This window comes from Kitasatospora sp. MBT66 (assembly GCF_000710405.2).
Taxonomy (GTDB): Bacteria; Actinomycetota; Actinomycetes; order Streptomycetales; family Streptomycetaceae; genus Kitasatospora; species Kitasatospora purpeofusca.
In genome coordinates this window covers 211426-252309 of the sequence record NZ_JAIY01000003.1, presented here as the reverse complement: position 1 = coordinate 252309, position 40884 = coordinate 211426, and the positions used below count along the sequence as shown (strand labels likewise).

Sequence of the window (40884 nt, the reverse complement as noted above, 5' to 3'; positions counted from 1 at the left end):
TGGCCGCCGCGCTCGGCGCACCGCTGGACATCTGCGTCATCCGCAAGCTGGGCCTCCCCCACCAGCCGGAGCTGGGGATGGGCGCGATCGGCGAGGACGGGGTGCGGGTGCTCAACGAGCAGGTGCTGCGGCCCGCGCGGGTCACCCCGGGGCAATTGGCCGCCGTGGAGGCGCGCGAACGGGCGGAGCTGGAACGCCGGGCCCGCCGCTACCGGGGCGACCGGCCGCCGGTCGACCTGCGCGGGCGGACGGTGGTCGTGGTCGACGACGGCGTGGCGACCGGTTCGACCGCGCGGGCCGCCTGTCTGATCGTGCGGGCGCGCGGCGCCCGGCGGGTGGTGCTGGCCGTGCCGGTGGCGCCGGAGGACTGGACGGAACGGCTCGGCGACGTCGCGGACGAGCTGGTCTGCGTCGGCACGCCCTCGCCGTTCTTCGCGATCGGCGAGTTCTACGCCGACTTCTCGCAGACCGGGGACGCCGAGGTGCTGCGCCGGCTCGCCGAGGCCCGCGACCGGCTCGGCCCCGGGACCGGACTCCCCGCCGCCGTCGCCACCGACCGCGAGCTGACCCTCCCCGCCGCCGGCGTCCGGCTGACCGGCCGGCTGACCGTCCCCGCCGGCGCCCGCGGCACCGTGGTGTTCGCGCACGGCAGCGGCAGCGGCCGGCACAGCCCGCGCAACCGCCGGGTGGCCGAGGAGCTGAACCGCGCCGGGCTGGCCACCTTCCTGTTCGACCTGCTCACCGAGGACGAGGAGCCGGACCGGCGGAACGTCTTCGACGTCGCCCTGCTCGGCGCCCGGCTGACCGACGTCGCCCGCGCACTGCCCGGGGACCCCGTGGCCGGACCGTCCGCGGGCGCCCCGCTCCCCCTCGGCCTGTTCGGCGCGAGCACCGGCGCCGCCGCCGCGCTGTGGACGGCGGCCCGGCTCGGCGACGGGGTGGCCGCCGTGGTCTCCCGGGGCGGGCGGCCGGACCTGGCCGGGCCCCGGACGCTGGCCGCCGTCACCGCGCCGACCCTGCTGATCGTCGGCGGCCGGGACCACGAGGTGATCGACCTGAACCGGCGGGCGCGCGAGCAGCTGCGCTGCGAGAGTGAACTGGCGGTGGTCCCGCACGCTGGCCATCTCTTCGAGGAGCCCGGCACCCTGGACCGGGTCGCCGAGCTGGCCCGCGACTGGTTCCGGGACCGGTTCCGCGAGCACTCCGGCGCGGGCCCGCAGACCCCCGACGACCCGCCGACGCCCGTTACGCAGAACCCGTGAAACACCGCTGATCCACCAGGCATTCTGCACAGCCCGGTCAGCGATTTCCTGATCACCTTGTACACATTGAACAGTGAAAACCCGACCTGTTGCCCAACCACCCCGACTGGAGCAAGCTCAGCGCTCAACCGCCCGCACAGCCTTGCCCATCCCCCAGCGGCGCGGCCGCCACCAGCGGATGCCTCAACGCCGAGGCCTCAATGTGGAGGAACGACCGATGACCCCGCAGACCCACGCCCTTGAGCTGACCCCCGAGGAGCGCGAGGCCGGTCTCGACGCCGAGCAGCTGCGCCGCCTCGTCGGCCTCGTCGAGCACGACCCCGCCACCGACCCGTTCCCGGTCACCGCGCAGGACGCCGTCGTCTTCGTGGTCGGCAACGCCACCCAGACGGCCCAGTTCTACCAGGTCGTCTTCGGCATGGAGCTGGTCGCCTACTCCGGCCCCGAGACCGGCCGCCGCGACCGCAAGGCCTACGTGCTGCGCTCCGGCTCCTGCCGCTTCGTGATCAAGGGCGGTGTCGCCCCGGACAGCCCGCTGCTGGACCACCACCGCCGCCACGGCGACGGCGTCGTCGACCTGGCGATGGAGGTGCCGGACGTGGACAAGTGCATCGCGCACGCCCGCGCCCAGGGCGCCACGATCCTGGAGGAGCCGAACGACGTCTCCGACGAGCACGGCACCGTCCGCCGCGCCGCGATCGCCACCTACGGCGAGACCCGGCACACCCTCGTCGACCGCTCCCGCTACACCGGCCCCTACCTGCCGGGCTACATCGCCGCCGAGAGCCGGGTGAAGCACCCCGAGGGCTCGCCGCGCCGCCTGTTCCAGGCGCTGGACCACGCGGTCGGCAACGTCGAGCTGGGCAAGATGGACGAGTGGGTGACGTTCTACAACAAGGTCATGGGCTTCGTGAACATGGCCGAGTTCGTGGGCGACGACATCGCCACCGACTACTCCGCGCTGATGTCCAAGGTCGTCGCCAGCGGCAACCACCGGGTGAAGTTCCCGCTCAACGAGCCGGCCATCGCCAAGAAGAAGTCGCAGATCGACGAGTACCTGGAGTTCTACACCGGCCCGGGCTGCCAGCACATGGCGCTGGCCACCAACGACATCCTCACCACCGTCGACGTGCTGCGCGCCCGCGGCGTCGAGTTCCTCAACACCCCCGACTCGTACTACGACGACCCCGAGCTGCGCGAGCGGATCGGCCACGTGCGGGTGCCGATCGAGGAGCTGAAGAAGCGCGGCATCCTGGTCGACCGCGACGAGGACGGCTACCTGCTGCAGATCTTCACCAAGCCCATCGGCGACCGCCCGACCGTCTTCTACGAGTTCATCGAGCGGCATGGTTCGCTGGGCTTCGGGAAGGGCAACTTCAAGGCGCTCTTCGAGGCCATCGAGCGCGAGCAGGACGCCCGCGGCAACCTCTGAGGCCGGCCCCGCCCCACGGGCGACGCCCCCGAGGGCGACAGGGCACCGCTGGAGCCGTACGAAGGTCTGGGCCCCGGAGGGTCCGGGAGGAGCAGGGACGATGGCGCACTACCGGCAGCTGGGCAGCATCCCGCCCAAGCGGCACACGCAGCACCGTACGCCCGAAGGCGGGCTGTACTACGAGGAGTTGATGGGCGAGGAGGGGTTCTCCTCGGACTCCTCGCTGCTCTACCACCGGGGCATCCCCTCGGCCGTGGTGAACGCGGTCGCGTGGGAGCTGCCCGACCAGTCGACGGTCGCCAACCACCCCCTGCTCCCCCGGCACCTCAAGCTGCACGAGCTGTTCGCGGGCCAGGAGTGGAAGTCCGCGGACGTCGTCAGCAGCCGCCGGCTCGTCCTCGGCAACGGCGACGTGCGGATCTCGTACGTCGCCGCCGGGGCGCCGAGCGAGCTGTACCGCAACGGGCTCGGCGACGAGTGCGTGTACGTGGAGTCCGGCTCCGGCACCCTGGAGACGGTCTTCGGCACGCTGGAGGTCGGCCAGGGCGACTACGTGATCATCCCCCGGGCGACCACCCACCGCTGGGTGCCGACCGGCGAGGAGCCGCTGCGCGCCTACTGCATCGAGGCGAACAGCCACATCACCCCGGTCAAGCGCTTCCTCTCCAAGTACGGGCAGCTGCTGGAGCACGCGCCGTACTGCGAGCGGGACCTGCGCGCCCCGTCCGGCCCGCTGCTGGTGGACGGCACGGACGTGGACGTGCTGGTCAAGCACCGCGGCCCGAACGGCATCGCGGGCACCCGCTACACCGTGCCGCACCACCCGTTCGACGTGGTCGGCTGGGACGGCTGCCTGTACCCGTACGCGTTCAACATCAGCGACTACGAGCCGATCACCGGGCGGATCCACCAGCCGCCGCCGGCCCACCAGGTGTTCGAGGGCAACGGGTTCGTGATCTGCAACTTCGTCCCCCGCAAGGTGGACTACCACCCGCTGTCGATCCCGGTGCCGTACTACCACTCCAATGTGGACAGCGACGAGGTGATGTTCTACTGCGGCGGCGACTACGCGGCCCGCAAGGGCTCGGGCATCGCCCAGGGTTCGATCTCGCTGCACCCCGGCGGGCACACCCACGGCCCGCAGCCGGGCGCGTACGAGCGCTCCATCGGCGCGGAGTTCTTCGACGAGCTCGCGGTGATGGTGGACACCTTCCGCCCGCTGGAGCTGGGCGAGGGCGGGCGGGCGAGCGAGGACCCGAACTACGCCTGGACCTGGGCCGGTCGGGGGCCGCAGTCGTGAGCAGCACTCCCGCCACCCCGGCCGCCGCCGGGGCTGCCGTCGTCCCGCCGCTGTTCCAGGGGCTGTTCGACGACGCGGCGGTGTTCCCGCCCGGGAACCTGCCCGTCGCCGAGGCGGTGCCCGCGCACCTCGCGCACCGCGCCGCCCCGTACGCCGACGCCGTCGGCCCGCTGCTCTGCGGGGCTGGCCGGCTGGGCGAGTTGGCCGCCGCTGCGGACGCGCTGACGGTCACTGCGGCTCCCGCGGCGGATGGTACCGGCCCCCGGCTCCGGGTCGGCCTGGTGCTGCCGGGGGGCAGCTCCGAGCTCGGCCCGGCCCTCACCGCCGCCGCCCCGTTCGCGGTGGCCGGCGTCGAACTCGCCACCCGGGACGCCCACGAGGCGGTCGCCGCACTCGACCTGCTGCTGCCGCCGGACGTGCCCGCCGCCGTCGAGCTGCCGCGCGAACTGCTGCGCGGCGACGGGCTGGAGGAGGTCCTGGACGTCCTCGTCGACAGCCCGTACCGGGCCAAGTTCCGCACCGGCGGCGTGGTCGCCGGCGCCTTCCCGGACGAGGCCGAGCTCGCGGGCTTCCTCACCGGGTGCGCGCAGCGCGGCCTGCCGTACAAGTGCACCGCCGGGCTGCACCACGCCGTCCGGCACACCGACCCGGCGACCGGCTTCGAGCACCACGGCTTCCTGAACGTGCTCCTGGCGGCGGCCGAGACCGACCCGAAGGCGGCGGCCGAGATCCTGGCCGAGCGCTCCGGCGCGGTGCTCGCCGAGGCCGTTCGATCACTGACGGACCGTCAGGTGACGGTGATCCGCAACTCGTTCACCGCTTTCGGCACCTGTAGCATCGCCGAGCCCCTGGACGACCTGGCCGCCCTCGGCCTGCTGTCGCCCGCCCTGACGCCCCAGGAGGACCGTTGACCACCCCCCGCAGCTGGCTCGCCCCCGCGAACGACTCGCCGTTCGGCGTGCACAACCTGCCGTACGGCGTCTTCACCGCGGCCGACCGGCCCGGCGTGCGGCGGATCGGCGTCCGGATCGGCGACTTCGTCCTCGACGCGGGCGCCGCCGCCCGGGCCGCCGGGGAGCCCTCCGTCCTGCTCGACGCGGACTCGCTCAACCCGCTGCTGGCGGCCGGCCGCCCGGTGTGGACCGCGGTCCGCGCCTCGCTGACCCGCTGGCTGACCGACGAGACCCACCGGGACGCGCTCTCCCCGCTGCTGCTGCCGCTCGCCGAGGTGACGCTGCACCTGCCGTTCGAGGTCGCCGACTACGTCGACTTCTACGCCTCCGAGCACCACGCCACCAACCTGGGGAAGATCTTCCGCCCCGGGTCGGAGCCGCTGACGCCCAACTGGAAGCACCTGCCGATCGGCTACCACGGCCGCTCCGGCACCGTGGTGGTGTCCGGCACCCCGGTGAGCCGCCCGCAGGGGCAGCGCAAGGCCCCCGCCGACGCCGCCCCGTCCTTCGGGCCGACCCGCCGGCTGGACATCGAGGCCGAGGTCGGCTTCGTCGTCGGCGCGCCCTCGGTGCTGGGCGAGCCGGTCACCCTGGACCGCTTCGACGAGCACGTCTTCGGCGTCTGCCTGGTCAACGACTGGTCCGCGCGCGACATCCAGGCCTGGGAGTACGTGCCGCTCGGCCCGTTCCTCGGCAAGTCCTTCGCCACCTCCGTCTCGCCGTGGATCGTGCCGCTGGCCGCCCTGGAGCACGCCCGGGTCACCCCGCCGACCCGCGACGTCGAGCTGCTCCCCTACCTCGACGACCGCGCGGGCGACCGGCCCTGGGGCCTGGACCTCGCCCTGGAGGTCCGGCTGAACGGCCACCAGGTCTCCCGCCCGCCGTTCGCCTCGATGTACTGGACGGCCGCCCAACAGCTCGCCCACATGACGGTCAACGGCGCCTCGCTGCGCACCGGCGACCTCTTCGCCTCCGGCACCGTCAGCGGCCCGGAGCCGGAGACCCGCGGCGCCCTGATCGAGCTCACCTGGAACGGCGAGAACCCGCTCAAGCTCCCGGACGGCACCACCCGCACCTTCCTGGAGGACGGCGACGAGGTGACCATCACCGCGACCGCCCCCGGCCCGGACGGCACCGTCATCGGCTTCGGCGAGGTGGCAGGGCGCGTCACCCCCTGACCCGACGGGGCCACCACCCGGGCCCCGTCGGCGGCACCACCGTTGGAACGGAGGGCGGCACCGGTCACCACCGGTGCCGCCCTCCGTACTCCCATTTCTCACTTCTCACTTCTCACTTCTCACTTCGGGCAGGAGCCGACCGCTTCGAGGCCCGTCACATCGACCTGCGGGACGGTCCGCTCCGCGCGGTCCGGCCCGGTCCGCAGCACGAGCTGCGCCCGGTCCGCCCTGATCAGTTCCCCGCACAGGTCGGTGCTGCCGGTCCGCACCCGGACCAGGTGCGACGGGGCCGCCTCCGTGGTCGCCCAGGCCAGCGCCAGCGCCCCCACGGCCAGCACCAGTCCGACCGCACAGCAACCCGAGGCCCGGGCCAGCGCCCGGGTCACCCGGCCCACCTCGTGCTCCGTCCAACGCCGCAGCGCCTGCCCGCCGAGCAGGATCTCCTCACCGGGCACCCCGTGCGCCGCCCGGACCGCCAGCAGCGAGCCCGTCACCAGGAGCAGGAACGCCAGTGCGAGCAGCGCCGTCGCCGTGTTGCCCGCCCAGCCCGGGAGCTGGTCGAGGCTGTCCCGGCCCTTGAGCAGCACCAGGACGGCGAGCAGCGCGGTCAGCCCGGTGAGGCCGGTGCGCCAGCCCTCGGCCTGCCGGCGCAGCTCCGGGAGACGGGTGAACTCCAGGTCCTCGGCGAGTTCGGCCCACCGCCGGTCGGAGCGGGCGCTCACGGGGCGATCCGCCAGCTGGCGCCGCAGCCCACGAAGTGGACCTCGGCCGGTATCCGGGGGTGTCCGTGCCCGCACTCGCAGAAGTGCACCTCGTCGTGCAGCGGGTCCGGCTCCGGCGGCGCCGTGCCGCCCGAGCGACCGGAGAGGCGGTCGAAGAGGCCCTTGGTCCCCGTGCCGGGGTTACCGCGCCGGTACTCCCTGCCGGTCCCGCCGTGGCAGCGCGGGCACGTTCCGGTGACCCGGACCGAGCGGCCGTCCGGCGCGGCGGACTGGCTGAACGACGCGCCGTCGACCTCGCCCAGGTCGGCCTCCGTGTAGGGCAGGTGGTGGTCGTGCGGCGTCGGGGTGGTGCTCATGGCCGTTCCTGTTCTGCGTCGGGTTCGGTGGTGGGCGCGGACGGCAGGTCCAGGCCGAAGAGCTCGGCGTAGAGGGCGAGTCGGTCGCGGACCCAGGCGGGCGTCTCGCCGACTCCTTCGGCCGCGAACGCCAGCCGCTCGGGTGTCACCGGACCGGTGAGAGCCGGGAGCAGGCCGTCCAAGCCGACGGAGAGGATCGCGAGGTCCTGCCAGAGCGGCTGGACCGGGGGCACGTCCTCGAAAAGGGTGGGCCGCTCCTCCAGGGCGCGGTAGGGCTCGATGCGCTGCCAGGCCCGGTCGAGGGGCTCGCCGAGGCGGCAGGCGATGCTGACCAGGTCGAGCGGGACGAGCGGGGCACCTCGTGGGGAGACCCGGTGCTTCGGGTCGAGCGCGGCGACGTCCCAGGGATCAGGGACGGTCTCGGGCAGTTCGGCGACCTCGGCCGGGGACAGCTCGGGCACCAGGGCGCCGATGGCCCGGAACCCTTCGAGGAGACGGAACGCCTCCCGCGCCCCGATCCGCTTCTTCCGGGCGTAATGGATCAGCCGCGCGGCATCGAGGCGTGTCCAGCTCGGCGTCTCGAACCACTCGTCGAACTCTTCGTCGTCGGCCTGGTCGGCCAGCGCCCAGCGCTCGTCCCAGGTAGGGCGGAAGTCCCGCAGGCGGTCCGGAAGTTCCGGCGGCGCCAGCCCGGGCAGTCCCAGCCGCCCGGTCTCCTCGCCCGCGAGGTCCCAGAGGTAGCCGAGCGTCTGCCGCAGGTGCGCGCTCCCGGTGAAGAGGACCGCGGGGGCGGGCGGCACGGGGTAGTTCGCTCCGTCGAAGCCCGGGTCCAGCCCGGAGAAGGCGTACCGGCTGGGGACCGGGAGTTCGTCCCATTCCGCCAGCAGCGCCGCCGCGTCCGGGATGTCCACGCCCGCGGCGCGCAGGTCGTCCACGACGGCCGCGCGCTCCTCCCAGGACATCGCGTACCGGCGGCTGAACGCGAGGTCCCGGAGCGACACCCCGTCCTCCAGCCGCACCCCGTCCTCGTGCAGCCAGAGCGCGGTGTCGGCCGTCTCCGGGTCGGGCACGAAGCCCCGCGCCCCCGCCCCCGACGCGTAGCGCCGCCGGTGGACGGCGCCGAGCGCCGGCGCCACCTTGGCGATGATCTTCTCGGCCTTCCGCACGGTGGTCTCCCACCGCGCGGCCAGGCCGAGGGTCGCCGCCCAGGGGAACTCGACCTGCCCCGCCGCGTCGACGAGGAGGTACTGCGAGAGGACACTCCGGAGATCCGGCTCCAGCGCGGACCACGCGGCCGTCTCCTCCCGCGACGGGACGGTCCACCCCAGCCAGGCGAGTCCGGCCAGCACCCGCCGGGCCTCCTCCGGTTCCAGCCCGGTTCGCTCCGCGTGCGCGACCAAGTCCCACGGCCCGGCTGTCGGATGGTCGATCCGCCCCTTGTCGTCAATGACGTACAGGACGGAGACCTCCTGCTCGCCGCACACGTGGTCGCGGGCGGCTGCGGGCGGTTCGGCCAGTGGTCGTTCGAGGAACGGCGCGTACCGGGCGAAACGCTCGGCGAGTTCACCCAGGCTGCGCCGACCGGTCGCCGAGACGCGGACCAGGCCCCGGTGGTCCTGCGGGCCGTGCCGGTACCCGTCCAGGTCGGAGCTCAGGCGGTGGTCCTTGCCGTCCGGCCACAACAGCAGGTCGGCGACCATCCGGTCGAGGCGGTCCGGTACCCAGTCCAGGTCACCCGTGCGGACCGCAGGGCCGGCCAGCTCCGGGTGCGCCACCCTCAGACCGCGCAACGCCCGGAGCATCTGAGCCACTGTCCGGCCCTGTTGACGTGCCGCCAACACCACATCGCGCCAGTCACGGGCTTCCTCCTTCGCCAGTCTGGCCCAACCTGGTTCCGGTACCGGATACCCCTCCAGGGAGCGCGGGGTCGCCAGCTCCGGCACGGCCCACCGGAGGTCGTGGACCGCGGCCCGCCACGGGCCGACCGCAGGGTCGACCCTCTGTCGCGTGTCCTTGGGCCTCGGCGACACCACCTCACCGTCCGGCGGGAACCATCCCGTCCCGTCCAGGTCCACCAACCCGCCGATCCGTCGCCGGACGAGCACACCCCGGCCGGCCCACTCCTCGGCGATCACTCGAGCCACCGGAAGGTTCTGGGCCTCCAGGGCCCACAGCCAATCGGCGGTGAGGGCCTTCCAGTCCGCCAGCGCCGAGGCGCCGAGGCGCCACTGCTCCGCCCGCCACACCAGGTCGTACGACTCCAGCTTCTCCCGGTTGACGCTCAGCCTGCCCGCATGAGGTCCGGTCAGGTTGAGCACGTAGCCGAGCGGGAACCTGTCCGCGGCGATCCCGTCACACAGGATCGCCCCGTTGCCTTGGACCCACCAGAGGGTGCCCGGGACCGCCTCGACGGCCGTGCCGGCCTCGATCGCCCGCTGACCGCGCCCCTCCGCCAGCACACCCGGTTCCCACACCCGGGCCGCGCCGGAGTCACCGCGGACCTCCAGCCGGAACTCGCTCAGGTACACGACGGACCGCAGGGCGTCCACGCACGCGTCCCCGGTCATCAGGTCCGGCTTCAGGTAGAGCCGGACCGCCGTGCCGCCCTCCGCCAGCGCGGCCGCCGCCCCGGCCTCGGCCTGCCGGATCCGGAACAGGCTGCCGCTGCCCGCGATGTTCACCCGGATCGCCTCGGCGGCGGGCCGGCCGTCGGTCCCGACCGGGCGGGTGGTGATCGTCATCTCGTCGGCCAGCATGAAGTAGCTGAACACCCCGATGCCGAAGCGGCTGTTGGGGTAGAGGCGCAGCGTGCTGTCCTGCCGGAGCCAGGCGGCCTGTTCGCGCCGGAACTCGCCGGACTGCTCGAAGCGGCGTCCCGCGCGGGTGAACGTCCCCTTCAACTGCTCGACGGTCATGCCGACGCCGTTGTCGAGGCACTCGACGTAGCGGCCGCGCTCGTCCTCGCCGGTGGTGATCCGGATGGAGCCCGCCCAGGTGCCGGCGCTCCGTCCGCACGCGCCCAGGTAGCGTTCGCGCATCGCCCGGTAGCGGCAGGCGTCCATGGCGTTCTGGTACAGCTCCCGGAGGGCGGCGTCGTGGCGTCCGCCGTACAGCTGCTCGCCCATGAGCAGCCGCCGTACCTCGGTCTGGGCGAGCGAGAAGCGCAGCAGCGGGACGTCGTACGCCCGTCGGCCGGCTTCCTCGGCCGGCCGCAGGCGGCTGCCGGTCACCCGGGACGGCAACCCGCCGAGCAGCGCGGCCTCGGCGGCCGGGAGGCGGCGCTCCTCCGCCGCCAGCAGTTGCACGAGTTCGTCCGCCTCCTCGACCACGGCCGTGAGGGCGGCGTGGATCGCCGGATGCGGGCAGACGACGTCGAGTTGCAGCTCCCGGACCGGACCGTCCCGGTCGTCGGCGTCCAAGTGGGCGTGCTCCAGGACCGACAGCACCTCGCGCGGGAGCACGGAGTCGGAGACGGCGAGGTGCTCGGAGAGGACGTCCGGCAGGGTCCGGGAGTCCAGGGCGAGCAGCCCGGCCAGCCGGACCAGGGCGGTCAGCGGCCGTACGCGCAGCGGGCGGGCCTTTCCGCGCACCACGTGCCGGTCGGGGCAGGACACCTGCCCCTGTTCGGCGAGGTGGCCGAGCGACAGCCCGGCCGCGATCGCGCGCAGCGCGCCCGAGAGTTCCTCGGCCCGGCCGCCGCTGCTCTTCCCGTTCGCGGTCCCGTCCCCGAGCAGCGCGGCCGCCGCCTCGTCGCCCAACGCCGCCGGTACGGCCTGTTCCTCGGTCTCGAAACGCTCGGCGATCCAGCGGTGGACCAGCCAGAGGACGGTGGCCTCCGACTCCGGCTCGACGCCGTTCCAGCGGCGGTACCGCCTGATCTTGTCGGCGACCTGGGGGTACTGCTCCAGGATCAGTTCGTAGTGGCGTCTCGGTTCGTCCGCGGCGGGGTCGTGGTGGGCGAAGTGCGGGTCGAGCTCCTCGGCCCGGCTGAGCCGTCCGGCCCAGGCCGCCTCGTGGGCGAACACCGCGGCGACGAGCGCCGCCACCTCCAGTACGGACAGCCGCGCCTCCTTCGACACGAGCTGCGGCAGCCGGTCGCGCAGCAGCCGGACCGGGAAGTCGTCGTCCGCCCACGGGTCGGGCAGCCGCTTCTGCGCCCGGTCGACCTGCCGGGCGACGCTCGCCACGAACGCGGTCAGGCTCTCCTGGAACGCCTTGACCTCCTCGTCCTCGGCGTCCGCCGCCAGCGCCCACAGCCCCGGTGCGCGCACGGCCTCCGACCAGGCCCCCAAGAGCCGCCGTCCGTCGGCCACGACCGCCGTCCGGGTCTCCTGCTCGCGGTCGTTGCCGTAGTAGATCTGCGGAAGTTGGGCGTGTCCGAGCCTGCTGAGCGAGGACTCCCGGGTGAGTCGGCGTGCCGCCCCGAACACCTCCTCCACGGTCGTCGACTCGCTGAGCGGGTCGAACGCCCGGGCGAGCGCGGAGGTGAACAGGCTGCCGTCGGGGGTGAAGCCGCTGCGCTCGCCCGGGCCGCAACCGGTCATCACCACGAAGCCGCTGCCCGGCGGCCCCTGGGTGATCCGGCTGCCGAAGACCGCCTCGCCCTCGGCCTCCGCCGACCGGCAGGCGTCCATGATCCAGAGGACCGTGCCCGCCCGGCAGTCCCGCAGGTACCGGCTGATGTCCGCGTCCAACAGGGAGTCCAGGATGTAGGGCTGGTCCCAGTCGGCCTCGCCGGAGTCCTCCAGCGGGCCGCGGGCGTCGGAGGGGACCAGGTAGTCGGTGTCACCGATCCGCACCCCGTGCCCCGTGAAGTACACCAGCAGGGTCCCTCCCGGTTCCGCCCGCCGCGACGCCGTAGTGATCCGCTCGGCGATCTCGCTCCGGCTCCCGTCCTGAAGGACCGCCACCTCGGTGTAGCCGCTGCCCACCAACGCCGCCTTGAGCACCCGCAGGTCGGCCGCCACCGTCGGCTCCAGCGACGGCAGGACGTGCGCCGTCGCCGGGGCGTCCCCCACCCCGATCAGGAGCGCCGTCCGTGTCGCCGCGCCCGTACTGTCCCCCACCCTGCTCCCTCGCTCTCCCCGGCCCCCGCCCACGACGGACGCCCATGATCGCACCAACCGCCCCCGGCGCGGACACCAAGTACGGTGTCCGAAGGATCGGTCGGCGACGACGGACGGGAGTGGGGACGATGGGTGACGGGGTGCTGGTCCGGCGGGACGGCGGGGCGGGGCGGATCGTGCTCGACCGGCCCCGGGCGCTCAACTCGCTGACGCACGGCATGGTGCTGGACGTGCGGGCGGCGCTGGACGCCTGGGCCGACGACGACGCGGTGCGGGTCGTGGTGCTGACCGGCGCCGGGGAGCGCGGACTGTGCGCGGGCGGCGACATCCGGATGTTCCACGACGACGCCAAGGTCGGCGGGGCCGGCACGCGCGCGTTCCTGCGCGACGAGTACCGGCTGAACGAGCTGATCTCCCGCTACCCGAAGCCCTACGTCGCGGTGATGGACGGCATCACGATGGGCGGTGGCGTCGGCGTCTCCGCGCACGGCTCGGTGCGGATCGTCACCGAGCGTTCGGTGGTGGCGCTGCCGGAGACCCGGATCGGCCTGGTGCCGGACGTCGGCGGCAGCCGGCTGCTGTCCCGCGCGCCGGGCGAGCTGGGCACCCACCTGGGGCTGGCCGCCGCCTCGATGACCGCCGGGGACGCGCTGCTGTGCGGGTTTGCCGACCACTTCGTGCCCTCGGGGAGGCTGCCGGAGCTGCTGGCCGACCTCGCTGATGGTCCTGCCGCCGAGGTCGTCGCCCGGTACGCGGAGCCGGCGCCGGCCGCGCCGCTCGCGGAGCAGCGCGGGTGGATCGACACCTGCTACGCGGCCGACAGCGTGGAGGAGATCGTGGGGCGGCTGGTGGCCAGCGGCGTGCCGGAGGCAAAGCAGGCGGCCGAGGAGCTCGCCGAGCGGTCCCCGACAATGCTCAAGGTCACGCTGAGCGCGCTGCGCCGGGCCCGGTCGCACGGCTCGCTGGCGGAGAGCCTGGAGCAGGAGTACCGGGTGTCCTGCGCCGCGGTCGCCCACCACGACCTGGTGGAGGGCATCCGGGCGCAGGTGGTCGACAAGGACCGGAACCCGCGCTGGTCGCCGGCGACGCTCGCGGAGGTCGACGAGCGGGCGGTGGCCGCGTTCTTCGAGCCTCCGGCCGACGGTGACCTGCGGCTGGGCTGACCTGTCCCGTTCGGGCGGGTGACCTGCTGACCGGGTGACGACCGTCTCGCGGATCGAGACTGGCGCGAGGCGGCCCGTTTCGGAGATCGTTGGACGGTCCTGGGCGCCCCGAGCGGGGCCGAGCAGCGGAAAGGGAGTCAACGGCGATGACCGAGACCTACGAGACGATCCTGGTGGACCGCAAGGGCCGGGTCGGGCTGATCACGCTCAACCGGCCGGAGGCGCTGAACGCGCTCAACACCACGCTGATGAACGAGGTCGTGGCCGCCGCCACCGCGTTCGACCGGGACCCGGAGATCGGCTGTCTGGTGATCACCGGCTCGGAGAAGGCGTTCGCGGCGGGCGCGGACATCAAGGAGATGCAGGGCAACCGCTTCCCGGACGTCTACCTCGACGACTGGCTCGGCCCGTGGGACCGCCTCGGCGCGCTGCGCAAGCCGGTGGTCGCGGCGGTGTCCGGCTTCGCGCTGGGCGGTGGCTGCGAGCTGGCGATGCTCTGCGACATCCTGATCGCGGCGGACACCGCGAAGTTCGGCCAGCCGGAGATCAAGCTCGGCGTCATCCCGGGCATCGGCGGCTCGCAGCGGCTGACCAGGGCGGTCGGCAAGGCCAAGGCCATGGAGCTGTGCCTGACCGGCCGGATGATGGGCGCCGAGGAGGCCGAACGGGCCGGCCTGGTCTCCCGGATCGTCCCCGCCGACCAGCTGCTGGCGGAGGCCCTCGCCACCGCCGAGAAGGTCGCCGCGATGTCCACCCCGGCCTCGATCATGATGAAGGAATCGGTCAACCGCGCCTTCGAGACCACCCTCGCCGAGGGCGTCCGCTTCGAACGCCGCCTCTTCCACGCCGCCTTCGCCACCGCCGACCAGAAGGAAGGCATGGCCGCCTTCGCCGAGAAGCGCCCGGCGGAGTTCAAGCACCGCTGACGCGACACCGGTCGACGTGGGCCCCTTCGCCCTCCGGGCGAAGGGGCCCACGTGCTGCTCAACCCCACTGCCGCACGGACTTGGTGGGATCGTCCAGCCAAGGCCCCTGCCCGTCGGCCCGGACCGTCCACCCGAACCGCTCCGGCCCGGGCCTCCCCTGCTCGTTCCACCAGCGGTGGGCCGCCTCCACCTCGTCCCAGAGCCGGCGCGGACCGTACTGCCGCACCCGTCCCTCGGGATCGACGGCAGCCCAGGAACGAGCGTCGGTGGTCGCCACCCAGAGGCGGGCGGCGTCCTCCTCCCACGCGGTCCACACATCGCCGAGACGGAGGCCGAGGGCGAAGCGGGCCTCCCACTGGTCCCCGATGACGTGCTGGGGATCGAAGAACGTCCGGCTCTCCTCGGGTACGTGGTCGTCGCGTACGACGTCACGGAAGATCCGCAGGTCCTGGCGCTGGGTGCGCATCAGCATGAACGCCGAATGGGGGCTGAACCGGCCCTCTGCCCCGTCCTCTTCGACGGTGAGCTTCAGCAGCCCCCAACAGATCACCGGGCTGTCCCACGGCGTGAGGAGGATGCCGCCGGGCTCGGTCTGCTCGATCCATTCCCACGGCACCCGGCGGACGGAGCAGGTCGAAAGGATCCGGTCGTAGGGCGCCCGGCGCCTCCAGCCGTCGGCGCCGTCGCCGTGGACCACCTCGGCGCCGAGGCCGGCCGCGTTCAGGGACGCCCACGCCTGCCGGGCGACCTCCGCGTCGATCTCCACCGAGACGACGCTCCCGGGCCCGAGCCGGTACGCGAGCAGCGCGGCGTTCCAACCGGTGCCGGTGCCGACCTCCAGCACCCGCATGCCCGGCCGTACGTCGAGGTCCCGGAGCATCCGCACGACGACCGAGGGCGCCGAGGCGGAGGACGAGGGCCAGGGGTCGGACGACTCCCGGCCGTCGTTGACCTGGGTGACGATCGGCACGTCGGCGTAGGCCGCCCCGAACCAGCGCCGGTCGTCGCTGCCGAGGTCGCACGGCTCATAGCCGCCGGTGCCGTCCGCCAGCCAGACCCGGTCGGGGAGGAAACGATGGCGCGGCACCGCCTCGATCGCCTCCCGCCATTCACTGGGGACGGGCCCGCCGAGCGCTTCGCCGACGGCCCGGAGCAGGCCGCGCACGGCGGCCTGCTCCGGTCGAAACACGGAGTCCGTCACTTCTTGTCGTCGTCCTTCCGATGCTTGGGCTCGGGCATCGGCCCCGAGCCGTCGGGCGACGGCTTGGCGGTACCGGGGTCCTTCTTGCCCCCGTGCTTGCCGTTGCTGTCCTTGTCAGTTCCCCAGGCCATGGGTGCTCCTTGCGAGTTGGGACGGTTGGGTGACGGTGACGGCTACCGGTCCGGCGGCCGAGGCGTGGGCGGGTTCGCGGGCTTGGGCTTCGGAGGATTCGGGTCGGCGATGAACACAGCAGGACTCCTTTCGAGTTGAGGAAGGCGCATTCGATTCCCCGCCTGTGCCGCCGATGCGGCGGCACAGGCGGAGTCAGTGGGAACGGCTGATCAACACCAGGGCCGCGACGAGAACATGGAAGGCCGCCGCCAGCGAGACCCCGTACGCGACCCAGACCCGGACGGGATTGAGGAGCCGAGAGAAGTCGTCGGAATCGAAGTCGTCGTCCGGCGGCTGCCCGCTCACCGCGCGATCGTCAGATCGGCGTGAACGACCTTCCCGGCCGGTTCGACGGTTGCACCCCACCGGCCGCGGGTGAGGCGATCCACCAGGGCCAGTCCCCGGTGGCACTCCTCGTCGACGGAAGCGCGGATCAGCACCGGCAGAATGCACGAGCCGTCGCGCACCGCGATACGCACCGCGCCCTGCGAGACATGCCGAACGGACACCGTCATCTGCTGTCTGCACCCGGTCTTAGCGGCATTGGTCACCAGCTCACTGGTAATCAGCACACCGGAATCGATCAACCGGCCCAGCCCCCACTCAGCCAGTGTGTCCCGAACGAAGCGACGAGCACGACCCGCCGACTCCGGCCGGTAGGGCAACAAGATCTCGGCCTCCGACGGGACAAAGTTCGGTGCGGCGCCAGTCGGCGCATGAGTCTCCATCAGGAACTTCTGCATGGGAGCTCCAAGGTGTTGGCCTGTACGGCCATCTCCTCTAGATGAGGTGCTGCCATGCACTCATGTACAAGAGTGCATGGCAGAAGAGTGCCCGACTCCTATACATGAGTCAACCCATCGCGAGCCGGAGCCTCGCGATGGGTTGACTAAACTGATTGTCAGTCAGTCATCGGCAGAGAAGCGGTAGTCCAGGACGAACTGGTCGGCGGCCATGACCGTGTCGCACACCTCCAGCACTCGACCGTTCTCGCCCACGGCATCGCGAACGAGATGGAGCACCGGCGCGCCAGGGCTCAGAGCAAGCGCCTTGGCTTCGGACTTGGTTGCGAGCCTGGCCCGGACAGTCTCGGTGAACTCAGCAAGCGTGTGTCCATGCTCCTCAAGTCGCGCATAAATTCCACCGCCGCCGGGATTCTCCGCAAAGATCTCCGGGATGTCCTTGACCACATCCCAGGGCAGGTAGGACGTGGCCTCCTCGGTCGGAACACCATCCCGAAAGTACCGACGCTTGCGTGCCAGAACCTGCGTACCGACGGGAAGGCCGAGGCGCGAGGCGATCTCCTGAGGCACCGACGTGGGGCCGACGAACAACACGGTCACGGACGGAACGCCACCCGAGGTCTCTGCCTCCGCAAGGTATGCGGCCTTACCCGCCTTCCTGTGGGAACGACGGAACCGATCCGCAGACTTCCGCTGGACCGGCGGACGGGAACGGACGAACGAGCCGCGTCCATGGTGCGTCTCGATCAGCTGAGCCGTACGGAGTTCGGCGATGGCCTTGCGCACGGTTCCGGATGCAACTCCGTACCGCTGCATGAGTTCGGCCTCGCTGGGCAGAGTCGCGCCAGGAGCCAGAGCACCCGATGCGATCTGCGCGGTGAGGTCAGCCGCGATCTGCAAGTACTTCGCTGTGGCCGACGAGGCCACGTCATCATTCGCCATAGTCCTTCAAGGCTCCTATTCTCCTGCACATGAGTAACAGCGCCGGGAAGCCTCAGTCAACGCCACTCCACTCGGTTTCCGTCGCCGGGGTGGTGGTCCGGCAGGACGGGCGGGTGCTGGCGATCCGGCGGGCGGACAACGGGACTTGGGAGCCGCCGGGTGGAGTCCTTGAGGTGGCGGAGGGCTTCGAGGACGGTGTACGGCGCGAGGTGTTCGAGGAGACCGGGATCAAGGTCGCTGTCGAGCGGCTGGCCGGTGTCTACAAGAACGTGAGCCGCGGAATCGTCGCCCTGGTCTTCCGCTGCGTCCCGGAAAGCGGAAGCGAACAGCTCTCCGCCGAGTCAACCGCCGTCGACTGGCTCACGCCGGAGGAAGTGTCCGAGCGGATGGCCGAGGTGTACGCCGTGCGCGTCCTGGACGCGCTCCGAAGTGACCTGGCGCCGGCCGTACGCGTGCACGACGGCCGACGCCTGCTGGGTGGGTAGGGACACATACATGCCGCACGGCTCGACCGAGCCGTCCAGTAGACCGACCTGTAGATACGGTCTCCGAGCAGGCGGCTACAGCGTTTGAGAGAGGGCGGTCATGGCGGACGACCAAGGGCTGAAGGGCACGACGGGGTACCTCTTCGAGGCGGGGATGCCGAAGCGGGCGAAGCGGTCGGGCTGGTGGATCGCCGGTGTGAAGGACCCCGAGACGATTGCCGAACACTCCTTCCGTACTGGTGTCGTCAGCGCGGTGCTCGCGATGATGGAGGGCGCCGACCCGGCGAAGGTCGCGCTGCTCTGCCTCTTCCACGACACGCAGGAGACGCGCGTCGGCGATATTCCGCACATCGGGCGGCGGTACGTCACCGCCGCGTCCAACGAGGAGGTCACGGCCGACCAGGTCAGCGCCGCTCATCCCGCCGTCGCGGCAGGGATCCGGGCAGTCGTCGAGGAGTACGAGAACGGAGAGAGCCTGGAGGTGGTTGTTGCCCACGATGCCGACAAGCTCGAATGCCTGATCCAAGCGGTCGAATACCGCGAGCAGGGCTACCAGAACGTCCAACCGTGGATCGACAGCAGCCTCGCCCGCCTCAAGACGGAGTCGGCCCGGCAACTCGCCGAGTCGGCGCTCAGCATGTCTTCCCTCGAATGGCAGAAGGTCTACCTGGGGTAGCCGGTAGTGAGCTTCAGAAGCCGTAGCCTGCCTATTCCTCACCGCGCTGCTGGATCGGTGTCGTGCGGACTGAGAGGCCACGGGAGATTTTCGGTAGCGCGGGAAGTCGGACCCCCCGACTTCCCGCGCTACGGCCGGAGCAGTCAACGAACGAGCTCGGAGTTTCGGCGCAGAGGCGGAGGATCGCATGACTATGACGGTTCGGCTCCTCGGTGGCGAGCAGACTGCCCAACTGGAGACACAGCTGAAGGCGGTCTTCGCCGAAGCGTTCGTAGAGCCTCCTTACGGTGAGGGGCCAGCGGATGTGGAGCGGGCCTTCCGGCGATTCCGATCGCAGGTACGACGGCGTGGGTTCCGGGCGGCGATCGCGTTCGACGGCGAGGATGTCATCGGAATGGCCTACGGCTACCCGCTCTCGGCGAATACCCGCTGGTGGAACACCCTGACCGATGCCGTGCCGGACGAGCTTCGTCACGAGGACGGACACCGAACCTTCGGCCTGTTCGAACTGGCGGTCCGGCCCGGGTGGCGGCGCCTGGGCGCCGCCACCCGCATGCACCGCGTTCTCGTCGACGGCCTCGACCAAGCACGGGTGATGCTGAACACCCGCCCGGAGGCCGTAGCCGCCCAGGCCGCCTACCTCTCGTGGGGCTACCAGCGGGTGGGATCGGCCGTCCCGTGGGAGGGCGCGGCCCGCCACGACGTGATGATTCTCGACCTGACAAGCAGTTCGGAGCCGGTGAGGTGATTGGCCACGCCTCGGCCGGGTTCGGGCAAAGGTGGCCGGCGTCGGCCTACTGGTGACGACAGCCTTCGTGGAACGCTACGACGTCACCGTCACATGAGGAGCAGCGCCGTGGCCATCACCCCGACCATCAGTTATCACACTGCCAAAGGTCTCTCCCTCATCGAACAGCAGCTCGTCGACGTCTATGCCGAGGTCTATGCGGAGGAGGCCACAATTGACCCGTTCTTCTCGGTCGAGCGGTTCGCGGAACGCCTTCGGGCTCATGCTCGCGGGCCGCGCTGGGGATGCGCTCTCGGAGAGATCGACGGCCACGCCGTCGGATACGCCTACGGCTTCGCCCGCACCGCGGCCTACCGATGGAACGGTCTGATCAGCCCGGCGCCGATCGAACTACTGGAAGAGACCGACGACCGCACCTTCGCACTGTGCGAGGTCATGGTCCGTGCAAGCTGGCGTGGAACCGGTGTCGCGCACACGCTGCACGAGGCGCTGCTGTCCCAACGGACCGAAGCCCGGTCGCACCTACTGGTAGAAGAGGAACACCCGAAGGTGCGGGCACTGTACGAGCGCTGGGGCTACACCTGGATGGGCTCCATGCAGCCCTATCCCGACTCGCCCCGCTACGACTCCATGTTCCGTCCGATCGCGTAACCGGGAACTCGTCAACGGGCCCGGGGATGCCGGACAGCAGTCAGGTATTCGAACGTCGGCGAGCGAGAGAGCGGGGCGACCGATGCCGGGACCACCGAATGGAGCCGAAGGTGATCGAGCTACGTCACTACCAGCAGGACGCACTGCCCGAGGGCTTCCGCCAGGTGCTGCTCGACGTCCACGCGGACGCCTACGCGGCCGAGTTGGTCACGGACGAATTCGTGCAACGCTTCCCCTGGTTCGTCGATCACTGGACGAGCTTGACGGGCTTCGCCTGCGTCGTCGCCTACAACGGCGACGAACCGGTCGGCTGCGCCTACGGGGCACCACTGGCCGCCGGCCGGGAGTGGTGGCGCGAACACATCGCCGTCCCCCCTCAGCGGTGTGCCACCTTCGGGTTCTCCGAGCTGATGGTCCGTCCGGCCTGGCGAAGGGCGGGAATCTCGGAGCAGCTCCAGTCCGCGTTGATCGACAACCGGCCCGAGGACCTCGCCGTGCTCCTCGTCGACCCCGACCACCCCAAGGTGCAGCAGCTCTACGAATCCTGGGGCTACACCCCGGTCGGCTTCAGGCAGCCCTTCCCGGACTCACCCCGCTTCGCCGTCATGCTCCGCACACTCAGGTAGCAGCGTGCGGACCGGCACGACCCATTTCACCGAGAGGAGTCCGAGGGTGTCCGATGATCTGTCCTCGGTGGCGCGGTTCCTGTTCGAGGCCGGGACGCTCAAGCACACCAAGCGCACGGGCTGGTGGATGGCCGGCGTCCGCGATCCCGAGTCGGTCGCCGAACACTCGTGGCGGACCTCGCTGCTCGCCTCGATCATCGCCAGGCTCGAAGGGGCGGATCCCGCACGGGCGGCCTTCCTCGCCACCTGGCACGACGTCGCCGAGACGAGGACCGGCGACGTCAACTACGTCGGGAAGAAGTACGCGACCAGCGCCGACCCGAAGGCGGTCACGGCCGACCAAATCGCCGGCATGCCCGAAGTCCTCGCATCTACGGTGCGGGACCTCATCGCCGAGCACGAAGGCAAGGAGTCGCCCGAGGCGATCTGCGCCCGGGATGCCGACAAGCTGGAGTGCCTGATCCAGGGCGTCGAGTACCTGGCCCAGGGCTACGCGAACGCCCAACGCTGGATCGACAACAGCTACGGGCGACTGACCACGAAGACCGCCAAGGATCTCGCCGACGCCATCCTGGCAACCGACTCCCTCGACTGGCTCCGCCACGCCCTCGGGGAGAAGCCCAGCTGATTCGCCTCTCAAGTCGAGGATCGCGCGACCGTGACGGTTCGGCTCCTCGGCGACAACAAACTGATCTGGCGAGTAGACCGGATCCGGCGAGGTGATCGGCGAGTTGGAACGCTCGGAGGTACGGGAGCAGTGCGAGCCCCAGACCGCAGCTTGATCGTTTCCCGGCCGCCCTTTTCGGAAGGGCGGCCGGGACAATGAACGACAGCCAGGCGCAGCAGTCCGTCTCCGTGGCAGGTGAGGCGGACGTCACGGTGCCGTCGCCACTGCACTCGGTGTCCGTCGCCGGGGTGGTGGTGCGGGCGGACGGGCGGGTGCTGGCGATCCGGCGGGCGGACAACGGGGCTTGGGACCCTCAAGCACACCAAGCGCACGGGCTGGTGGATGGCAGGAGTCCGGGATCCCGAGTCGGTGGCCGAACACTCCTGGCGGACCTCGCTGCTCGCGTCGATCGTCGCCAGGCTCGAAGGAGCCGATCCCGCACGAGCAGCGTTCCTCGCCACCTGGCACGATGTCGCGGAGACGCGGAGACCCGGACCGGTGACATCAACTACGTCGGGAAGAAGTACTCGTCCGACGCCGATCCGGAGGCGGTCACTGCGGACCAAGTGGCCGGCTTGCCGGAGTCCTTGGGCATCGACCGTGCGGAATCTCATCGCCGAGTGCGAGGACAGGGATCACCCGAGGCCGTCTGCGCCCGCGACGCCGACAAGTTGGGGTGCCCATCCAGGGTGTCGAGTACCTGGCCCAGGGCTACGCGAACGCCCAGCGCTGGATCGACAACGCTACGGAAGACTGATCACGAAGACCGCCAAGGATCTCGCCGACGCCGTTCTGGTAGCCGAATCCCTCGACTGGCTCCGCCACGCTCTCTGGGAGAAGCCGAGCTAATTGGACCGTACTTACTGTCAATTCGCCTGGACAACTACCCACAGGCAGAAGTGAATTGACTTCACATCTTGGCCAGCCCGGGAGGACTTCCTCCGAGGACCAGGCTGAGCATCACCACCGGATCAGACGCTACGGATGATCTCTTGCCGTTGAGCCTGAAACTCTTCCTCGGTGATGAGGTCCTGGTCCCGGAGGTCCTTGAGCTCCCGGAGCCGAGCAGCGCGGTCCGCGGGCCTCTGCCCCGTCGGCGCCGGCGGATATTGCGGGGGCGCCAAGTGCTGGGGCGGGACCGGATACGGCGAGGGACCAGGGTGCGGCGGTGGCGGGACCGGCTGAACATACTGAGGTTGCGGTCCGGGGTGCGGCTGAGGCTGGTATGGGTACTGCGGCGGCTGGACCGGATACGGCTGGGCGCTCACCTGAACATTATGCTGCACGACAGGTGCTGCGGACTCGTGGAGCATCTGCATATGGCCGCAGGCCCGGCACTTACGCGCCATCAGTTCCGATATGCCAAAGGTCATGGTCGCCGCTCCCGCGCGACCCGCAGCACGACCCATGTTGCCAACCACTGAGCCGGTGCACTTCGAGCAATTTTGGCAGCCCGTCTGGACTCTTGTCGCCATCGGTACATCCTCGGGGCCGTCACGGTGTCCGGGGCTCGGCGGGCCGCTGACAGACCCTGGACAGGAACCATCAAGACCTGCACGCGCAAGCCACGATGCTAGACCGTCAAGTGCGGCGCGTGGAGGGAAATGCCGATACCACCCCGTCGGGCACGCCTGTGGCGCGGCCAGGCCCTCCGATGCGAACTACCGGCTGCCTGGTCGCTGAGGCCTCCCGACCTGGCCCACCGGCCCATGGCATCCCCTGGCGGTCACCGACGATCGCCACGGCTGCTGTTCTGATCTGGACGACAGCGGGAGGCGAGTGGGTCGTTTCGCACAGGCGGTGGAGCGGTCGGGCGGACGGGCGAAACGGGGCCTTCGAACCACAGTGCGGGTTCTGGACGCGCTCCGGGACCCTGTCGCCGGCCCTTCGGGCACACGACGGCCGACGCGTGTTGGGAGGGCGGTGCTCCCCGAGTACGGGAAGTCGGCGTGGCCGACTTCCCGTGGCTCAGGTGTTCTCCACCAGAGTCGTGTTGAGGCGGGCGAGGCCGCTGCGGGTGGCGGCCACGACGATGCTGTCGCCCGGTTCGAGGGTGCGGGTGCGGTCGGCGTAGTTCCAGTGGTAGAGCTTCGGGTTGCGGGCCATGCGGACGGCGAGTACCCGCACGCCGCCGGTGTCCTCCAGGTCGTGGCGGTTGAGGCCGATCAGGCCGGTGCCGAGTTCGGCGGGGAGTTCGGCGATCAGCAGGACGTGGCGGAAGACCGAGAGGGTGCCCAGCACCTCGCGGCCCATCAGGGCGGCGGCGAAGGCGGGGGCCGCAAGGTACGAGGTGGAGCGCGAGACGACGTTGTCCAGGGTGGCGTAGACGTGGCTGGCGAAGGAGTCGTCGAAGAGGCGCAGCACCACGCGGACGTCGGGCCGGACGGCGCGGGCCTCCAGCGCCGCCTCCAGGTTGGTGGCGTCGTCGCCGCTGACGGCGACGACCGCGCGGCTGTGCTTGAGGCGGGCGCGGCGCAACTGCTCGGCGAGGGGACCGTCGTCGACGACGACCGGGACGCCGAGGGCGCGGACGGCGGAGATGCCGCGGGCCTGGGGGTCGCTCTCCAGGCCGACCACCGGAACGCCCAACCCGTGGAGCTGGGCGACCACCCGGGTGCCGACGTTGCCGAGGCCGACCACGACGACGTGGTCGCGGGTGCCCGCGCCGGGGCTGCGGTGCTGGCCGCGGCGGCCCGAGGCGAGCACCTCGACCATGATGGCGGTGGCGACCGGTGCGAAGGTGATGCCGCAGAAGGTGATCACCACCTGGGCGATCCGCTGCCAGGTGCCGCCGGTGCCGCTGCCGTCGCCCGTGCCGGGCTGGTCCGGCTGGGCGGCGCCGGCGAGGTCGAGCAGGGAGGCGTAGAGGGACCAGGCGAAGTCCCCGTTGAGGTACCAGAGCAGGCCGAAGGCGAACAGCACGGCGGCCAGGGCGGTGATCAGCACCACCCGGAGGCGGGCGCTGGTGAAGAAGCGCAGGGTGTCGAGGAGGCGCCAGCGCAGCCGCCGCCACCAGGGGATCCGGACCGCGGGTTCGCTGGGCAGGGTCTGGAGCGCCGCGACACCCCCGGTGGCGGGGGACGGTTCGTCGGGGGCGGAGGCGGGGGCGGCTTCGGTGGCGCGGCGGGCCTCGGTCGCGGAGCGGATCGGGCCGCCGTCGCCGAATTCGCCGGCCAGGCGGACGAAGGAGGCGGAGTCGCCCTCCTGGTCGGGCAGCAGGCGGATCCGGCCGAGGTCCTGGCGGTCGATGCGGTCGGCGACCACGCAGATCCGGTCGGCGGCTATGTCGTCGTCGTAGGCGATGTGCAGGAAGCGGTCGCCGACCTGGACGGAGTTGGGCCGGGACAGGGCGGCGTCGGCGAAGGCCGGGGCGGCGGTGGCGGAGCCGGAGAGCGCGGTGCCGTTCCTCAGCAGCCGCTCGATGTTGGAGCCGAGCCGCTGGTTGAACATCCGCAGCACGATGCGGATCCCGGGGTTGTGCCCCTGGGCGGACAGCGCGGCGTGGATGTTCTCCTGGTCGCTGCCGTCGACGAGGGCGATGCCGCGCGCGGTCTCGACCCGGACGGCGCGCAGTGCTTCCTCGGTGACGCTGGTGTACTCGACGACGGCGGCGACGCCGTCCAGCTGCTCGATCCGGGGTGCGTGGTCGCGGGTGCGGTCCGGGACGAGGACGACGACCGGTACTTCGTAGTGCTCGACGAGTTCGAGGACCAGGCGGTGGGCGAGCGCGTTGCCGCCGCAGACGATGTAGTGCTGACCGATCGGCTCGACCGGAGGGGTCCCCCACCCTTCAGAAGTCATATCGACGGATCTTATCGACGGTTAGTGAGGGTGAGGTGACGTTCGGGAAACCCCGGGGGAAATCCGCCCGGTCCCCCGAACGGACGCACCCGGCGGGCAGGTCGCGCCGTGGGCGGTGATCGTGGGGAACGCCGTCCGCCGCCCGCACTCCAGGAGGATGCCCCGTGGTCTCCCCGATCATCACTCCCGACGGTTCCCCGGTCCGGGGTCCGCTAGGGATGCTCGCCAAGGCCGCCTGGCAGGTGCTGCTGCTCGCCGGGCTGGTCTCGCTCGCGCTCGGGATCGTCGTGTTCGTCTGGCCCAAGCAGACGCTGATGGTGGTCGGCGTGCTGTTCGGCCTCTACCTGCTGGTCATCGGCATCGTCCAGCTGGTCGCCGCGTTCGGTACCCACGCCAGCACCGCGATGCGGGTGCTGGCGTTCATCAGCGGGGCCATCTGCGTGCTGCTCGGTCTGCTGTGCTTCCGCAGCGCGGTGCAGTCGCTGCTGCTGCTGGCGATCTGGATCGGCATCGGCTGGCTGTTCCGCGGCATCACGCAGCTGGTCGCCGCGATCTCGGACGAGACGATGCCGGCCCGCGGCTGGCAGGCCTTCGCCGGCGCCGCGAACACGCTGGCCGGTGTGCTGCTGATGGTCTGGCCGGTCGGCTCGATCAAGGCGCTGACGGTGCTGGCCGGGTGCTGGCTGCTGTTCCTGGGTCTGGTCGAGATCGTGACGGCCCTCCAGGTGCGCAGCTCGGCGAAGCAGATCCCGTCCGGCGTCTGACAGCGGGACAGCGGACGGCCGAGGGAGTCCGGGGATGTGGTCGTAGGATCGGATGTTTTCCGAATCTTGCGAGGAGTCCCTCTTGGAGCTGTTCCGCTTCGACCGTGCGGAGAAGGTCGTCGACCGCTTCGACAGTACGGGTGCCACCGCCACCCGCGTCGCCGCCGGCGCGGGGAGCGTCCATGTGACCTGTCTGGCCGTCGAAGCCGGCGGGACCATCGGCACCCATCCGGCACCGGTGGACCAGCTCTTCCTGGTGATCGCGGGCGAGGGCTGGGTCGCGGGGCCGGACGGGCACCGGGTCCCGGTCACGGCCGGCGACGGGGTCCGCTGGAGTCCTGGTGAGGAGCACACGTCCGGCACCGATCACGGCCTCACCGCCCTCGCCCTGGAGGGCCCGGGCCTGGAGCTGTTCACCCCCGGGCCGGGCTGATCCCTCCGGGTCGACGGCCGACCGGGTCAGCGCCAGACCGCCGCGTCCTTGCCCCAGCGCCCCGGCGGGCGGGACCAGTTCGTCGGGGTGCCCGCGTAGCCGAGGGGCGGGCGGGCGTGGCGGAGCCGGCCGTAGTCCGGCGAGTCGGTGTCGGTGATCCACCGGGCGGGGTCGTAGGGCTCGTCGTTCGGCAGGACGTGCGGGTCGGCGGTGGGGGCGATGCCCTGCAGCAGCCAGGAGGCGGTGCCGGCCAGGGAGTAGCGCAGATGGCGGCTCCCCGGGCGGCCGGTGCGCTGCTCGGTGAGGGCGCGCAGGACCCCGGCGGCGATCAGGTAGCCGGTACCGTGGTCGAGGGCCTGGGCGGGCAGCACACCGGGGCGGCCGTCGGCTCCGGCCTCGACGGCGGCGATGCCGCAGCCCGCCTGGACCAGGCTGTCGAAGCCGCGGCGTCCACTCCACGGGCCGGTCCAGCCCCAGGCGTTCAGTTCGACGGCCACCAGGCCCGGCCGGCGGGCGAGCAGTTCGTCGGCGGCCAGGCCGTACGCGTCCAGGGCGCCGGGGCGGTAGGCGCTGACGAGGACGTCGGCGGTGGCGAGCAGCTCCTCGAAGACGGCCCGGTCGGTCGGAACGGCGAGGTCGAGGCGGGTGGAGCGCTTGCCGAAGCCGGTGTCGGCATGGGCGTCCTCGGCCTCGGGCATCCGCGGCGGGTCGACCCGCAGCACGTCGGCGCCGAGCAGGGCGAGGGTGCGGGTGGCGACCGGTCCGGCGATCACCCGGGTGAGGTCGAGGACGCGGATCCCGGCGGCGGGCAGCTCGGCGGGGGCCAGCGGGCGGGGCGCGGCCGCGTCGACGGTCCGGCGCTCGACCAGCGGCAGGACCAGCTCCCGGGGCGGGGCGACCGCGACGGCGAGCGCCCCCGCCGTGTACGCGCGCTCCTGAACGGCGGCGGCCGGCTGCTCGCGCAGTGCGGCGGCGAGCCGTTCGGGCCCGGTGTCGGCGGGCAGGCCGAGGGCGGTGAGCAGCCGGTCCCGGTGGTGGGGGTAGTTGGCGTGGGTGCGCAGCCAGCCGTCGGCGGTCTGCCAAAAGCCCGACAGCGGCGCGAAGCTGACCGGGGCGCGGCCGTCGATCCGCAGGTGGCGTTCGCTGACGAAGGCCGTGGCGACCGCGCCCTGGTCGATCCGGACCTCGGGCACCGGGCCGCCGGAGCGCTGCGCGGCGAGTTCGGCGGCGGCCAGCGAGCAGGCGGCGACGGTGGCCCGGGCCAGCCGCCGCACGGGCAGCCGGGAGGGCAGCACCGCGTCCGGTCCGTGGAAGGAGACCCGGTCCAGCAGCGCGGCCGGTCCGCCGAGCGCGGTCCAGGCGTCGGCGGTGGGCCCGTCGACGCCGGACGGCAGCGGGTCGGCAGCGGCGGGGGTCGGGGCGGGGGCCGGTGTGGAGGCCGGGGCGGGGAGCGAACGGTCGGTCATATCGGCATTCTGCTCGGCGGGCCGGGCGGCCCGCAGTGACGGCCACCACCTTCCGACGTGGGCCGGCGGAGGGCGGTCGGCGGGAGCCCGGCGGGTCAGAAGGTGAACCGGAGCGCACGGACCCGGTGGTCGAAGCTGGAGGGCGCGAGTTCCGGTTCGCCGACCGACCGGGCCTCCGGGAGCCGGGTGAACAGCTCCCGGTAGAGCACCTTCATCTCCTGCCGGGCGAGGTGCGCGCCGAGGCAGTAGTGCGGCCCGCCCCCGCCGAAGCCGAGGTGGGGATTGGGGGTGCGGGTGATGTCGAAGGCCTCGGGGTCGGCGAACACGGTCTCGTCGTGGTTGGCGGAGCCGTAGTAGAGCACCACCTTCTCGCCCGCCCGCAGCAGCGGCCCGTCCGGTCCGCCGAGCCGGTGGTCGACGGCCAGGGTGCGGCGGAACTGGATGATCGGCGTGGAGTGGCGGACGATCTCGTCGACCGCGCCGCCGAGGTGCCGGTCGAGGTCGCCGAGCAGCAGGGCGCGCTGGCCGGGGTGGACGGTGAGCAGGTGGAGGCCGTGCGCGAGGGCGTTGCGGGTGGTCTCGACACCGGCGACGAGCAGGAGGGAGAAGAAGGCGCCGAGTTCGCGGCCGGTGAGGCGGCGGCCGTCGACGTCGGCGGTGACCAGGGCGGAGATCAGGTCGTCGGCGGGGCGGCGGCGGCGCTCCCGGCCGAGGGCGGCGACCATGCCCTGCATCCGGGCCAGCGCCCGCAGTCCGCGGCCGGGCGTCCGGAGGCGTTCGCGCAGCGGGCGCGCGACGCCGGTGTGCTCGGAGGCGTGGTTGACCTGGTCGAGGATGGCGCGGCGGATTTCGGCCGGAATGCCCATCATGTCGCAGATCACCCGGAAGGGGAGTTCGGCGGCCACCGCGTTGACGAAGTCCCGGGGACGCTCGTGCTCGACCCGGTCGACGAGTTCGGTGGCGACCCGGCGGATGTCCTCCTCCACCCGGGAGAGCAGGCGCGGGGTGAAGGCGCGGGAGACGATCCGGCGCAGCTGGGCGTGCCGGGGGTCGTCCAGGTTCACCATCGAGTCGCCGAACAGGAGGCGGACCCAGCGGGCGGGTTCGGGGGTGGTGACGCCCGGTCCGCTGAGGAAGACGCCGGGGGTGCGGCTGGCCTCGACCACGTCGGCGTACCGGACCAGGGCATGGAAGCCCTGGTCGCGGCCGCCCCGGCCCTGGCCGGCGCCGAAGCGGGCGGGGACGGGGAGGCGGCGCAGTTCGGCGAAGGCGGCGGCGCGGGCCGGGGCGGGCAGCCGCCAGAAGGCCGGATCCGCGAGGTCGACGCCCTCGGGCCGGTCGACGGCGGACCCCGGGCCGCTGTCCGCGGCCCCGGCCCGGGCGTCCGTCCCGGGCCGGCCGTCCGCGGCCGCTCCGGCCGCCGCGCCGCTGGTCGTGGTCGCGCCGGCATCGGATGCGGTGGTGCCCATCCCGGGCCTCCTGTCCCTGTCGGTCCCGTGTGTGCAAGGTCACATTCAGTACGTATCGGAACGAAGCTGTCAAACCGATATGACGGCATGAATAGCATCTTCCGGGACCAGTCGGGCGCCGGTCGGCGCTCCGCCCCGTCCCGCACCGTCGGGATCCGGCCACCGCGCGACAACCCTCCCGCACCACCCTCCCCAGCGGCCCCGGAGGCGTCGGTGCCCGAACGGCCTGCCTCCCCGGGGCCCTCCCGAGGTGCCCGGACGTGCCGTCACAGGGGTGGAACCGGCCAATAGCGGAGGGTGCGGTACTGGTCGGCGGAGGCGGGTGCGACGATGAGTGTCATCGTGATGACCGACCGGATCCGCTCGCTGCGCGCCGTGGTCTTCGCCGCGCTCTGCGTGGCGCTGGCCGCCACGGCGCACGTCTCCATGTCCGGTTCCGGGGTTTCGGCCCCCGTCCTCGCCGGCGCGTTCGGTCTCACCCTCGGCCTCACCTGGCTGCTGGCCGGCCGGCGACGCGGGCTCACGGTGATCAGCCTCTGGATGGTGGCGGCGCAGACCGCCCTGCACCTGACCTTCGAACAGGCGGGCTCGCTGTTCTCCGGTGGCGGCGCGAGCCTTGCTCCGCCGACGGACTGGGCCTCGCTGCTGCTGTGCAATCCGGACTCGACACCCACCGGGCTGACGCCGGACGACCTGGCCGTGATGGCCGGGCTCGACCCGGACGTCCCGCCGGCCGGGGTCGAGGCCGCGACCGCCGCGCACCACGCGCACGGCGCGGCGTCGACGTCGGGTCTCCCGTCGGGGTCGGGCACGGGCCTGACCAGCCAGAACATGACCGGTCAGGGTACGGGCGGCCACGGCGCGGTCGGTCACGACATGGCCGCGCACGGCATGTCCACCGGCATGATCGCCGCCCACGTGCTCGCCGCGCTCGCGTGCGCGCTGCTGCTGTGGCGCGGCGAGACGGCGCTGGTGCGGCTGTTCGACCTGCTCGGCGCGCTGGGCACGGTACTGGCCGGGGCACTGCTGACGCCGCTGCTGGCCCTGTTCGGCCGACCCGCCGGCTACCGGCCACCGGGAGCGCCGAGACCCGTCGGCCGTCGGACCCGGCTGCCGCGGCTGGTGCTGCTCTCGCACGCCCTGGTGAGGCGTGGGCCGCCCCGCGCCGCGTTCGCCCGCTGACGCGCCCTCCGCCTCCCGGACACCACCGGTGTCCCCCGCGCGGTGGGCAGGTCGCCCCGCGCCGCAGCCGCGCCGCCGGGTACCGCCGCCCGTCCCGGACGACACCGACCGACCGCGAACCACCGCACCGCCGTGCCGTCGTACCGCACCGCCCCGCCCCGCGCCCTTCGCCGGGTACCGGGACCGGGAACGGGACCGACGGCCACCGACGGCGGCGGAGGACGCCGACGGCCGGGCGACCCAGGGGACGGCGCGCCGCCGGTACCGACGGACGCCGCCCGCGCGACCGGGGCCCGGGCCCGTGTGCGCCGACCGTCCTGCCGTTCCGCCGGCCGGGGCTCCGGACGCGCGGCCGCCCACCGATGCCGACGGTTCCGCCCGCAGCGGGACCGCACCCCCGTTCTCCCCTCGGGACTCCTCCATGTCTCACTTCGACGGCGCACCGGTCCGAACCGGCGCCACCGTCCTACCGCGTCCGCCCGCCGTCCCCCTGCCCGGGGCGGCCCTCCTGCTCGTCGGCGACCGCGTCCGCCGCCGGGTCGGCGACCTCGCCCTCGGGCTCCCCGGCACCCGCCGGCTCCACGCCGAGGCGGGTGAGGAGCCCCGCCGTCCACTCCGCCGACGGGTCGCCGCCGGTCCGGTCCGCGAGCAGCGGTCCGCGCAGCCGCTCCGCCCGCTCCAGCCAGTCCCGGCAGACCGCGCAGCGCGCGACGTGCTTGTCCAGTCGACGGTCCGGCACACCGGCCGGCTCACCGTCGAGGCGGGCGGACAGAGCGGTACGGAGTTGCTCGCATCTCATATGACCATCGTCCCGCACCTTCTCCCAGGTGGGACCGTCCGGGTGGGAGGCCGCCGTGGATGACGAGCAGCTGACCGCCCTCGCCCTGGCCGCCCGCGAGGGGCGGTCCGCCGACGTCGAGGCCTTCGTCCGGGCCACCCAGCGGGACGTGTGGCGGTTCGTCGCCCACCTCACCGACGTGCAGTCCGCCGACGACCTCGCCCAGGAGACCTTCCTGCGCGCACTGCGCAGCCTGCCCGGGTTCGCCGGACGCTCCTCGGCCCGCACCTGGCTGCTGTCGATCGCCCGCCGGACCGTCATCGACCGCTACCGCACCGCCGCCGCCCGTCCGCGCTGCGCGGCGCTGCCCGACTGGCAGGAGGCCGCGGAACGGCAGGGCACCACCCCCGCCGCGGGCTTCGAGGACGGCGTGGCGCTCGACGACCTGCTGGACCGGGTGCCCGCGCAGCGGCGGGAGGCCTTCGTGCTCACCCAGGTGGTCGGGCTGAGCTACGCCGAGGCCGCCGAGGTGGCCGGCTGCCCGGTCGGCACCGTCCGCTCCCGGGTCGCCCGGGCGCGCGAGGAACTGATCGCCCGCCTGCGGGCCGCCGAGGCCGGCGAGCCGGTCCCGGGCGCGGCCGCGGAACTGGCGGCCGCCTGCTGAGGGCGGGTGCGACGACCGCCGGACGGCGGGTGGTGGATCCCGGGATCCGCCACCCGCCGTCCGGCGTTCGTGCGACCGGGTCCGGAAGGCCGGCGGCGCGCCAGGAGGACGGACCTCTTCCACCGGGCAGGATCGGCCACGGTGGGCATGATCCGGCCAAGCCTTAAAAATCCCCCACCTGTTCGGAACTGGAGCCGGGGTGTCTCCGACTGCTGTACCGGACGCCGCCGCCGAGGTGGTGTCCGGACAGCACGGGGGAACGGAGGATGACCCATGGCAGCGCACCAGTCGCCCGCCACCAGTACGTCGGGTGACAGCCCGGTCCGGTCGGAGGACCGGTGGAGCCTGGTCTTCGCCGCAGGGCTGATCTCCTTCGTCGCGATGCTCGACATGAACGTGGTCAACCTCGCGCTCACCGACATCGCGGACGCCCTCGACGTGTCTCGGACCACCGCCCAGTGGGCCGTGCTCGGCTACCAGCTCCCCCTGGTGGCCCTGCTGCTGCCCGCCGGACGGTGGCTGGACCAGGTCGGCCTGCGCGCCGCCCTGCTGCTGTCGGTCTCCTGCTTCGCGCTCTGCAGCGCGCTGGCCGCCGTCGCGCCCTGGGCCAGCTGGCTGATCGCCGCCCGGCTCGCCCAAGGGGCCTTCGGTGCCGTGCTGTTCGTCCTGATGCCGGTCCTCGCGGCCACCGCCGTCCGCCCCGAGCTGCGCGGCCGCGCGATGAGCGTGCCCGCCACGCTGGGCCCGCTGGGCGCCGTCCTCGGCCCGGTCGTCGGCGGCCTGCTGCTCGACCACGTCGGCTGGCGGGCGATCTTCCTGGTCAAGCTGCCGATCTGCCTGGCCGCCTGGCTGATCGCCCGCAAGGACGCCCCGCGCGGCGGCAAGCAGCTGCGGCTGCCCGACCGCGCCTCGCTCGGCGACGCCGCGCTGATCGGCTCGGCGGTCGCCGCCGTGCTGCTCGGCCTCACCCTGGCCCCGGACGCGCCGCTCTGGCTGCTGCTCACGCTGCCCTCCGTGCCGCTGGTGCTGTTCTGGCTGCGCCGCCCCGGCGGGCGGCCCGTCGCCGGGGTGCTGCGCGCCTCCGGCACCGCCGCCGTCAACGGCTCGGTACTGGCCCTCGCGGCCGGCTTCGCCGCCAACCACTACCTGCTCGCCCAGTACCTGCGCCGCGACGACGGCGAGAGCGCCACCAACACCGCGCTCACCATGCTGGCGTTCCCGCTCGGCATGGTGCTGGCCGGCCGCTTCGGCGGACGGCTCGCGGACCGCTGGGGCGCCCGCCCGACGGCGCTGACCGGCGCCGCCGTGACCGCGCTCGGCCTGCTGCTGCTCGTCCCGGTCGACACCGACTGGTCCACCCTGGACATCGCCTGGCGGCTCGCGGTGGCCGGCGTCGGCATGGGACTCAACGGCGGCCCGGTCCAGGCCCTGGTGATGAGCTCCGCCCCGCCCGACCAGCTCGCCACCGCCGGCTCGGCCGTCCAACTGGCCCGCAGCCTCGGCTTCGCGCTCGGCCCCGCGCTGGGCACCGCCGCCACGCTCTACGGCACCACCGAGGTCGCCGGCATCCGGGCCGGGCTCACCCTGGCCGGCACCGCCGCCGCCCTCGCCGTCGGACTACTGACCCTGCACCACCGCAACAACCGCACCAAGGACGCCGCCGCCGGCGGCAGCACCGGCAGCGGGAGCACCACCGGAACCGACCGGACGATCCGCAGCCGCGTGTGACCCATCGTCGCACCTCCCCCTACGCACGGCAGATCCTTACCGGAGGAACAACCGCAATGACCGACACCGTCCACGACCCGACCGCGGCGGGCGAGACTCCCGACGGGCCGCGCTGCCCGTTCGGGTACGACGAACTTCCCGATCCGGTACCGCTGTTCGGACCGGAGTACAAGAGCGACCCGTACCCGCTGTACCGGCAGATGCGGGCCGCGGGCCCCGTCCACCGGGTGACCTTCCCGAGCGGCGTCGGCGCCTGGCTGGTCACCGGCTACAAGGCGGCCCACGCGGCGCTCAACGACCCCAGGCTCGGCAAGAACCACTCACTGGGCAACGAGGACTGGCGCAAGCTCGCCTCGATCATGCCGGAGCCGCAGCACTCCCAGCTCCAGGTGCACCTGCTGCACCAGGACCCGCCGAAGCACACGACGATGCGCAAGCTCGTCCTGGACGCCTTCGCCCCGCGCCGGGTGGAGTCGCTGCGCCCGCGCATCCAGGAGCTCGCCGACGCCCTGATCGACGAACTCCCGCCGACCGCCCCGGCCGGCGGCACCGACCTGGTCGAGGGCTTCGCGGCCCACTTCCCGTTCCGGGTGCTGGCGGCCGTGATCGGCCTGCCCCAGGAACTCGCGGTGCGCTTCGACCGCGACTGGGGCAAGGTCGTGCAACCGGTCGGCCCGCAGGACCCGGGCCGACCGGCGTACGAGGGCCGACTGCACGGCCTCCAGGGCTACATCGCCGACGTGGTCGCCCACAAGCGCGCCACCTACGACCCCGCCGGGCCCGACGTGGACCTGCTCGGCCGGCTCGTCGCCGCCTGCGACGCCGGCGAGCTGAGCCCCGAGGAGCTCGCCTCCATGGTGTTCCAGCTGCTGGTCGCCGGCCAGGAGCCGGTCACCAACCAGATCACCACCATGCTGATCACCCTGCTGCGCCACCCGGACCAGCTGGACCGGCTGCGCGCCAGCCTCGACCCGGACGAGCCCGTCGCCGAGCCGGGCCTGCTCACCCGGGCGATCGAGGAACTCCTCCGCTACGACGGCGCGTTCGAGCTCACCACCTGGCGGTTCTTCGGAGCCGACAGCGACCTGCACGGCACCACCGTGCCGGCCGGGGACTCGGTGATCGTCTCGCTCGGCGCCGCCAACCGCGACGAGGAGCAGTTCCCGGACACCGACGTCCTGGACTTCGACCGCTCCCCCAACGCCCATCTGGCCTTCGGCCACGGCATCCACTTCTGCCCCGGTGCCGCCCTGGCCCGCGCCGAACTCCAGATCGCCGTCGGCACCCTGCTCACCCGGCTGCCCGGGCTGCGCCCGTCGGTCGCCGACGGCGAGGAGATCGACTCGCTCGCCTGGGTGCCCGCCGTCCTCGCCCGCGGGGTGAACCGGCTCCCGGTCGCCTACGACCGGCGGCACTGACGACCCCCCGAGGACGCAACGACGCGTCTCCCCGCACCACCGCAGCGTCCCGGCGAACACCGCCGGGGCGTGGCTCCGCCTGCCCGAAGCCCGTACACCGTTCCGTGGAGGACAACCATGCCGCCCGCCGGCACCACCGTCACCAGTGACTCCCAGGCCGACAGCAACGAGAGCACCGGCACCGCGTACACCGCCCCGGACCAGCAGACCGTGGCCCGGCTCTCCGCCGAGATCCTCGACCTGCTGCTGCCGCACCGCCGCGCGTCCGATCCGGACGCCGAGGCGATACCCGCCGACTTCCCGCTCCAGCTGGAGCAGTTGGCGGACTTCATCACCGCCGGGGACCAGATCCTGTTCACCCTGCCCGGCTTCCCCTGCAAGTCGCCCAACCTCGCCAAGGTGCTCAGCCACCTGCCCGACGAGGGCGAGCGGCTGTCGCTCACCTTCCTCAACCGGCTCGCCGAGGACATCGGCAAGATCTACGAGCCCGGTGCCAAGATCCTGATCTGCTCCGACGGCCACATCTTCGGCGACCTCATCCACGTCCCGGACGACCACATCGACCAGTACTCCGACGAGCTGTCCGCGCTGATCGAGCGCGAGGGCCTGACCAACCTCGACACCTTCGACCTGCGGGCCGTGCTCGGCGACCTGCCCTTCGACGAGAAGCGCGCCCGGGTGCACGCCAAGTACGCTCCCACCAAGGAGGAGCTGCGCGAGCAGGTGCTGACCGACGAGGAGACCGCCAAGCTCTATCGCGGCATCACCCGCTTCCTCACCGAGGACACCTTCGGCTGGACCGGCACCAAGTCCGCCCTCCAGAAGGACTGCCGCCAGCGCGCCTACGGCGTCATCCAGCGCAGCCGCGCCTGGGGCGACCTGATCGCCGAGCAGCACCCCCGCTCGTTCCGGCTCTCCATCCACCCGCAGAAGGTCGGCGTGCTGAAGTTCGGCATCCGGCTGCTGGAGCACACGGACATGTGGATGACCCCGTGGCACTCCTCGGTGCTGCACCGCCCGGACGGCGAGTGGGAGCTGATCCGCAGCGCGGAGGCGGCGAAGGTCGGCCGGCTGGTCGAGCGCAACGGCCGCCCGAGCCACTACGAGACCTCCTGACGTTCGACGGAGGCCGGGGCGGGGAGACCGGCGGGGACGGTGACTCCGGTGACTTCGGTGACCGGCACCACCGGGGGCGGGGCGATCACGCCTGCCCTCGTACCCGCGGCACCCCCCGCCCCCCTGCCCGACGGCGGCGCGACCGGACCCGGCACCCCCGGGTCCGGCGCGCCGACCGGCGCACGGTGGTCGAACGCGATCAACGGGTCCCCCGTGAGCGGGTGTTCGATCACCGCCGCCCGCACCCCGAACACCTCCGCGAGCAGCTCCGCGGTCAGCACCTCCCGCGGTTCCCCGGAGGCGACCAGCGTGCCCCGGTGCAGCACATGCAGCCGGTCGCACACCGAGGCCGCCGCGTTCAGGTCGTGCAGCGCGACCAGGGTGGTCCGGCGCTGCTCCCGCAGCAGCGCCAGAAGCTCCACCTGGTGCCGGACGTCCAGGTGGTTGGTCGGCTCGTCCAGCACCAGGACGTCCGGCTGCTGCGCCAACGCCCGTGCCAGCAGCACCCGTTGCCGCTCCCCGCCGGAGAGCTGGGCGAACCCCCGGTCCGGCGCGTGCGCCATGCCGACCCGGGTCAGCGCCTCGGCCACCAGCCGGTGGTCCTCGGCGTCGTCCTTGGCGAACGCCCGCTTGTACGGCGTCCGGCCCATCGCGACCACCTCGCGCACGGTCAACTCGAAGTCGCCGCCGCGCTCCTGGGGCAGCGCCCCGATGTGCCGGGCCGACTGCGCCGGACTCAGCTCCGACAACTCCCGCCCGGCCAGCAGCACCCGCCCGGCACTCGGCCGCAGATGCCGGTAGACGGTGCGCAGCAGACTGGACTTGCCGCTGCCGTTGGGACCGACCAGGCCGGCGATCTCGCCCTCCTTGGCGACCAGGTGGACACCGGCCACCACGGTCCGCCCGGCGAGGGAGACACTCAGGTCTTCGACGGCGATTCTCAATTCCGCTCCAGTCGTCGGTCCAGCAGGTAGAGCAGGGTGGGCGCGCCGAGCAGCGCGGTGACCACGCCGATCGGCACCTCCTGGCCGTCGAGCGCGACCCGGGCGATCAGGTCCACGACGACCAGCAGGACGGCGCCGGTGAGGGCCGACAGCGGCAGCAGCCGCCGGTGGTCGCCCCCGACCAACAGCCGGCACACGTGCGGCACCATCAGGCCGACGAAGCCGATCGCACCGGAGACGGCGACCAGCACCCCGGTGAGCACACTGGTGACGGCGAAGATCTCACGGCGCAGCCGGACCACGTCGACCCCGAGGCCGGCCGCCGTCTCGTCGCCCATCAGCATCGCGTTCAGCCCCCGGGCGCGGCCCTGGAGCAGCACCAGCCCCAGGACCACGGCGGCGGCGGGGACGGCGAGCTGCCCCCAGGTCGCGCCGCTCAGGCTGCCCATCAGCCAGAACAGCACGCCCCTGGTCTGCTGCTCGTCGCCGGTCTGGAGCACCAGATAGCTGGTCAGGCCGGTGAGGAACTGGCCGATGCCGATACCCGCCAGCACCAGGCGCAGCGGGGAGAAGCCGCCGCCGCGCCGGGCCAGCAGCCACACCAGGGAGAACGCGGCCAGCGCGCCGAGGAACGCCGCCACCGAGACGGTCAGCCCGGCGATCCCGCCGACGGTCAGCGACAGGCCCATGCCGGTGCCGAGCACGATCACTCCCACCGCCCCGAGCGAGGCCCCCGAGGAGATGCCGAGCAGGTACGGGTCGGCGAGCGGATTGCGGACCAGCGCCTGCACCGCCGTGCCGACCAGGCCGAGCCCGGCCCCGACCGCCGCCGCCAGCAGCGCGCGCGGGACGCGCAGCTGCCAGACGATGAGGTCGCGGGTGCCGGGCGCCGGGTGCTGCCCGGTGAGCCGCCGGCCGACCACCGACCACACCTCGCCGGGCGGGATGTCCACCGAGCCGAGCGAGACCGCGGCGGTCAGCGCGACCAGCAGCGCGGCGGTGAGCAGCGCGGCGAGCGGGCCGGGGCGCAGCGCCCGGCCCCGCCCCCGGCGCCGGGGGCCGGCGGCGGCCGGGTCGGCGTCGGTGTACGGGTCCGTACCGGAGTCGGGGACGGCCTCCGTGGCGTCCGTGCTGGTGGCGGCGCGGGCCACGGCCTACTGCCCGTTCTTGACGAGCGTCGGGTGGACGGTCGCGGCGATCTGCCGCACGGTGTCGGCGTTGCGGATCCCGGCGATCGTGGTGACCTCGGAGCCGATCCGCAGGAAGTGCCCCTCCTGCACGGCCTTGAGGCCCTGCGTCGCCGGGAAGCCCTTGAGGAACGCCTCGGCCTCGTCGAAGGCCTTGCGGTTGGCGTCCTCGCTGCCCCGGCTGCGCACGGCGAGCTGGATCCAGTCCGGGTTCTTCGCCACCACGTCCTCCCAGGAGACGGGCCGGAAGTCGGCGTCGCAGTCGGAGAACACGTTGCGCGCGCCGGCCAGGGTGATCACCGCGTTGGCGATCTGCTTGCCGCAGACGGCCATCGGTTGCTTTGTACCGGCGTCGAAGTCGAAGAGGAAGTACCCGGGACGCTGCGCCTCCGGTACGGCCGCGGTGGCGTTCTTGACCTCATTGATCTGCTTGTCCATCGCGGCGACCAGTTCCTCGGCGCGGGCCGCCGTCCCGGTGACCGCGCCCAGCCGGCGCACGTCCTCCGCCACCCCGGTCAGATCGGTGCGCGGCCCGGCCGCGGCCTTCGGACCGCTCGCGCAGGCCGTGGAGAGCAGCAGCACGTGCTGCATGCCGACCGCCTTGAGCTCCTCCTCGGTCGGACCGGCACCCGCGGCGCCCATCATCGGCATCGGCCCGAAGGTGTCCACGTAGAGGTCCGCGCCGGAACCCAGCAGCTTCTCCTTGGGGATCAGGGTGTCACCGAGCACCGGCACCTTGGCGCCCTGCTCGGCCACGGCCGCCGGCAGACTGCCCTTCCCGGGCGGGAAGCCCGTCCCGATGACCCGGTCCCCGGCCCCGAGCTGCAGCAGCATCTCCAGACCGGCCGCGTCGGTGGTGACGATCCGCTGCGGTGCCCGGGCGACCGTCGTCTCCTTGCCCGCGCAGTCCGCCACCTTCACCGGAAACGCGCCGGCGGCGGACGCCTGTGCGCTCCCGCCGCCGTTCGTGGTGTCGCCGCTCCCGTCACCGCCGCTGGAACAGCCCGTGGCGAACAGGGCGACGGCTGCCGCGATACCGCAGAAGACGCGAGGGCGCATCAGTAACTCTCCTGGTCAATGGTCGTGCTCGGGTTCGTCCTGTGAACCCGGACCAGGTAGTCGGCCGCTGTGCCCTGCCGGTTCCCGGAACTTTGCCCTCCCGGCCACTGGAGGGCGGTTAGGGTTGCGCGGTGAGTTTCCTTTCCACGGGTGGGGCGCCGGAGGGCGGTGCGGCGGGCCGTCCGGCGGTCGACGATCTCGGGCTGGTCGTGCCGCTGTCCGGGGCCGGTCGTGGTGTCGGGCCGGTGCGGCGGGTGGTGTCGCTGGTGCCCTCGCTCACCGAGGCCGTGGCCGCCACCGCGCCCGGACTGCTGGCCGGAGTCACCGACTGGTGCAGCCACCCCGCCGACCTGGCCGTCCCCCGGATCGGCGGCACCAAGAACCCCGACCCGGCCCGGATCACCGCCCTCGCCCCGGACCTCGTGATCGCCAACGACGAGGAGAACCGCAGGCCCGACCTCGACGCGCTGCGGGCGGCCGGACTGCCGGTCTGGGTCACCGACATCCGCACCCTCGACCAGGCGTTCCACTCCCTGGATCGGCTGCTCACCGTCGGCTGCGGCCTGCCCCGCCCCGCCTGGCTGGACGCCGCCGAGGCCGCCTGGGCCGGGGTCCGGCCGCTGCCCGGCCCCGCCCGCCGGGCGGTCGTGCCGATCTGGCGCCGCCCGTGGATGGTGCTGGGCCACGACACCTTCGCCGGCGACCTGCTGCGCCGCCTCGGCCTGACCCTCCCGCACGCCGAGGACCCGGCCCGGCCGGAACGCTACCCCGCCGTCCCCCTGCCGGAGCTGCTCGCCGGGCGCCCCGACCTGGTCGTCCTGCCCGACGAGCCCTACCGGTTCACCGCCGAGGACGGCCCGGAAGCCTTCCCGGGCATCCCGGCCGCGCTGGTGAGCGGACGCCACCTCACCTGGTACGGGCCGTCACTGGTGGAGGCCCCGGCGGTCCTGGCGGAGCAGCTGCGCCGGGCCCGGCCCGCCGGGGACCGGTAGACCGGGACGGGCGGCAACGACGACACGGCCCCGGGGCGCGGTTCGTGGACCGTGCCTCCGGGGCCGTGCGGTGTTGCGGGTGCTGCCGTGCGATCTGGGTCAGGCGCGGGCGGCGGTGACGGCGGCGCCCAGCGCCTCCTTGATGCGCGGGCCGAGTCGGGCGAAGCCCAGCTCCTTCATCGCCGCGCGGAGCAGCTCCTCGTCACTCCGTCCGACGCCGTCCGCGTCGATCCAGCGCACGACCGCGAGCAGCTCGTCCGCCGAGTAGGCGGTCACCGGCCGACCCGGCGTGAACTCCGGCTTCGCCGGGGGCGCGGCCGCTGCGGTCTCGGCCTCGGCCTCGGCCTCGGCCTCGGTCTCGGTCTCGGTCTCGGTCTCGGTCTCGGCAGCAGGCTCCTCGACGACGGCCGGTGCCTCGGCAACCGGCTCGGCCTCGGCGGCGGGCTCGCTCTCGACGGCCTCGGGCTCGGTGACGACTGCCTCGACGGTCTCGGGCTCGACAGCCTCCGTCTCGGTGACGACTGCCTCGACCTCGACCTCGGCGGGTGCGGGCGCCTCGGCGACGACCTCCACCTCGGGCTCGGCCTCCGCCTCGACGGTCGACTCCGCGACCTC

Annotated in this window: 38 protein-coding genes and 2 pseudogenes; 23 read left to right on the top strand and 17 right to left on the bottom strand. The window is 72.7% G+C overall.

The window, feature by feature from the left end:
• The 5 genes from BI06_RS03060 to fahA form a co-directional block, all read left to right on the top strand.
• A partial coding sequence (locus BI06_RS03060) for a phosphoribosyltransferase family protein (RefSeq protein ID WP_051740166.1) occupies positions 1–1262 on the top strand: 1262 nt, incomplete at its 5' end.
• A gap of 217 nt (positions 1263–1479) precedes the next feature.
• Complete coding sequence (hppD, locus tag BI06_RS03055; RefSeq protein ID WP_030391870.1) at positions 1480–2694, top strand: 4-hydroxyphenylpyruvate dioxygenase; 1215 nt, start codon at positions 1480–1482, stop codon at positions 2692–2694.
• Between the two features lie 100 nt (positions 2695–2794).
• The gene (locus tag BI06_RS03050) at positions 2795–3994 is read left to right on the top strand and encodes a homogentisate 1,2-dioxygenase (protein WP_030391869.1); all 1200 of its coding nucleotides are present in this window, start codon (positions 2795–2797) and stop codon (positions 3992–3994) included.
• Positions 3991–4905 carry a hypothetical protein gene (locus BI06_RS03045; protein ID WP_051740165.1) on the top strand — a complete coding sequence of 305 codons (915 nt, stop codon included), beginning with the start codon at positions 3991–3993 and terminating at the stop codon, positions 4903–4905. Before BI06_RS03050 ends, BI06_RS03045 begins: the two co-directional genes overlap by 4 nt.
• Positions 4902–6125: a fumarylacetoacetase gene (gene fahA / locus BI06_RS03040; RefSeq protein ID WP_030391867.1), complete on the top strand. Its 1224-nt coding sequence runs from the start codon at positions 4902–4904 to the stop codon at positions 6123–6125. The genes BI06_RS03045 and fahA overlap by 4 nt, the downstream gene beginning before the upstream one ends.
• Positions 6126–6244: 119 nt before the next feature.
• Here fahA and BI06_RS03035 read toward each other — a convergent pair whose 3' ends face one another.
• Genes BI06_RS03035 through BI06_RS03025 form a run of 3 tightly spaced genes read right to left on the bottom strand, consistent with a single transcriptional unit; the run spans position 6245 to position 12269 of the window.
• The gene (locus tag BI06_RS03035) at positions 6245–6847 is read right to left on the bottom strand and encodes a hypothetical protein (RefSeq protein ID WP_043464862.1); all 603 of its coding nucleotides are present in this window, start codon (positions 6845–6847) and stop codon (positions 6245–6247) included.
• Positions 6844–7203, bottom strand: a complete 360-nt coding sequence (locus BI06_RS03030) for a hypothetical protein (RefSeq protein WP_043464859.1) — start codon at positions 7201–7203, stop codon at positions 6844–6846. Before BI06_RS03030 ends, BI06_RS03035 begins: the two co-directional genes overlap by 4 nt.
• Positions 7200–12269 carry a caspase family protein gene (locus tag BI06_RS03025; RefSeq protein ID WP_051740164.1) on the bottom strand — a complete coding sequence of 1690 codons (5070 nt, stop codon included), beginning with the start codon at positions 12267–12269 and terminating at the stop codon, positions 7200–7202. Before BI06_RS03025 ends, BI06_RS03030 begins: the two co-directional genes overlap by 4 nt.
• Positions 12270–12397: 128 nt before the next feature.
• On the opposite strand from BI06_RS03025, the gene BI06_RS03020 reads away from it, so the two are divergent.
• Positions 12398–13432, top strand: coding sequence for an enoyl-CoA hydratase/isomerase family protein (locus BI06_RS03020; RefSeq protein ID WP_043464856.1), 1035 nt, complete (start codon positions 12398–12400; stop codon positions 13430–13432).
• Positions 13433–13578: 146 nt separating this feature from the next.
• On the top strand, positions 13579–14358 hold the full coding sequence (locus tag BI06_RS03015) for an enoyl-CoA hydratase (RefSeq protein ID WP_030391862.1): 780 nt from the start codon (positions 13579–13581) through the stop codon (positions 14356–14358).
• 58 nt (positions 14359–14416) lie between these two features.
• Here BI06_RS03015 and BI06_RS03010 read toward each other — a convergent pair whose 3' ends face one another.
• The 5 genes from BI06_RS03010 to BI06_RS03000 all read right to left on the bottom strand — a co-directional run bounded on the left by BI06_RS03010 (position 14417) and on the right by BI06_RS03000 (position 17415).
• Entirely contained in the window at positions 14417–15559 is a 1143-nt protein-coding gene (locus tag BI06_RS03010; protein ID WP_043464854.1) for a methyltransferase domain-containing protein, read from the bottom strand.
• The gene (locus tag BI06_RS54610; RefSeq protein ID WP_255360179.1) at positions 15556–15690 is read right to left on the bottom strand and encodes a hypothetical protein; all 135 of its coding nucleotides are present in this window, start codon (positions 15688–15690) and stop codon (positions 15556–15558) included. The genes BI06_RS03010 and BI06_RS54610 overlap by 4 nt, the downstream gene beginning before the upstream one ends.
• A 193-nt stretch (positions 15691–15883) precedes the next feature.
• Complete coding sequence (locus tag BI06_RS50235; RefSeq protein WP_158516372.1) at positions 15884–16036, bottom strand: hypothetical protein; 153 nt, start codon at positions 16034–16036, stop codon at positions 15884–15886.
• Positions 16033–16473: an ATP-binding protein gene (locus tag BI06_RS03005; protein WP_051740163.1), complete on the bottom strand. Its 441-nt coding sequence runs from the start codon at positions 16471–16473 to the stop codon at positions 16033–16035. The genes BI06_RS50235 and BI06_RS03005 overlap by 4 nt, the downstream gene beginning before the upstream one ends.
• 162 nt (positions 16474–16635) lie before the next feature.
• Positions 16636–17415 carry a GntR family transcriptional regulator gene (locus BI06_RS03000; protein WP_043464851.1) on the bottom strand — a complete coding sequence of 260 codons (780 nt, stop codon included), beginning with the start codon at positions 17413–17415 and terminating at the stop codon, positions 16636–16638.
• A gap of 17 nt (positions 17416–17432) precedes the next feature.
• On the opposite strand from BI06_RS03000, the gene BI06_RS02995 reads away from it, so the two are divergent.
• The 8 genes and pseudogenes from BI06_RS02995 to BI06_RS45850 all read left to right on the top strand — a co-directional run.
• Positions 17433–17900, top strand: a complete 468-nt coding sequence (locus tag BI06_RS02995) for an NUDIX domain-containing protein (protein WP_082558230.1) — start codon at positions 17433–17435, stop codon at positions 17898–17900.
• A 100-nt stretch (positions 17901–18000) separates the two neighbouring features.
• A complete protein-coding gene (locus BI06_RS02990; RefSeq protein WP_043464845.1) occupies positions 18001–18576 on the top strand; it encodes an HD family hydrolase in 576 nt (191 codons plus the stop codon).
• A gap of 187 nt (positions 18577–18763) precedes the next feature.
• Positions 18764–19324, top strand: coding sequence for a GNAT family N-acetyltransferase (locus tag BI06_RS02985; RefSeq protein ID WP_043464843.1), 561 nt, complete (start codon positions 18764–18766; stop codon positions 19322–19324).
• Positions 19325–19432: 108 nt separating this feature from the next.
• Complete coding sequence (locus BI06_RS02980) at positions 19433–19975, top strand: GNAT family N-acetyltransferase (protein ID WP_055731103.1); 543 nt, start codon at positions 19433–19435, stop codon at positions 19973–19975.
• A 98-nt stretch (positions 19976–20073) separates the two neighbouring features.
• Positions 20074–20601: a GNAT family N-acetyltransferase gene (locus BI06_RS02975; RefSeq protein ID WP_043464841.1), complete on the top strand. Its 528-nt coding sequence runs from the start codon at positions 20074–20076 to the stop codon at positions 20599–20601.
• Between the two features lie 46 nt (positions 20602–20647).
• Positions 20648–21229, top strand: coding sequence for an HD family hydrolase (locus BI06_RS02970; protein ID WP_043464839.1), 582 nt, complete (start codon positions 20648–20650; stop codon positions 21227–21229).
• A 272-nt stretch (positions 21230–21501) separates the two neighbouring features.
• Positions 21502–21579 (top strand): annotated as a pseudogene (locus BI06_RS53125) (NUDIX hydrolase); the annotation flags it as partial.
• Positions 21575–22117, top strand: a pseudogene (locus BI06_RS45850) (HD family hydrolase); the annotation flags it as partial. The pseudogenes BI06_RS53125 and BI06_RS45850, both read left to right, overlap by 5 nt.
• Before the next feature lie 122 nt (positions 22118–22239).
• Here the strand turns inward: BI06_RS45850 and BI06_RS55380 are convergent.
• Complete coding sequence (locus BI06_RS55380; RefSeq protein WP_369826054.1) at positions 22240–22581, bottom strand: SHOCT domain-containing protein; 342 nt, start codon at positions 22579–22581, stop codon at positions 22240–22242.
• Positions 22582–23236: 655 nt separating this feature from the next.
• Positions 23237–25069: an NAD-binding protein gene (locus BI06_RS02965; protein ID WP_043464837.1), complete on the bottom strand. Its 1833-nt coding sequence runs from the start codon at positions 25067–25069 to the stop codon at positions 23237–23239.
• A 164-nt stretch (positions 25070–25233) separates the two neighbouring features.
• Here BI06_RS02965 and BI06_RS02960 point away from each other — a divergent pair, with 164 nt between their 5' ends.
• The gene (locus BI06_RS02960) at positions 25234–25833 is read left to right on the top strand and encodes an HdeD family acid-resistance protein (protein WP_233289985.1); all 600 of its coding nucleotides are present in this window, start codon (positions 25234–25236) and stop codon (positions 25831–25833) included.
• A gap of 82 nt (positions 25834–25915) precedes the next feature.
• A complete protein-coding gene (locus BI06_RS02955) occupies positions 25916–26266 on the top strand; it encodes a cupin domain-containing protein (protein ID WP_043464835.1) in 351 nt (116 codons plus the stop codon).
• Positions 26267–26292: 26 nt separating this feature from the next.
• On the opposite strand, the gene BI06_RS02950 is transcribed toward BI06_RS02955, so the two are convergent.
• Together BI06_RS02950 and BI06_RS02945 are read right to left on the bottom strand one after the other, a co-directional pair.
• Positions 26293–27732: a CoA transferase gene (locus BI06_RS02950; protein ID WP_082558228.1), complete on the bottom strand. Its 1440-nt coding sequence runs from the start codon at positions 27730–27732 to the stop codon at positions 26293–26295.
• A 95-nt stretch (positions 27733–27827) separates the two neighbouring features.
• Positions 27828–29201, bottom strand: coding sequence for a cytochrome P450 (locus BI06_RS02945; protein ID WP_082558227.1), 1374 nt, complete (start codon positions 29199–29201; stop codon positions 27828–27830).
• A gap of 330 nt (positions 29202–29531) precedes the next feature.
• Here BI06_RS02945 and BI06_RS02940 point away from each other — a divergent pair, with 330 nt between their 5' ends.
• Positions 29532–30383, top strand: a complete 852-nt coding sequence (locus BI06_RS02940) for a hypothetical protein (RefSeq protein WP_043464830.1) — start codon at positions 29532–29534, stop codon at positions 30381–30383.
• 466 nt (positions 30384–30849) lie between these two features.
• Here the strand turns inward: BI06_RS02940 and BI06_RS02935 are convergent, their stop codons facing one another.
• Positions 30850–31182 carry a zf-HC2 domain-containing protein gene (locus BI06_RS02935; protein WP_051740161.1) on the bottom strand — a complete coding sequence of 111 codons (333 nt, stop codon included), beginning with the start codon at positions 31180–31182 and terminating at the stop codon, positions 30850–30852.
• 55 nt (positions 31183–31237) lie between these two features.
• Between BI06_RS02935 and BI06_RS02930 the strand changes: the two genes are divergently transcribed.
• From BI06_RS02930 to BI06_RS02915, 4 genes are all read left to right on the top strand, one after another.
• Positions 31238–31825, top strand: a complete 588-nt coding sequence (locus tag BI06_RS02930; RefSeq protein WP_051740160.1) for a sigma-70 family RNA polymerase sigma factor — start codon at positions 31238–31240, stop codon at positions 31823–31825.
• A gap of 273 nt (positions 31826–32098) precedes the next feature.
• Positions 32099–33553 carry an MFS transporter gene (locus BI06_RS02925; protein WP_051740159.1) on the top strand — a complete coding sequence of 485 codons (1455 nt, stop codon included), beginning with the start codon at positions 32099–32101 and terminating at the stop codon, positions 33551–33553.
• Between the two features lie 56 nt (positions 33554–33609).
• A complete protein-coding gene (locus BI06_RS02920; RefSeq protein WP_078879642.1) occupies positions 33610–34971 on the top strand; it encodes a cytochrome P450 in 1362 nt (453 codons plus the stop codon).
• A gap of 117 nt (positions 34972–35088) precedes the next feature.
• Positions 35089–36087 (top strand): L-tyrosine/L-tryptophan isonitrile synthase family protein, encoded by a 999-nt coding sequence (locus BI06_RS02915; RefSeq protein ID WP_078879641.1) that lies wholly within the window; start codon positions 35089–35091, stop codon positions 36085–36087.
• On the opposite strand, the gene BI06_RS02910 is transcribed toward BI06_RS02915, so the two are convergent.
• From BI06_RS02910 to BI06_RS02900, 3 genes are all read right to left on the bottom strand, one after another.
• Positions 36072–37031: an ABC transporter ATP-binding protein gene (locus tag BI06_RS02910; RefSeq protein WP_078879640.1), complete on the bottom strand. Its 960-nt coding sequence runs from the start codon at positions 37029–37031 to the stop codon at positions 36072–36074. The two genes, BI06_RS02915 and BI06_RS02910, sit on opposite strands and share 16 nt — an antisense overlap.
• On the bottom strand, positions 37028–38062 hold the full coding sequence (locus BI06_RS02905; protein WP_037778995.1) for an iron ABC transporter permease: 1035 nt from the start codon (positions 38060–38062) through the stop codon (positions 37028–37030). Before BI06_RS02905 ends, BI06_RS02910 begins: the two co-directional genes overlap by 4 nt.
• A gap of 123 nt (positions 38063–38185) precedes the next feature.
• Positions 38186–39277 (bottom strand): ABC transporter substrate-binding protein, encoded by a 1092-nt coding sequence (locus BI06_RS02900; RefSeq protein ID WP_043464822.1) that lies wholly within the window; start codon positions 39275–39277, stop codon positions 38186–38188.
• A 215-nt stretch (positions 39278–39492) separates the two neighbouring features.
• On the opposite strand from BI06_RS02900, the gene BI06_RS02895 reads away from it, so the two are divergent.
• Positions 39493–40269, top strand: coding sequence for a helical backbone metal receptor (locus BI06_RS02895; protein ID WP_233290036.1), 777 nt, complete (start codon positions 39493–39495; stop codon positions 40267–40269).
• Positions 40270–40368: 99 nt separating this feature from the next.
• Here the strand turns inward: BI06_RS02895 and BI06_RS49160 are convergent.
• Positions 40369–40884, bottom strand: a 516-nt coding sequence (locus BI06_RS49160; RefSeq protein WP_043464817.1) for a hypothetical protein, incomplete at its 5' end; no start/stop codon positions are given.

Bases quoted from the DNA above. Each gene is read 5' to 3' on its own strand.
- hppD (WP_030391870.1), top strand. From the start codon at position 1,480: ATGACCCCGCAGACCCACGCCCTTGAGCTGACCCCCGAGGAGCGCGAG.
- BI06_RS03050 (WP_030391869.1), top strand. From the start codon at position 2,795: ATGGCGCACTACCGGCAGCTGGGCAGCATCCCGCCCAAGCGGCACACG.
- BI06_RS03030 (WP_043464859.1), bottom strand. From the start codon at position 7,203: ATGAGCACCACCCCGACGCCGCACGACCACCACCTGCCCTACACGGAG.
- BI06_RS03020 (WP_043464856.1), top strand. From the start codon at position 12,398: ATGGGTGACGGGGTGCTGGTCCGGCGGGACGGCGGGGCGGGGCGGATC.
- BI06_RS03015 (WP_030391862.1), top strand. From the start codon at position 13,579: ATGACCGAGACCTACGAGACGATCCTGGTGGACCGCAAGGGCCGGGTC.
- BI06_RS54610 (WP_255360179.1), bottom strand. From the start codon at position 15,690: ATGGCCTGGGGAACTGACAAGGACAGCAACGGCAAGCACGGGGGCAAG.
- BI06_RS03005 (WP_051740163.1), bottom strand. From the start codon at position 16,473: ATGCAGAAGTTCCTGATGGAGACTCATGCGCCGACTGGCGCCGCACCG.
- BI06_RS03000 (WP_043464851.1), bottom strand. From the start codon at position 17,415: ATGGCGAATGATGACGTGGCCTCGTCGGCCACAGCGAAGTACTTGCAG.
- BI06_RS02990 (WP_043464845.1), top strand. From the start codon at position 18,001: ATGGCGGACGACCAAGGGCTGAAGGGCACGACGGGGTACCTCTTCGAG.
- BI06_RS02985 (WP_043464843.1), top strand. From the start codon at position 18,764: ATGACTATGACGGTTCGGCTCCTCGGTGGCGAGCAGACTGCCCAACTG.
- BI06_RS02975 (WP_043464841.1), top strand. From the start codon at position 20,074: ATGGAGCCGAAGGTGATCGAGCTACGTCACTACCAGCAGGACGCACTG.
- BI06_RS55380 (WP_369826054.1), bottom strand. From the start codon at position 22,581: ATGCTCCACGAGTCCGCAGCACCTGTCGTGCAGCATAATGTTCAGGTG.
- BI06_RS02965 (WP_043464837.1), bottom strand. From the start codon at position 25,069: ATGACTTCTGAAGGGTGGGGGACCCCTCCGGTCGAGCCGATCGGTCAG.
- BI06_RS02950 (WP_082558228.1), bottom strand. From the start codon at position 27,732: ATGACCGACCGTTCGCTCCCCGCCCCGGCCTCCACACCGGCCCCCGCC.
- BI06_RS02945 (WP_082558227.1), bottom strand. From the start codon at position 29,201: ATGGGCACCACCGCATCCGATGCCGGCGCGACCACGACCAGCGGCGCG.
- BI06_RS02940 (WP_043464830.1), top strand. From the start codon at position 29,532: ATGAGTGTCATCGTGATGACCGACCGGATCCGCTCGCTGCGCGCCGTG.
- BI06_RS02935 (WP_051740161.1), bottom strand. From the start codon at position 31,182: ATGAGATGCGAGCAACTCCGTACCGCTCTGTCCGCCCGCCTCGACGGT.
- BI06_RS02925 (WP_051740159.1), top strand. From the start codon at position 32,099: ATGGCAGCGCACCAGTCGCCCGCCACCAGTACGTCGGGTGACAGCCCG.
- BI06_RS02920 (WP_078879642.1), top strand. From the start codon at position 33,610: ATGACCGACACCGTCCACGACCCGACCGCGGCGGGCGAGACTCCCGAC.
- BI06_RS02915 (WP_078879641.1), top strand. From the start codon at position 35,089: ATGCCGCCCGCCGGCACCACCGTCACCAGTGACTCCCAGGCCGACAGC.
- BI06_RS02900 (WP_043464822.1), bottom strand. From the start codon at position 39,277: ATGCGCCCTCGCGTCTTCTGCGGTATCGCGGCAGCCGTCGCCCTGTTC.